We start from the raw sequence: 56,457 nt of genomic DNA on the forward strand, positions 1-56,457 counted from the left end.
CGCGCTTCACACAAAGCGCGCCTTTGCTACTTCCAGCCGACTTAACGCGGGATGGAGCAGCCCGGTAGCTCGTCAGGCTCATAACCTGAAGGTCAGAGGTTCAAATCCTCTTCCCGCAACCATTAAATAAAACGGCTTAGCTGTAACTCAGCTAAGCCGTTTTTTTGTTGTGCAGGCCAATTGCCTGCCTAAAAGCGATCGATAACCGTAACGCCGACGCCTTGGAAGCCGTCAAGGGATGCAAGTGCCGCGCCCGCTTCGGTGAGAGCAATGCGCTTGGTGACAAGGCGGGAGGGGTCCAGCCGACCGGCCTTGATCATCCCGAAGATTGCAGGAAAGCGGCTGGCGCCGATGCCCCTAGTGCCCATAATGCTGATCTGGCGAGAATAGACCGTTTCAAGCAATGGTATGATGGGAGTTGCGTGCTGTTCCAGTGGCATGCCGATCTGCACATGCCGGCCGAGCTTGCGCAGACCCCTTATGGAATTGTGGAAGGTCGTCGTAATGCCAAGGGCATCGATCGAAACATGCGCGCCTCCATCGGTGGCGGCGCGTACGTCCATGGCAATATCGGAAGATGTGGCGGCGTTCAGCGTCGCAGTGGCACCGAGCGATCGGGCGAGAGCCAGGGCCTCGGCATTGACATCGATCGCCAACACCTGAGCGCCAAGCGACGCTGCGATCATGATGGCGGAGAGGCCGACGCCACCGCAGCCATGAACGGCCAGCCATTCACCCGGCCTGAGACCGGCGCGGTCGACGATACCCCTGAAGGCGGTAGTCAGGCGACAGCCCATGGCGGCCGCCTCGGCAAAGCCGATCATTTCTGGCAGGTGCACCAGGTTGAAGTCGGCATGCGGCACCGCAGTGAATTGCGCAAAAGCGCCCCAGGCGGAAAAGCCCAGGACGAATTGGTGTGCACATATGGTTGGATCACCGCCGCGGCAGTCCGGGCAATCGCCACAGGCAATGATGAAAGGGGCGGTAACCCTGTCGCCCTTCTGGAAGCGTCGGCAATCGGGTCCGACCTCAAGCACGGTGCCGGCGAACTCGTGGCCAGGCACATGCGGCGGCGCGACATCCGGATCGGCGCCTTTCCATCCATGCCAATCGGATCGGCACACCCCGCAAGCCTCCACGGCGATGACGACGCCGTCGCGGGGACATTTAGGGTCCGGTACATCGCGTACCACCAGCGGCTGGCGGAATTCTTCGAACAGTGCGGCGCGCAATAGAGGCCTCGACGATCAATGGCAGTAATGAAACGCAGCGCAGATTGGACCTCAGTTGTGGATTCGGCAAGGTGTGCGCTGACGCTGCTAGCTCCGATCCGCATTCAGGATGCGCAGTTCGACACCGGTTTCACGCACGGCGGCGACCGTCGCTGGATCTGGCGCGCCGGCTGTCAGGATCATGTCGACATCTTCGAAACCGCAAACCCGGACCAGTGACGTTTGCGAAAATTTACTGGCGTCAGTGACCACGATGCCGAGACGCGAGGCACGTAGAATCGCCTGTTTGAGGGCGGCATCCGGCAGGCTGAGGCCCATGATCCCGAAGGACGGGTCGACACCATTGCAGCCAATGAAAGCAAAAGACGCACGGATGCGCTCAAGGATAAGGGTGCTCACCGGGCCGACCAGGGAATGCTGCTGCGGTCGTAGTGTGCCGCCGGTGACGACAACCTCGACCCGTGGAATGGCACGTTCCAAAGCCAGGGCGATGTTCAAGCCGGGGGTAAAAATGGTGAGGTTGGTGAGATCCTCCCGGTCGGCGATAGCGTGGGCGATCGCCATTGCCGTCGTGCCGACATCGAGGATGATGCTGTCGCCCGGCGAAAGCATGGCGGCAGCTGCCAACCCGATGCTGCGCTTTTCCGGCAGATAGCTGGATACGCGGGCCTCGTAATCGACCTCGGGGACGGCCTCCACCACGCGCATGGCGCCGCCGCGCACGCGACGGATACCGCCGCGGCGGGCGAGGATATCGACGTCGCTGCGAATGGTTACCTCGGACACGCCGAACTGGCGCGCGAGGTCGTAGATGCGGACGAATTCATGCATCTGGATGAAGGAGAGCAATTGCTCTCGCCTTGCATCGGAGGCCGAACCTTCCGTCCCAGCCGGGATGGCACTTAGTTCGTCGTCGAGTGTTTCAGCTGTCATTGCTTCGGTTCCATTACGCCGCACTGCACAATCCGAAACCCTGAATTGACATGAGCATGAGGTGAAATACTGCAAAAGCGGATGCTTTTTCAATCCGGCTTGACAATCTACTTTCGATACGGAAGTTTCTATATCACAAGTAGAGCGACAAACTAAAGTCGCCGATACCGAGGAAGCGCCATGACAGGGACCGCTCGATGACGGCAGCGCAGGTCGATTCTCATCCGCATGCGGGCGGCTATGGAGAATCCGTGCCGGAACTCGACATGCGCAACATCGGCAAGAGCTTTGCCAACATCCGAGCGCTATCGAATGTCTCCTTCTCTGTGCGCGGTGGCGAAATCCATGCCCTGATGGGCGAGAACGGGGCCGGCAAATCGACCCTGATGAAGATACTCTCCGGTGCCTATAGCGCAGACCCGGGCGGCGAAATCCGTCTGCGCGGCGAGCTTGTCGCGATAAGTGGCCCGCTTGCGGGGCGGCGTCATGGCATCGCCGTCATCTATCAGGAACTCTCCCTGGCGCCCAACCTGACCGTTGCCGAGAACATCTTTCTGGGTGAGGAAAAGCGACGCTATGGCTTCATCGACCGCAAGGCGATGGAGGCTGCAGCGGCACCCTTGCTGCGCCGGCTCGATGCGCCATTCCTTGCCAATGCACGCGTCGCAGGGCTCTCCATTGCCGAACGGCAATTGGTCGAGATCGCCCGTGCCCTTGCCGGGCATCCGCGCATCCTGGTGATGGACGAGCCGACCACCAGCCTCTCGGCCCGCGAGGCAACGCGGCTCTTTGCCATCATCCGGCAACTGAAGTCCGAGGGTATTGCCATCGTCTATATCAGCCACCGCATGGCGGAGGTCTATGAACTGGCGGACCGGGTAAGTGTTCTACGGGACGGCACGCTGATCGGTACATTGGACAAGGGGGAAATCACCGCACCGGCCTTGGTGCGGATGATGGTCGGCCGCGAGTTGTCCTCCTTCTACACCAAGGAACATCGACATCCATCTGCCGACCGCATGGCGGTGCTGGAGGTGGAAAATATTCACGATGATAAATTCATTAAGAATTGCAGCCTGTCGGTGAAAGCCGGCGAAGTAGTTGGATTGGCCGGCCTCGTCGGCTCCGGTCGGACGGAACTTGCGCGGCTCATCTACGGTGCTGATCCGAAGGCTGGCGGCCGCATCCTGGTCGACGGCGCCGAATGCCAGATCGCGACACCCCTACAGGCCATCAAATCGGGCATCGTCTATTTGACAGAGGATCGCAAAGCCCTTGGCCTGTTTCTGGACATGACGATCCGAGAGAATATTGCCATCAGCGTCCTGGATGAGGATGCAATTGCCGGCGGTATTCTCAATCTCAGATCGGCACGGGATAGGGCCGCCGCTGCTATCAAGTCGCTTGGCATCCGCACTCTCAATAGCGCAGTGACCGTGGGGTCGCTCTCAGGTGGTAACCAGCAAAAGGTTTTGCTTTCGCGGTTGCTTGAGACCAAACCACGCGTCCTGCTCCTGGATGAGCCTACCCGCGGTATCGATGTCGGCGCCAAATCGCAGATCTATCACATCATTGATGAACTGGCGCGGGCTGGCGCGGCGGTTCTGGTGATTTCAAGCGAGCTACCGGAGATTGTCGGCATTTCGGATCGCGTACTGGTCATGCGCGACGGGCAAATTGTCGGTGAAATCGAAGGGCGGCCGAACGCGCCGATCACGCAGGAAATGATCATGGATATTGCGACCAGCACGGCGGCACTCAACGCGGCCTAAATGTGGTTGTGGGGCGAAGGGAATTGAGTATGAGCGACAGAGCGATGGGCATAACTGCTCAGGATATTGAGAAGGCCTCTCTGGCACGAAAGCAGCGGATGCGCTCGATCCTGCAGATTGTCGGAATGCTGCCGATTCTCATCATCCTCGGCATCTTCTTCGAAGTGTCAACCGATCGCTTCATGAGTTGGATGAACCTGTCAATTGTAGCACAGCAGGCGGCCATCAACATCGTTCTGGCCGCCGGCATGACCTTCGTCATTCTCACGGGTGGTATCGACCTCTCCATCGGCTCGATCCTGGCTGCCTCGGCGATGATCGCAATCATTGTCTCGAAGGTGCCCGATTACGGCATGCTGGGCGTACCGGCGGCACTCCTCATTGGCCTGATTTTCGGTCTCATCAATGGCATTCTCATTGCTGCGATGCGATTGCCGCCCTTTATCGTTACTTTGGGATCGTTGACGGCTGTGCGCGGCGTCGCGCGCCTTCTTGGCGAAGATACGACTGTCTTCAATCCGGATCTGCCCTTTGCCTTCATCGGCAACGGCACCTTTTTGCAGGTACCTTGGCTCGTCATCATTGCTTTTGCCGTCGTCATCATTTCGTGGCTGATCCTGCGGCGCACGGTCCTTGGCAATCGCATCTATGCCGTCGGTGGAAATCCCGATGCAGCACGGCTCGCGGGTATCAAGGTTTGGCAGATCTTGCTCTTTGTCTATTCCATGGCGGGTCTGCTCGCGGGGCTTGGCGGTGCCATGTCGGCGGCGCGCCTTTTTGCTGCCAACGGACTGCAACTGGGCCAGAGCTATGAACTCGATGCGATCGCGGCGGTCATACTTGGCGGCACCAGCTTTACCGGCGGAATCGGTTCGATCTGGGGCACGCTGATCGGTGCGCTCATTATCGCCGTGCTGACTAACGGGCTGATCCTGCTCGGGATATCAGACATCTGGCAATACATCATCAAGGGATTGGTCATCATCGGTGCCGTGGCGCTCGACCGCTATCGCTTGCGGGAAGGGGGGCGGACATGACGGGGCCAAGAGTGCCGGCGCTCAACGAAGTCGCCGGATAGAAAGCCGTATCGGTCGCACAGCGATCCGGTGTGATAATCCAACAGGAGGAAACATGAAACTCTCGCGTCTTGCCCTAGGGCTGGTGGTTTCGGTCGGTTTGACGATGCCTGCTGTCGCCCAAGAACTCCAAAAGGTCGGTATTTCGGTCGGCTCTTTGGGAAATCCTTTCTTCGTCGCCACAATCAAGGGCATCGAAGATAAGGCCAAGGGGATCAATCCCAATGTTGAAGTGATCTCGGTCTCTTCAGACTACGACCTCAACAAGCAGGTTACGCAGATCGATAACTTCATTGCCGCCGGCGTCAATGTCATCATGTTGAATGCAGTTGATCCAGTCGCCATCGCGCCCGCGATTAAGAAGGCACAGGCAGCAGGGATCGTTGTTGCCGCCTTCGATGTCGGTGCCCAGGGGGCTGACGTCACGGTTATGACCGACAACGTCAAGGCGGGCGCTCTTGCTTGCCAGTACATCGTCGACCACCTGAAGGGAAAGGGTGACGTTCTCATCGTGAATGGCCCGCAGGTCACCTCGGTCGCGGACCGTGTCAAGGGTTGCAAGGAGGTTTTTGCCAAGAGCCCGGATATCAAGATCCTGTCGGATGATCAGGATGCCAAGGGCTCGCGTGACGGTGGCTTCGCCGTGACGCAAAGCTTGCTCACGCGCTTCCAGAAGGTTGACGGCATCTTCGCGATCAATGATCCGACCGGCATTGGCGCCAGCCTGGCGGCAAAGCAGTTGGGCCGCAGCGAGTTCATCATCACGGCGGTGGACGGTGCGCCGGATATCGAAGCGGAACTGAAAACAGGCACCTCGCTGATCAAGGCGTCGTCTTCGCAGGATCCGTATGCAATGGCTGGCCAGTCGCTCGAACTGGCGGCCGGCATTCTGCAGGGCAAGAAGCCGGATCCAAACGTGATCTTGCTTGATCCGGTGCTGATCACCTCCGAGAACCTCGGTTCCTACAAGGGTTGGACGGCGGCTCGCTGAATGCGTCTGCGGCCGGCTGCGGTCCCTGGCCGCAGCCGGCGCTTTTTCTCGGGAAGAAATAATGTTGAAGGAACTGCGCGAGCAGGTTCTGGCGGCCAATCTCGAATTGGTGCGTGCCGGTCTCGTTCTCTATACCTTCGGCAATGTCAGCGGCATTGACCGGGAGCGAGGGCTGATCGTCATCAAGCCGAGCGGTGTCCCCTACGAACGCATGTCGGAATCCGACATGGTGATCGTGGATCTGGATGGAACCAAGGTCGAAGGAGACCTGCGGCCGTCCTCCGACCTTGCGACGCATCTGGTACTCTACAAGGCATTTCCTGTGATCGGCGGCGTGGTACATTCACATTCGGAGTTCGCGACGATCTGGGCTCAAGCCGCGCGCGCCATTCCTGCCTTCGGGACGACACATGCCGACTATTTTCACGGTGCGGTGCCGGCCACGCGTGAACTCACCGGGGCGGAAATCGGTGGCGACTACGTGCACCATACCGGCAGGGTGATTGTCGAGGCGATCGGCGATAAGGATCCGCTCGCTATGCCTGCGGCACTCGTGTCTGGCCACGGTCCCTTTTGCTGGGGCGTTGATGCCGGCGACGCGGTGCACAATGCGGTCGTGCTGGAATCCGTCGCTCGCATGGCATTGCATACGCTGGCACTGCAGCCGCATGCCGTTGGCATTTCCCAAGCCTTGCTGGACCGGCACTATTTTCGCAAGCATGGTGCCAAGGCGACCTACGGTCAGTCGCAAGCCAGCAGGATTCGCCCATAATGTCATCCGTCATTGCCGGGGTCGATTTTGGAACCCTGAGCGTCCGCGTGACGCTGTTTTCCGATGCGGGCAGGGCGCTCGGCCACGCCAGCGCCGAATATCCCTTGCACCGGCGGCGCGACGATCCGGACTATGCCACTCAATCGCACGATGACCAGATGTCGGCCCTGGCAGATGCCGTTCAAAGGGCGCTGCGGGATAGTCACGTGCCGGGTGATGACATTGCCGCCCTAGCCATCGACACGACCGGCTCCAGTGTAGTCATGCTTGGTGAAGGGCTGGTGCCGCTCGACGACTATTATCTTTGGTGCGATCACCGGGCCAAGGCCGAAGCGCAGGAAATTACTGCGCACGCCCACAAGGTCGGGTTGGAGGCGATTAATTGGTGCGGCGGTGTCTATTCGCACGAATGGGGCTTCGCCAAAGTGCTGCATTGGCTGCGCCACAATCCCGGCAAGCGCGGTCGCTTCATCACCGCCATGGAGCATTGCGACATGGTCGTGGCGACCCTGACCGGCGTCACGGATGTGGGGCAGGTGAAGCGCAGTGTCTGTGCCATGGGGCACAAATGGATGTGGAATCCGCGTTGGGACGGTTTGCCGTCGCAGGATTTTCTGTCCCGTGTCGATCCACTATTTGACAATATCCGCGCCAAGATCGGTGGTGAGTTTTGTACCTCGGATAAGATCGCAGGCGGTCTTTCTCAAGCATGGGCGGACCGGCTGGGTATCAAAGCGGGGATTCCGATCCCGGTCGGGGCCTTTGACGCGCATTGGGACGCGCTCGGCGCGGGCTGCAAGGTCGGCGACGTGGTCAATGTCGTCGGCACCTCGACCTGCATCATAGCAACCGCGCGTGATGTCGGTCTTATTCCCGGCCTTTGCGGAATTGTGCCCGGCAGCGTCGATCCGCATTTGATGGGGATCGAGGCCGGCTTGTCGGCAACGGGTGACATATTCGATGCCATCGCCAAGCGCGCCAATACCCGTATCGCCGATCTGTCTCGGGGACTGGAAAATTATCGCGCCGGGCAGACCGGTCTGTTGCGCCTCACCTGGGATAATGGCGACCGAACCGTATTGGTGCGACCGGATTTGGGTGGGGTGACGCTCGGCTGGAACTTGCTGCATACGGCGCAGGATGAGCTCTTCGCGGCGATCGAGGGCACGGCGTTCCATACCCGCCTCATTCTGGAGCGAATGGCCGAGGGCGGTGTGCCGATCGATCGCATTATCAATGGCGGCGGCATCCCGCAGCACAATCCGGTGCTGAACCAGGTTTACGCCAATGTCCTCGGCAAGCCCGTACTGGTGCCGGACGGGGTGCCGACCGGTTTCGGCGCCGGCATCTTTGCGAGCCTAGCCGCTGGCATTCATGCGGATGTCGCCGCCGCACAGGCTGCCATGTGCCTGCCATTCAGGACCTTCACACCCGATCCGGCGGCGCAAGCGATCTATGAACGCCTATATGCCACTTTTCGTCGCCTTTACCGTGGCTTTGGCGGCGTCGACCCGACGACCGATCTCGGCACTGTGCTGCCGGAACTGCGCCGAATTGCCCTCACCGGAGGTCACGCTTGATGACGACCCGCCTCGACCAAAAGCTCGCCCGCATTCGTGCCGGACAGTATACTCGCGGTGATTTCATCATCGCCGATGCCAAAGACGGCGACATGGGGCCAAGCCTGGTGTCCACCGGGCCCCTGCGGCAAAAGGACGGGAGTTGGACGCGCTATCGCAACCGCGCTGAGTTTCTCGATCAGGTGCGTTCTATCGTGGCGCAGAATATCGTCGACATCATGCTTCTCTCGGCCTCCAATCTCGAGAAACTGGCGGCGGAGGGCGTTTTTCGCGGCAGCCCGGTGAAGCCTGCGGTACGTGCAAATGACACGAGCGATATCTGGATGGTTCGGGGTGGCACCTATAACCATCTGCCCTCGCGGCCGTTTCGGTCGGCTTCCTTGCCGCGTGTTTTGCATGGCGGCTCTGCTCTCCGAAGCAATGCGTCCGTCGCTGGCACGGATCTCGGGCTCTATTCTATAACGTTCAACAATGACCTTGAGGCCGATCTTCGGGCGCTGGAGGCCTTCGCCGCATTTCGTGCTGATGCTGCGCTGCACGGCTTCAGCTACTTCCTGGAGGTATTCAACCCCAATGCCGGGCGGGATGTTGCGCCGGAGATCATGCCGCACTTTGTCAACGATTGCATCGTGCGTTGTCTCGCCGGTGTTGCCGCGGCCGATCGACCGCAGTTTCTCAAAGTGGCCTACAATGGCCCCAAGGCATTGGAAGAAATCGCCGGCTACGATCCCGGCATGATCGTCGGCGTGCTGGGCGGCGGGGCGGGGACAACGCGCGATTGCTTTGAACTGCTCGCCCAGGCGGAGCGCTATGGTGCGCGGGTTGCCCTCTTTGGGCGCAAGATCAATTTGGCCGAGGATCCGCTGACCATGGTAGATCTGATGCGTCATGTAGCCGATGGAACAGTGACGCCGCAGGAGGCGGTTCGTGCCTATCATGGCGCCTTGGGAAAGCAGGGTATCAAGCCGATCCGGTCACTAGATGACGATAGTGCCGTTACCGAAGCGGTTCTTCGGCAGGCAGCTTGATCAGCCCACTGGATTCCCGACACAACCGCCTGTAGAGAAGTAGGCATGACAACGTCTCGCCGTGGCATCGTGACGGGGGGAACATGGTGCGTTGATCGCAACCGTGCGATCGATGCTTGGCCGCATGAAGACGGTGCCGCCGAAATCCTGGCAACCGAGCTTTATGGCGGTGGTTCGGCCTGCAACCTGGCCATCGACCTCAAAAAACTGGATCCGGGCTTTCCGGTTGCCACGATTGGCCTGATTGGGGACGATGCGGATGGGCGCTTCCTCGCGCATCAGGCCGATATCCACGGCATAGAGCGCGCGCGCCTGGCTGTCACCTCCGCGGCAGAGACCCAGTTCACCGACGCCTATGTTTCGCAACGCAGTGGCCGTCGCACGCATATCTTTTTCCAGGGTACCGGCGCGTTGTTGACACCGGACCATTTTGATTTCACGGGGCTGACAGCGCGTATCCTGCATTTGGGTTTGCCAGGCGCACACAAGCATATGGATGGGCCATGGCAAGATGGTGCCAATGGCTGGGTGACTGTCCTGCGCCGGGCGCGCGACATGGGCCTGCAGACGAATCTGGAGCTCTTCAGCATTGCCCCGGATCGGATTGCCAATCTGGTGCGGCCGTGCCTGCCGCATTTGGACTATCTGATCGTCAATGATTTCGAGATTGGCGCGTTGGCCCGGATGCAGACATCGTCGGATGGTGTTACGGCAGTTTCGACCTGTATCGAGGCGGCGCGCGCTATCATGGCGCAAGGTGGCATGAAGCTGGTTGTCGTGCATTTCCCAGCCGGCGCGATCGCCCTTGGTCGCGAGGGCGATGTTGCGACGGCACCATCGGTCAATATCCCCCAAGGCGCTATCGTCAGCGCGAACGGTGCGGGCGATGCTTTCGCCGCTGGCTTGCTCTATGGCGTTCATGAAGGGTGGCAGGTCCCGGCCGCTCTTGAGCTCGCCCATGCGACCGCGGCGATGTCGCTGAAAGGGCTGTCTACCTGCGCCACGGTCCAATCGCATCAAGCCTGCCTGGAGCAGGCGCGAATCTGGGGATTTCACCCTACAGTCTGATTGGGATTAGTCACAGGTTCAGTCGCGGCTCACGCTGCATGCGTCGCTATTGGAGAAACTGGCTCCGTCCTTCGTCGTGCAATGACAAATTTCTTGACGAGGCACGCGGAGTGGAGAAATGTTGGCCCGTCGATGGTTCCCCGATGGATGGACTCCAGGGGATTAATAGGGAACACGGTGCGGACGACCCAAAAGGGGCCAAAGCCGTGACTGCCCCCGCAACTGTAAGCGAGGAGCAGACGCCGAAATAACCACTGACCGGAGCTGGCGCGGAATGCGCTGGCAACTTGGTTGGGAAGGTGGCGCTGCGCAACACTCGTGAGCCAGGAGACCTGCCAGCGACAGGAAGAATCCGTTTCCCGGACGGGGTGTCCGCGCGGTGTTGATGGCTTGGTATCGCAGGATACCTCAAGGCCCATTGGCGACACGCCATCCCCGTTCGATATGGATTTCTCACCAGTCAACCAATTTGAGGGGATTCACCAATGCAAGCCAAAGCACAACTTTCATCAACTGCCCTGTCTACCAAATCCAAAACCCGCGCCGAAGCTGTTGCGGGCGCCGCAATGGCCGCGATGCTGGGCCTTGTCATGGTCTGGGGCGTGGGCTTTTCGCACATTGAAGCGGTCCATAACGCCGCCCATGACACACGCCACGCCAACGCTTTTCCCTGCCACTAAGGTGGCAGGAGGCACTGCATGGAGACGTTTCGGCAGCTTTTCATTGTTGCGGCCCTCGCCGGACTTGTAAGCGGCATCTTCATTTCCCTGGTGCATCAGGTCAGCACGACGCCGCTGATCCTCGCGGCAGAAGTCTATGAGGGTTCTGCCGATGCGGTGGCGACGGACACGCATGAAGATGCAACTGGCACCACCGGCCATGGCCACTCGGAAGGTGAAGCTGGGGCGTGGTTTCCGACCGACGGTTGGCAGCGCACGCTGGCAACCGCCACGGCGGATGTGTTGACTGGTATCGGTTTTTCGCTGGTGCTGGCCGCTGCCTATCACCTTTGGGGTGGGCAGATGACGTGGCGGATAGGACTCTTCTGGGGCCTTGCCGGGTTTGCCGCGATCGTCGCCTCGCCAAATCTTGGCCTTCCGCCGGAAGTTCCCGGGACGGAGGCCGCGCCGCTCGCCGATCGTCAGATGTGGTGGATCGCAACGGCCGCACTGACGGCGGCCGGCCTAGGCTGCATCTTTATCGGAAGGCAAGCCTGGATGGCTGCTCTGGGGCTTGCGCTTGTCGTCTTGCCGCATGCCTATGGCGCACCACAGCCCGCTGAATACGCAAGCGTGGCACCCGAGGCGCTTGCGCACCGGTTCATCGTGGCAGCCACAGTCGTTGGACTGCTTTTCTGGGCCGCACTTGGCGCGTCGACTGGCTATTTCTATTGTCGCATCTTTAAAGAAGCTGCGGCCTGACCGATCGCTTCAAGAATGAGAAAGGCCGGAAGACCTGTGAGGGTCATCCGGCCTTTTTTCATCTCCTACAGTGCGCGCACATCGTGGATGAAGCGCTCGATCGTGCTGCGGATATGGGCCGTGTTCTGGCCAAGTTGTTTGGCAGCGGAAAGCACGGTCGCGGTGGCATTCTGCGTCTGGCCGGCGGCCTGGGCTACGAAAACCACCTTCTCAGAGACTTCCTGGTTGCCGGCCGAAGCCTCCTGAATGTTGCGCGCAATTTCTTTGGTGGCGGCATTCTGTTCCTCGACCGCGGCCGCGACGCCACCGGAAATGTCCTTCATCTGGCGGATCTGCTCACCTACCGACCGAATGGAATCGGCCGTTGATTGGGTCGAGGTCTGGATGGATTGCACCTGAACGGCAATGTCGTCGGTCGCGCGAGCCGTCTGGTTGGCGAGGCTCTTTACTTCGTTGGCGACGACAGCAAAACCCTTGCCGGCCTCTCCGGCGCGGGCTGCTTCGATAGTGGCATTGAGCGCCAGGAGGTTGGTCTGGTTCGAAATTTCCGTAATGAGTCGGACCACGTCCCCGATTTTTGTCGACGCCTCTGTCAGCAAGGTCACGCGTTCCGTCGTATCTTCGATGGCATGCGTCGAAGCCGCAGCAATGTCGGCCTGGCTGGCAACCTGGCGGCTGATCTCCATGATCGAGCTGGAGAGTTCCTCCGTTGCTGCTGCGACGGTTTGCACGTTGGAACTGGCTTCAGTCGCAGCTGCCGCCACTTTCTGCACCTGGTCGAGAGACTCGGTCGACAGCTTGGTGAGCGATTCTGCCGTCTGATCCAGTTCGTCGGCGGATTTCACAAGGGCCTGCAGGATGGTTTCGACCTCCTGGTCGAAGCCGCGCGCAAGATCGGTCATCTGCGCAGCACGCTTTTCGCGCGCCTGTTGCTGCTGCGCGGCCTCCGCCTGCAGCACCTCGTTCTTGCGCATATTGTCGGCAAAGACGGCAACGGCACCAGCCATGTTGCCGACTTCGTCCGCGCGCTCGGCGTAGGGGATATGCACTGCCGTATTGCCAGACGCCAATTCCTTCATCGTATCCGTGATGACGCGGATTGGTGCGCCGATTTGGCGCGAAAGCACGAAGAAGAAGAGAACGGCGGCAACCAGCATGACAATGGCGCTGATGATGACAGTGCGCAGCGTCCAGGCAAGGGCTGACGAGATTTCCGCATTGGCAGCGGCCGAGTTCTCCCGGATCGCGTCGGCCAACTCCTTCCCGGCGGCCTCGAGTTTGTCCGTTAAGGTCTCGCCGGCACCGGTGACTTCGATCGCGCGCGCTTCATTGACGGTCGAAGGGTGACGCATCAATTTGAGCTGTTTCGCGACCGGACCGTCGCGCCATTCCTTGACAGCGCTGGAGATCGCGTCGAGAGGTGCCAGCAAATGTTGTTCACCGGCTGCGTTGGCAATGGCTTCCTGTAACAACTGGTCGAAGCTGGCACTGAAGGTCTGGTAGTTGCGTGAATATTCCGAATTGCCGGTGACGAGCAGGCCGCGGATCGCCGTCTGCATCTTGGCTGCAACAGCCAAGGTCGCGTTGATCGAGCTGGCCTGTCGTTCGGCCGCATCACTGACGGAGTTCGCACGGTCAATGCGGGCGGTCAACATGATCGAAATGCCGCCGGAGATGATGATGACGAGGCCCAGCAGCGAGAAGGCGATGATGAGCTTCTTGGCTACGGATAAATTGGCAAAGTTCATGACGATCCCCGTTCCTGTCAGCTCTGCAGCCGGCGCTGCAACTCGGTGAGATTGAATTCGACGGTGACTGCGCCGATCGATTGATTGGTCTCGGGGTCGACAACAGTAAAGTCGACCTGCGTGCGCCAGGTCTTCGTCTTGTCATCGAACTCCGGCTCGTCGACGAAGACGGCGTCTGGGCCGACCGCAAAGGTCTTCTGGTACTTGTCCTCGTCGCCTTGCCAATAGTCGGAGGTCACGGAGCTCTGGCCGACATTGAGGCCGAACTTGTCCATTACGAAAATCTCGGTGAACAATCCGGCAGAGCTTGCCTGGATGTAGAGGAGGTAGTTAGAGAGCGGGCTGCTCAGGATTTCAGCAATGAAAGGCTGGTCGTCCGACTTAGCTTCAGTCTTCCACGCCTCGTCCATTTTATCGATTGCACCTTGGTCAATGCCGGTGTGCACCTTATTGGCAGCAAGAATGGACATGATCGTCACCGGCTGCACGATACGTTCGCGCATGTCCTTGATGACGTCTGGGGTAATGATGTCGGCGGAAATGGGTGGCGATGTTGGTGCGGCGGCGGGTTCAGCCGATGCCGCCGGGGCCGCAGGAGCGGGGGCGGCAACTGCTGGCACCGTGGTCGCTGGTTCTGTTGTTGCAGGCGCTGCGGTAGCCGGAGCCGTTGTCGCCTCTTGGGCCATTGCTGGGTTAAACATGGCGACTTCGCCGGCCACCAAAATGATGACGGCAAAAGCAACGGCGTTGAATGATTGCTGCTGGATCATGTACCGCTCTCACTTCGATGAAGACTGTCTTCAACTTGATCCGAACTGGTAAAGAAATGATTGCTTAAATTGAAAACAGGTTGATATTCCTCGCTTTTTAATCCTTAGAATTGCTCTAGGAACAACTTGCTGCATGTCGGGCAGGATCATTTTCCCGGAAGTCGGCGTTGCTGTATTGCACGTGGTATAAAAGCAGAAAGTGATTCACTTAGAAGGGCGGCGTTGATGGACAGCGCTTCGGAAAAGACGGCGTTACCTGAAAGCGATGAAGCGCAGCGCGTAACGGACCGGGCGCGTGATATGGCGGAGAGGGCCAAAGGCGCCACACTCAGTTTCGTGCCCTACGTCTGGCGACGCTTCCAGGCGGATGGTTGCACCGGGGTCGCCGCAGGCCTCAGCTATACGTCGCTCCTGGCCATTGTTCCGCTTCTGGCGATCGGCCTCGCCATGTTCGCGGCCTTTCCGGCTTTTGCCGATTTGCGCGACGATCTGATCATCGTGCTGGCACAGAATCTGGCGCCAGATCTGGCCAATGTCGTCAATCAATATCTTGGCACGTTCATCCAGAATGCTGGCGGCACCTCTGCAATCGGCGTCATCGGTATCGGCGTCACGGCGATTTTGCTGGTGAATACGATCCAGACGGCCTTCGACAAGATCTGGGGTGTCACCAATCCGCGGCATAAGCTGAAGCGACTGCCGGTCTACTGGGCGATCATCACCTTGGGCCCGCTGCTCTTCGGCGCGTCTCTCTCGATATCGACATATGTCTTCTCTCTTGCGAGCAGAGGGGAGTTCTATGGCCTCTCCGCCGGCCTGAAGATCCTTACGGCAATTTTGCCGTTTCTGTTGGAGGTTGCGGGCTTTACCCTGTTCTATCGGATGATCCCGACCAGGCCGGTCCGTCTGTCTGATGCCGGAATGGGTGCCATCCTGGCCGCTGCGCTGTTCGAATGTCTGAAACGGGGTTTTGGCCTCTATCTGCAGTATTTCGGCTCATATCAGCTGGTCTATGGTGCGCTCGCCACGGTGCCCATTTTCCTCATCTGGACCTATCTCATTTGGGTAACCGTGCTGATCGGCGCCGAGATTGCTGCCGCCTTGCCTGAGTGGCGGTCAGGGAGGCGTCAGGTTGGCGAATCGCTTCGTCGAGGCGATCTTCTCAGCCTATCCCTCGGCACCTTTGCCGAGCTCCACAGGGCCCAATCGCACGGCGCCGGTATCCGCACCGAGCAACTGGTACTCCGCCTGGCGGCCGATCCTGGGCGCCTTGTCTGGTTGCTGGAGGCTTTGAAATCCCATCGGCTGATCGCGCGCTCGGATAGCGGGCGCTGGATGCTGGCCCGGGACCTCAATACCTTCACCATCCACGACGTCTGTCATCACCTAGGGATCGCCCTGGGGGAAACGGTGGAGGAGGTGGTGCCCTTGGTCGATCCACTGATGCGCCGCATCGCTGAAACCGAGAAGGCGGCCCTCGACGAACCCATCGCGGTGGCCCTCAAAAGCATCGACGCAATTTGATGCGTCGCGGCATTTTCCCTTTATGGGTCGGCAGCGTCCCCCTATAACTCGGCTGACCTCTTTCGATCCACTGCCAGGGAGTTAGCCCATGACCGCCATCATCGACCTGCACGCGCGCCAAATTTTGGACAGCCGCGGCAATCCCACGGTCGAGGTCGACGTCATCCTGGAAAGCGGCGCCAGCGGCCGCGCTGCCGTCCCTTCGGGCGCCTCGACCGGTGCCCATGAGGCAGTCGAACTTCGCGATGGCGACAAGAGCCGGTATCTCGGCAAGGGTGTGCTCAAGGCCGTTGAAGCCGTGAATGGCGAGATTTTTGAGGCGATCTCTGGCCTCGATGCCGAGGATCAGGTCAAGATCGACCGCCTGATGATCAAGCTGGACGGTACGCCCAACAAGGCGCGCCTCGGCGCCAACGCCATCCTCGGGGTCAGCCTGGCCGTGGCCAAGGCTGCCGCGGCCGACGCTGGCCTGCCGCTCTATCGCTATGTCGGCGGGACCTCCGCTCGGACGCTGCCGGTGCCGATGATGAACATCATCAACGGCGGCGCGCATGCAGACAATCCGATCGACTTCCAGGAGTTCATGATCCTGCCCTGGGCGGCGGCCAGCGGCTCCGAAGCACTGCGCTGGGGCGCCGAGATTTTCCACGCCCTGAAGGCGCAGCTGAAGGCCGCGGGTCACAACACCAATGTCGGCGACGAGGGCGGTTTCGCGCCCAATCTCAAGAGCGCCGACGAAGCCCTGGCCTTCATCGTGAAATCGATCGAAAAGGCCGGTTTCAAGCCGGGAACCGACGTGGCCCTGGGGCTTGATTCGGCGTCGACCGAATTCTTCAAGGATGGCAAATACCACCTGGAAGGCGAGGGCAAGGTGCTCGACGCCGCCGGCATGGTCGCCTTCTACGACAAGCTGGTGAAGGCTTATCCGATCGTCACCATCGAAGACGGCATGGCCGAAGATGATTGGGACGGTTGGAAGGCCCTGACCGACAAGCTCGGCGCCGCCGTCCAATTGGTTGGGGACGACCTCTTTGTCACCAATCCTGTGCGGTTGAAGAGTGGTATCGAAAGGGGCGTCGGCAACGCTATCCTGGTCAAGGTTAACCAGATTGGCACCCTGACCGAGACGCTGGAGGCCGTCGAGATGGCCCATAAGGCCGGCTATCGTGCCGTCATGTCCCATCGCTCCGGCGAGACCGAGGACGCGACGATTGCCGACCTTGCCGTCGCGACAAATTGCGGCCAGATCAAGACCGGGTCGCTCAGCCGCTCCGACCGGATCGCCAAATACAACCAGCTCCTGCGTATCGAAGAAGGCCTGGGGGTGGCTGCGACCTATGCTGGCCGAGCGGGCGTCGAGCGCATCAAGTGTTGATCCTCAAGACCTCAGGCACTGCTGAAACCACTTTGCCTAAGGCATTGAATCGCTTTTCTGTTGACGGGTGGAATCGGAGTGTGATTCGCTAGGCGCATGGAAATCGGCCGCGAAATACGGCGTCGTCTGCGCCAAGTTGCCTTGCCTCTTCTGGGGGCGTGCCTCTCTGCCTATTTCGTGTTCCATGCCATTCATGGTGACCGTGGCATTCTGGCTTGGTTGCGGCTCAATCAGGAACTGAAGGCCGCAACAGCCGAGGCCGCCCAGGCGTCCGACGACCGGGCCGCAATGGAGCGTCGCGTGACGCTGCTTTCCAATACGTCGCTCGACCTCGACATGCTCGAGGAACGCGCCCGGGTGATGCTGAACTATGCGCATCCCGACGACCTCATCATCTTCCTGAAGGGGCAGGATGACGCCGCTCCCGGGGACGACAACCGCGCCATCAATTAGTTTTTCAGGGGCTGCCTCTGCCATTTTCAGTCGGCGCGTAAGGCCGCGGCGGTGCTGCATGCGCGTTAGCATGTGGGTTCGCGATTGGTCGGTAAGGAGGCCAATCCTAGTTAAGTTAACTTGTTTTCAGTTAATATCTATTTTATCTCATTAAACCAATTAATTAGTTGTGGTTGATTTGCGTGGTGTTAACCACGATAATCCGCAAATCAAACGCGGTCCGCACCTACGGTCGACAGCCCAAATGCGCGGCCTATAGTAAACAGCCAAAACCCAGTCAGGGGGGTCTAATGGCCAAGTCAGCGTCTCGTCCGGCGGCCAAAGCCGGCGCTCAAGTCACGCCGCAAGAACTCATCCAATTCTATCGCGATATGCTCCTCATTCGCCGTTTCGAAGAGAAGGCCGGCCAGCTTTATGGCATGGGCCTCATCGGCGGCTTCTGCCACCTCTATATCGGCCAGGAGGCCGTGGTGGTGGGCATGCAGGCCGCGGCCGAAACGCAGGACAGCGTCATCACCTCCTATCGCGATCATGGTCATATGCTCGCCTGCGGCATGGACCCCAAGGGTGTCATGGCCGAACTCACCGGCCGTCGGGGCGGCTATTCCAAAGGCAAGGGCGGCTCAATGCACATGTTCAGCCGCGAGAAGAAATTCTACGGCGGCCACGGCATTGTGGCCGCACAGGTGCCGATCGGTACCGGCCTCGGCTTTGCGCATAAATACAGCGAAGACAAAGGCGTCAACATGGCCTATTTCGGCGATGGCGCGCTCAATCAGGGCCAGGTCTACGAAAGCTTCAACATGGCTGCCTTGTGGAAGCTGCCGGTCGTCTATGTGATCGAGAACAATCAATACGCCATGGGCACCTCGGTGGTGCGCTCTGCGGCCGGCGTGAAGCTGTGCGATCGCGGCGCTGCATATGGCATCCCCGGCATGCAGGTGGATGGCATGGACGTCGTCAAGGTGAAGGAAGCCGCGACGGTTGCCCTGGCTCATGCCCGTTCCGGCGAAGGCCCATATATCCTCGAGATGAACACCTATCGCTACCGCGGCCATTCCATGTCGGACCCGGCCAAGTACCGTACCAAGGAAGAAGTGGCCAAGATGCGCCAGGAGCACGACCCGATCGACCGCCTGCGCGAGCGCCTGCTGGCGGAAAAGGTCATCGACGAGGCCGGTCTCAAGAACATCGACCGCGAGATCAAGGATGTCGTCTCGCTGGCGACCGAATTCGCGCAATCCTCGCCTGAACCGGATCCGTCGGAAATGTGGACCGACGTCCTGGTCGAAGCGTGAACGGGGGGATTGCAATATGCCGACTGAAATTCTGATGCCCGCCCTCTCGCCCACCATGACGGAGGGCAAGCTTGCCAAATGGCTCAAGAACGCCGGTGACGCGGTGAAGCCCGGCGATATCCTCGCCGAAATTGAGACCGACAAGGCGACCATGGAAGTGGAAGCGGTGGACGAGGGCGTCCTCGACCGCATCCTCGTCGCGGCCGGGACCGAGAACGTTGCGGTCAATGCGCCGATCGCCATTCTGCGCGGCGAGGACGAGGCTGCGGGCAGCGCCCCCACGGCAAAGGCGCCGGCGCCGCAAGCCGCCGCACCTGCAGCGCCGACCCAGGTTGCAGCCCCGACCATCGTGCAAGCAGCTGCCGAGCCTGAATATACCGGCGCCACGGCCACACATACTGTGCGCGAAGCGCTGCGCGATGCCATGGCCGAGGAGATGCGCCGCGACCCGAAGGTCTTCCTGCTGGGTGAGGAAGTCGCCGAATACCAGGGCGCCTACAAGGTCAGTCAGGGTCTTCTCGAAGAATTCGGCCCCAAGCGCGTGATCGACACGCCGATTACCGAGCATGGTTTCGCCGGTCTCAGCGTCGGCGCTGCCTTCGGTGGCCTGCGCCCGATCGTCGAGTTCATGACCTTCAACTTCGCCATGCAGGCGATCGATCACATCATCAATTCGGCCGCGAAGACGCTCTACATGTCGGGCGGTCAGATGGGTTGTCCGATTGTGTTCCGTGGCCCCAACGGCGCCGCCTCCCGGGTCGCCGCGCAGCATTCTCAGTGTTATGCCAGCTGGTACGCGCACTGCCCGGGGCTGAAGGTGGTTTCACCCTATTCGGCGGCCGATGCTAAGGGGCTGCTGAAATCGGCGATCCGTGATCCGAACCCGGTCATCTTCCTCGAAAACGAAATGCTCTACGGGCAATCCTTCGAGGTGCCGACCGATCCCGAATTCATCGTACCGATCGGCAAGGCGCGCGTCGTCCGTGCCGGCAAGCATGTCACCATCACGGCCTTCTCCAAGATGGTTGCGGTGGCGCTGGCGGCAGCCGACATCCTCGCCAAGGATGGGATCGAGGCGGAAGTCGTCGATCTGCGCACCATCCGGCCGCTCGACACCGACACGATCGTGGCGTCTGTGAAGAAGACCAACCGTCTTGTCTCGGTCGAGGAGGGCTGGCCCTATGCCGGCATCGGTTCCGAACTGTCGGCGTTGATGATGGAACTGGCCTTTGACGATCTCGATGCGCCGGTGGCGCGCGTGCATGGCGCGGACATTCCGCTGCCCTATGCCGCCAATCTGGAGAAGCTCTCATTGCCGCAACCGGAATGGGTCGTCGAAGCCGCCAAGCGCGTCTGCTATCGCTGAACAGGGGAGGGTCTGATGCCGATCAATATCCTGATGCCCGCCCTGTCGCCGACCATGACGGAAGGCAATCTTGCGCGCTGGCTGAAGAAAGAGGGCGATGCGGTCAAGGCCGGCGAAGTGCTGGCCGAAATCGAAACCGACAAGGCGACCATGGAAGTGGAAGCGGTCGACGAAGGGACGCTGGCCAAGATTCTCGTTCCCGGCGGCGCGCAGGGCGTCAAGGTCAATGACGTGATCGCGGTCCTCACCGAAGAAGGCGAAGACGCCAATGCGGTCAGTGCAGCACCCGCAGCGAAGCCCGCAGCAGCGGCCCCTGCGGCTAAGGCCGAAGCGACGCCGACCCCGAAGCCCGCGGCCCCGGCAGCAAAATCCGGCGGCCGTGTTGTCGCCAGCCCGCTCGCCAGGCGCATTGCCGAACAGCAAGGCATTGATCTGTCGACCGTCATTGGCAGCGGCCCCAATGGCCGCATCGTCAAGGCCGACCTCGCTGGCGCGCCTAAGGGTGGCGCCAAGCCGGCGCCAGCTGCCGCTGGTGCCAAAGCACCGGCAGCTGCCCCGGCCATCGCCGGCACACAGCAATTCGGTGAGCCTGATTTCGAACTCGTGCCGCATACATCGATGCGCAAGACCATCGCGCGGCGCCTGCAGGAATCGAAGCAATTCGTGCCGCATTTCTACCTGACGATCGATTGCGAAATCGACCGCCTGCTCAAGGTGCGCGAGGAGATCAATGCCGGCGCGCCGAAGGAACGCCCCGGCGCCTACAAGGTCTCGGTCAACGATTTTGTCATCAAGGCCTCGGCGCTGGCGCTAATCCAAGTGCCCAATGCCAATGCGTCCTGGTCTGATGACGGCGTCAAAATGTACAAGTCGGCCGATATTTCGGTGGCAGTCGCCATTCCGGGGGGACTGATCACGCCGATCCTGCGTCATGCCGAAAAGAAACGCCTGTCCGAACTCTCCATGGAGATCAAGGAACTGGCCGGGCGTGCCAAGCAAGGCAAGCTGAAGCCGGAAGAATATACCGGCGGCAGTTTCTCGGTTTCCAATCTCGGCATGTTCGGGATCAAGGATTTCAGTGCCATCATCAACCCGCCCCAGGCCTGCATCCTGTCGGTCGGCGCTGGCGAGGAACGTGCGGTGGTGCGCAAGGGCCAGTTGGCGGTGGCGAATGTCATGACCTGCACGCTCTCGGTCGATCACCGCGTCGTCGATGGCGCGACGGGCGCCGAGTTCCTGGCAGCGTTCAAGCGTCTTATTGAACAGCCGCTCGGCATGCTGGTGTGATCATGCGTCTTGGCTTTTTGAGTATCCCGTTCTTGATCGGTCTCGCCTTGCCCGCGCAGGCCGAGGAATTGCGGCCGCCATTGGAGAAGCAGTTTTTCGACTATTTTTCTACCCAATGCCAAAGCGCCCTGGAAGCCCAGGCGAAGTCGCAAGGCAAGCGGCTCGACCAGGGCAATCTGGGCGATAGTATCAACAATTACTGCGCGTGCACGTCGCAGGCGGTAGTTAGCTATCTTTCTGCCGGCGAGATCATTGCTTTTGCCAACAACCCGGAGGCGGAACCGGCCGCGTCGAAGATCAAACCACTCTTTGCCAAGTGTCAGGGCAAATAGGGTTACGGTCGCGCGATGAAGCTCTTCGCCCGCTTTTTTCTGATCGCGATCGTAGCGGCGATCGTCCTCGGTGCGCTGGTTTTCGTTTGGGCCATGCAGCGCGAGATCGATGTGTCGACGGCGGAAGCGCGCGCCCAGTATCACGATGCCATGATGCTGGGCTGCAAGCTGCGATTGCCGGAGGTGATGAAGTCGGTCGGCCTGGCGACGTCGCTGCAACCGGAGCAGGCAAACTCGGTCTGTGACTGCGCCGTGGCACGGATCATCGAGACCTATGCCGTCGGCGGCAAGATCCGGCCGAGCGACGTGACGGAAGAACAGACGGATGCAGCGGAACTTGCCTGCATCAAGGAACAGACGGCCCAATAGAGGGAAGCTCGCAATGACGGATACTTCATTCGACCTCGTCGTGATCGGTGGCGGACCGGGTGGCTATGTGGCGGCGATCCGCGCCGCCCAGCTTGGCCTCAAGACGGCCGTGGTGGAACGCGAGCATCTGGGCGGTATCTGTCTCAACTGGGGCTGCATTCCGACCAAGGCGCTGCTGCGCTCTGCCGAGGTGGGGCATCTCCTGAAGCATGCCGATGCCTATGGCTTCTCGGCGAGCAATGTCTCGTTTGATCTGGCCAAGATCGTCGACCGGTCCCGCAAGGTGGCGAGCCAACTGTCGAACGGCGTCAAACACCTTCTCAAGAAGAACAAGGTCACGGTCTTCGACGGGCTGGGTCGCCTCAATGGCGCCGGCAAGGTGAAGGTCGAGAAGGACGGGAAGCCGGTTGCCGATCTCGCCGCCAAGAACATCATCCTCGCGACCGGTGCCCGCGCACGCGTGTTTCCTGGGCTCGAGCCCGACGGCAAGCTGATCTGGACCTATAAGGAAGCGATGGTGCCGACCGTGATGCCGAAATCGCTGCTGGTCGTCGGGTCCGGCGCCATCGGCATCGAGTTCGCCAGCTTCTATCACAATCTAGGCGCCAAGGTGACGGTGGTCGAGGTGATGCCGCGCATCCTCCCCGTCGAGGATGCCGAGATTTCGGCCTTCGCCCAGAAGTCCTTCGAGAAGCAGGGCATGAAGATCATGGCCGGCGCCAATGTGAAGGCTTTCAAGAAGGGCGCCGACAATGTGACGGCGACCATAGAGGCCGGCGGTAAGACCGAGGATCAAACCTTCGACCGCGTCATCCTCGCGGTCGGTATCGTTGGCAATGTCGAAAATCTTGGTCTCGACGGCACTAAGGTGAAGGTCGAGAAGACCCACATCATGACCGATGGCTACGGCGCCACGGGTGAACCCGGCGTCTACGCCATCGGCGATCTTACCGGCGCCCCCTGGCTTGCGCACAAGGCCAGCCACGAAGGCGTCATCTGCGTCGAGAAGATCGCCGGCGTCAAAGCCGTGCATCCGCTCGACACCAGGAACATTCCCGGCTGCACCTATTGCATGCCGCAGGTGGCCTCGGTGGGCCTTACCGAACAGGCGGCCAAGGACAAGGGCCATGAGGTCAAAGTCGGCCGCTTCCCCTTCATCGGCAATGGCAAGGCAATTGCGCTGGGCGAACCGGAAGGCATGGTGAAGACGGTATTCGACGCCAAGACCGGCGAACTGCTGGGCGCCCATATGATCGGCGCTGAGGTGACCGAGCTGATCCAGGGCTATACTGTCGCCCGCACGCTCGAAACCACCGAAGCCGAGCTAATGCACACGGTCTTCCCACACCCGACCCTCTCCGAGATGATGCATGAGAGCGTCCTTGCAGCCTATGGCCGGGCGATCCATATCTAGCGTGAAGGAACTAATCCCGTGACCACGACGCCCGAACTTCGCCATCCTGAGAAAGCCAACCGGCCGGATTCACCCATCCAGCGCAAGCCGGATTGGATCCGCGTCAAGGCTCCGGGCGGTGAGGAGTACAACAATACCCGTGGGCTAATGCGGAAGCTCGGCCTCAACACGGTGTGCGAAGAGGCGGCTTGCCCCAATATCGGCGAGTGCTGGTCGCAGAAGCATGCGACGGTGATGATCCTGGGGTCCGTCTGCACCCGTGCCTGCGCCTTCTGTAACGTGGCGACCGGCCGGCCAGACAAGCTCGACCCGCATGAGCCCGCCCATGTGGCGGAAGCCTGCGCCGGCCTGGGGCTGAAGCACATCGTCATCACCTCGGTCGATCGTGACGATCTTGAAGATGGCGGTGCCGCGCATTTTGCCGAGACAATCCGCCGCATCCGCGAGCTGACGCCCTCGACAACGATCGAGGTGCTGACGCCGGATTTCCTGCGCAAGCCGGGCTCTATCGAAATCGTCGCCAATGCGGCACCCGACGTCTTCAACCATAATCTCGAAACCGTGCCGCGTCTTTATCGTCAGGTGCGACCGGGTGCCCGCTATTTCAATTCGCTGCGTCTGCTCAACCGCGCCAAGGAGATCAACCCTTCGCTCTTCACGAAATCCGGCATCATGGTGGGGCTGGGCGAAACCTTGGAAGAGGTCGGCCAGGTCATGGACGATCTGCGTGCGGCCGAGGTCGATTTCATGACCATCGGTCAGTACCTGCAGCCCACCAAGAAACACCACCATGTCGACCGCTTCGTGACGCCTGCTGAGTTCGGCCAAATGAAGCGGATGGGGCAGGGGAAAGGATTCCTGCTTGTGGCCTCGTCACCGCTGACCCGGTCATCACATCATGCCGGCGAGGATTTTCAGCGTCTTCGTGCCGCGCGCGAAGCACAATTGGCGGCCGCCGTTTGATATAAGCCGTCATGACTGCGCGCACGCATACCGAAGAGCGGATCTTTCCGTATCGGCCTGACCAGATTTTCGACCTGGTGGCCGATGTCGCCAAGTATCCCGAATTCCTGCCCTGGTGCACCGGCGCCCGCATCCGCGAGGCGCGGGAGAACATGATCCTGGCCGATTTGATGATCGGCTTCAAAATGGTGCGTGAGAAGTTCACCAGCAAGGTCTGGCTCAATCGACCGGATCTGCGGATCGATGTCGAGTTTGTCGACGGTCCCTTCCGCTATCTCAAGAATCACTGGACGTTCACCGATATCGGCAACGACCAGTGCCGGATCGGCTTCTATCTGGAATTCGAGTTCAAGTCGGTCATGCTGCAGAAACTGATCGGCGTGCTCTTTCACGAAGCAGTGAAGCGGATGGTTGCCGCCTTTGAGAGCCGTGCCCGGCAGCTTTATGGCCCGGGCGCCACGGCCCGAATCTCCGAATAGGCGAGCCGTCCTTTCTCAGGAAAGCGGCTCTTCGCCTTGTTCCTGCAGGATTCTGCGCGCCCTGCCTTAGGTGAGACGGGCGGAGTCGGCCCAGCGCACGGTCCGGAGGCCCGGGAATTGCGTACTGAAAAGGGTTGCAATTTCAACAGGCTGCCACCGCGTGCACGTCGCACTTGAATGCGCGTTAAGGGTTGCCCAAATTGTTAACGGAAAGACGGTACTGTCCCGAGAGTTCAGGTCCTTGATGCGCCGCTTGGTCGAGGAGTTGGATGAGCGAGGCTAACGGCCCGAGGTTGCGGGCCGTAGGTCCCAGGGATAGTCTGCCGCTAGTGAGAAAAGGCGCAAAGAATCAACATGTCCGAGAGCTCCCCGAAGACCCAGAACTATCCCGTCCTGCCCTTGCGGGACATCGTGGTGTTTCCCCACATGATCGTGCCGCTCTTCGTCGGCCGCGAGAAGTCCGTGCGCGCCCTCGAGGACGTGATGAAGGAGGACAAACAAATCCTCCTCGCCACCCAGAAGAACGCCGCCCAGGATGATCCCGGCGCCGGCGACATCTATGAGGTGGGTACGGTCGGTACCGTCCTTCAGCTGCTCAAGCTGCCCGATGGCACCGTCAAGGTGTTGGTCGAAGGCGGCCAGCGCGCCCGCATTACGAAGTTCGTCGACAACGACGCCTTCTTCGTGGCGGAAGCGGCGCTGATCGTCGACGGTCAGATCGAAGGCAAGGAGGTCGAGGCGCTGGCGCGTTCTGTCGTCTCGCAATTCGAGCAGTACATAAAGCTCAACAAGAAGATCCCGCCTGAGGTCCTGGTTTCGATCAACCAGATCGAAGACGCGGCGAAGCTTGCCGACACGGTCGCTTCGCATCTGGCGCTGAAGATTCCCGAGAAGCAGGAAATCCTCGAATGCGCCACGGTCGCGGAGCGGCTGGAGAAGGTCTATGCCTTCATGGAAGGCGAGATCGGCGTCCTGCAGGTCGAGAAACGCATCCGCAGCCGCGTCAAACGGCAGATGGAGAAGACCCAGCGCGAGTACTATCTGAATGAGCAGATGAAGGCCATTCAGAAGGAACTCGGCGAGGGCGAGGAAGGCCGCGACGAAGTGGCCGAAATCGAAGATCGCATCAAGAAGACGAAGTTCTCCAAGGAAGCAGCCGAGAAGGCCATGGCCGAAGTGAAGAAGCTTCGCAGCATGAGCCCGATGTCGGCCGAAGCCACGGTCGTGCGCAATTACCTCGACTGGTTGCTGTCGATTCCATGGAACAAGCCGACCAAGGTGAAGCGCGACGTGCGCCTGGCCGAAAAGGTCCTCAACGAGGATCATTACGGCCTCGAAAAGGTCAAGGAGCGCATCCTCGAATATTTGGCCGTGCAGCAGCGCCAGAAGAAGATCAAGGGGCCGATCCTGTGCCTCGTCGGTCCTCCGGGCGTCGGCAAGACCTCGCTCGGCAAGTCGATCGCGCGCGCCACGGGCCGCACCTTCTCGCGCATCAGCCTCGGCGGCGTGCGTGACGAGGCTGAGATCCGCGGTCACCGTCGCACTTATATCGGCTCGATGCCCGGCAAGATCATCCAGGCGATGAAGAAGGCGAAATCGTCCAATCCGCTGTTCCTGCTCGACGAGATCGACAAGCTGGGCTCGGATTATCGGGGTGATCCGTCATCGGCCTTGCTTGAGGTCTTGGATCCCGAGCAGAACGTGAACTTCAACGACCATTATCTCGAGGTCGATTACGACCTGTCGGATGTCATGTTCATCACCACGGCCAACAGCCTGCGCATGGCGCAGCCGCTTTTGGACCGCATGGAGATCATCCGCATCCCCGGCTACACCGAGGATGAGAAGGTCGAAATCGCCATGCGCCATCTGGTCCCGAAACAGGTCAAGGATCACGGCCTGAAAAAGGGCGAGTGGGTGCTGTCCGAGGATGCCATTCGCGACCTCGTGCGCTACTACACGCGCGAAGCCGGCGTGCGCAGCCTGGAGCGTGAGATTGCCAATCTCGCGCGCAAATCGATCAAAGAGATTCTGATGAAGAATCTCAAGAAGGTCACCATCAACCGCCGCAACCTCGGCAAATATGCCGGCGTGCGCAAGTTCCGTTATGGCGAGGCCGAACTCACCGACATGGTCGGTGTCACGACCGGTCTTGCCTGGACGGAAGTCGGTGGCGAGATCCTCACCATCGAAGCCGTCACCGTGCCCGGCAAGGGCCGCGTGATCGCGACCGGCAAGCTCGGCGATGTGATGAAGGAATCGGTGCAGGCCGCCGAATCCTTCGTGAAGTCGCGCGCGGTTGAATTCGGTATCAAGCCGACGATCTTCAATCGCAAGGACATCCATGTGCACGTGCCGGAAGGTGCGACGCCCAAGGATGGTCCGTCAGCCGGTATCGCCATGGTCACCACCATCGTCTCGGTGCTGACCGGCAACCCGGTCCGCCGCGACGTGGCGATGACGGGCGAGGTCACCTTGCGCGGTCGTGTGCTGCCGATCGGCGGCCTCAAGGAAAAGCTGTTGGCGGCCCTTCGCGCCGGCATCAAGACGGTGCTGATCCCCAGTGAAAACGAAAAGGATCTGGCCGAGATTCCGGAGAATGTGAAGAAAGGCCTGCAGATCATTCCGGTACAGGCGGTGGACGAGGTGTTGAAGAACGCCCTGGTCAATCCGCTGACGCCGATCGAGTGGGTCGAACCGCCCGAAGTCGATCATACCGTCAAGAAAGACGGTGAAGACGAAGTGGGCGGCATCGTTACCCATTGAACTCTCGTTGATTTGTCTCAATTAAATCGCGGCGCCAAGGGCAAAAACCCTTGGCGCCGTGATTGATTTTTGGGGCGACCCGGTTCTAATATCCGCGCGCCTTCTTGCGGGGATGGGCGAGCAGGGCTCAAGCGATCCAGTAAGAAAAAGGGGTTATCCGTGAACAAGAACGATCTCATCGCCGAAGTGTCCCAGGACACGGGCCTTTCCAAAGCCGACGCCGCCAAGGCCGTCGATTCCGTGTTCGATGCCATCACCCGCTCTCTGAAGGCCGAGCAGGAAGTGCGTCTGGTGGGCTTCGGCAATTTCCATGTCGCCAAGCGCGAGGCCAGCGTCGGCCGCAACCCGCGCACGGGCGAGGAAATCCAGATCCCCGCGTCCAAGCAGCCCAAGTTCAAGGCCGGCAAGGGCCTGAAGGACGCGATCAATTAAGTGACTTAGTACCGGAGCAGGCTCACGACAGAGTCTGCATTCTGGGGGCGATTAGCTCAGTTGGTAGAGCGTCTCGTTTACACCGAGAATGTCGGCGGTTCGAGTCCGTCATCGCCCACCAGCCTTCGCGCGCCGAGCGAGTGAAGGCGGCCGCGCCATAGCCCAAAGGGCAACGCGCAGAATTTCCTAGAATTGTGATCTGGGCGTTGTGGCAGAACGCTATGTTCTGCTCAGCAGGCTGCGCCATTTCTCGCAGATATGTTTGCCCGCTCAATGCAGTTCCCAGCGGAACCCGACCACCGGAAAGACGCCGCCGGCGACATTCTCGGCACGCGGTGCCGCGATGCGTTCCCCGCCCAGGCGCTTGTAGAATCCTACGGCAGCATGGTTCTCGGCAAGGCACCAGATGCTCGCTGCCTTGTTGCCCATCTCCCACAGCGCGACGAAGGCGCCCTGGAGCAGCTGCCTGCCGATGCCGCGCTCGCGCCAGTCTGTCGCGATATAGAGCATGTAGATCTCTCCCTCGCCATTCGGGCGACCTTCGCGGCCGGGGCCGAAGGTGGCGAAGCCCACGATGTCGTCGTCGACAGTAGCGACGAGCGTATGACGGCGATCATCGGCGCGTGCGAGGGTGCGCGTCCAGCCGATGGCATGCCGTTCGGGATCAAGCTGCAGCAGGTGCCGATCCGGAAGGAGGCCGGCATAGGCGTCGCGCCAGCTCTCGACATGCACGCGGGCGATGCCGCCGGCATCCTCAGCGCGGGCAATGCGTATGCTGGCGAGCGGCCTGTCCTGGTCGGCTTGCATGGCCCGATGATGGGCGCTTTGCCACGAAAAGGAAACGCCGGCATCGGGGGATGCCGGCGAGTTGCTTTAGGGGGTCGAGATGGTCCGTGGAATTGCTCTGGCGGGTATGGGGCAAAAGTTGTGGAACTGCCGCCCTTCACCGTCACAATTCCACTATAACAGGCAAATCCTTGAAAAAGGATAACCACCCTTCCATCATCGTGTGCGCAAATGCGGGCAAACTGACCTGGCGGGGCTTTTTTGCTTACCCTAGTTCGCTCAGGACCTGATCGAGGCTAGCCTTCATGATCTCGACAATCGTCGCCAACTCGTCGCGCGTGGCGATATAGGGCGGCGACATGATGGCGATATCGCCGGCCTTGCCATCGACATTGCCGCCGACCGGATAGCAGATAAGGCCGTTGGCAAAGCAGCGGTCGCGCAGGCGCTGATAGACCGCCAGCGCCGGATCGAAGGGCGCCTTGCTGGCGCGGTCCTTGACCATCTCGATCGCCCAGAAGAAGCCGCGGCCACGCACGTCGCCGACATGTGGGTGGTCAGCGAAGGCGGCGCGCAGCAATTGCTCGAAATAGACGCCGTCGTCATGCACCTTCTCGACCAGATGGTCGCGCAGCATGATTTTCTGCACGGCGACGCCCGCGGCGCAGGCCAAGGTATGGCCGGTGAAGGTGTGGCCGGTGAGCAATCCACCATCCTTGGCGAACATCGGCCCCTTGAGGCGGTCGTGATAGATCGTGCCGCCGAGCGGCACATATCCGGCGCCGAGGCCCTTGGCGACAGTCATGATGTCGGGCTCCACCCCGTCATGCTCAAGCGCCCGCCAGGTGCCGGTGCGGCCGGATCCGCACATCACCTCGTCGGCCATCATCAGCACGCCGTATTTGTCGCAGATGCCGCGCACCAGCTTGGCATAACCTGGCGGTGCGGGAACGCAGCCGCCGGCGGCACCCACCACCGGTTCGAAGACGAAGCCGGCGACGCGCTCCGGCCCCAGTTCCAGGATCTTGTCTTCAAGCTCCTGGGCGCAATAGCGGCCGACCTCGACCGGATCGATCTTGCCGCCGCTCTTGGCGAGATAGCCCAACGGCGGCCGGTAGATATTCGCTGGCGAGAGCAGGTTGGACGGCATCAACGCGCCCTCGAAGGCAGCCCGCCGCGCGGCGAAGCCTGAAATCGACGTGGCGCCCATCGTATTGCCGTGCCACGAGCGTTCGCGGCTGATGAACAGGCGCCGGCTCTTCTGCCCGATCGCCGTCTGGTATTGGAGTGCGATCTTGAGGGCGGATTCGACTGCTTCCGAACCGCTTGAATTGAACGTCATGTTCTTCAGGCCGCCGCCGCAGCGCTCTGCCACGATCGCGGTCAATTCCTCCAGCGGATCGCTCGTAAACGTGTAGCGATAGCCATGGGCGATGCGGTCGAGCTGCGCCTTGATCGCGTCGTTCACCTCCGGATGCGCATGGCCCAGGGCATAGACCGCCGGACCCGCCGAGCCGTCCAGGTAGCGCTTGCCGTTGGTGTCGAAGATATAGCAGCCCTGGCCGTAATCGACCTTGGGCAATTGCCCGGGTTCCCAATCCATAACTTTGTCTTTTTTGGCCGCGGTTGACATTCAGTGCTCCCTTTGGCTGCTATGCCATCGGTCATGCCAAGGCGATTGACCTTAAGTCAAGCGAAGTCGTTCGTACCAGCGGGGGAGCAGGGGATAGGATGTCGATTCTATATGCGGCGGAAGCGGATGAGGCGGCGCAATGGACCGATTCCCTGCGCGCGCTCGAGCCTACGCTCGACATCCGCTTCTGGCCGGATTGGGGTGATCCGGCAGCGGTCGATTTCGTCATTGTTGGTGGCCGCTCTCCAGGTGACCTTTCCATCTTTCCCAAGTTGCGGGCGATCCAGTCGACCTGGGCCGGCGTCAACCATCTGCTGCGTTCCGCGGGGCTGCCGCATGGCGTGCCGATTGCGCGCATGGTCGATCGCGGTCTGACCGGCAGCATGACCGAGTTCGTCGTCTATCAGGTCCTCGACGAATGGCGGCGCGGACCGGAGCTGCGCGCGGCGCAAAGGGAAGCTCGTTGGCTGGAGACGATGCCGCGCCGGGCGGAGGATTGCCATGTCGGCCTCCTCGGCCTCGGCACGCTGGGGACCGACATCGCCGTCAAGCTGGCGGGGCTAGGCTTCTCCATGCGCGGCTGGAGCCGCTCGCCCAAGGAAGCCGGCATGGGTGTTGCAAGTTTCGCCGGCGCCGAAAGCCTGCCGGCGTTCCTCAAGGACCTCGATATCCTCATCTGCCTGTTGCCGCTGACGGCCGAGACGGAGAACATTCTGGATGCCAAGCTGTTCGCCCATCTGCGTGACGGAACGGTGCTCATCAATGTCGGTCGCGGTGCGCAGCTCAATGACGCCGATCTGCTCGCCGCGCTGTCAAGCGGCCGTCTTCGTCGCGCCGTCCTCGATGTCTTTCGCGAAGAGCCGCTGCCTGAGGCGCATCCTTTCTGGAATCATCCGCAGATCACGCTGACACCGCACGTCGCGGCAATCACCCGAGCCGGGACCGGCGCCGACGACATCCTGGAAAATTATCGCCGCGCCATGACTGGCCGGCCGCTGCTCAATCAGGTCGATGTTAGGAAAGGATATTGATCCTGTTCAGGGGGTTAGCAGAGGGAGCTTAACCTCACCTTAATAGCTGCAGGGCATGCTGGCGGCGTCCAGCCCTCGTGGGTTCGGCGAAGCATGGGAGCAAGTCCGGTTGGCGATCAGACGGCATCATCTGATTGAAGAGGCGAAAGCGGAACTCGACCTTGCCTATGAAGAGGTGAAGCGGGCAGAGCATGCCGTGATGTCGCTCGAGTTCGAATATAACGAGCGAATGCACCATGTGTCCGGCGGCAGCCCGGAAGCCAGCGTGCTGATTGCCGAGAAGGAACAGAAGCAGGAAGCACACGGCCTGGATGTGCTTTACGACATGCAGAACGAGACGGCGCAGCGTTTCGCCCTGGTCAGCGCCGCCTTTGCCATCGTCAGTTCGGTGCCGGACGAGGATATGTCCCTCGACCTTATCAAGCGGATCCTGTTCCGCCGCGACTTCCTGCGCCGCCATAAGATGGAAGTGGACAAGCATATCCGTGGCTTCCACCGGGGCCTGCGCGAATATATGCGCAAGGAGAGCAGTGCCGAGGCCGACCAAGCCGTTCGGTCCGCCTGGGCGGAAATCGAGCGTATGACCAGCCTGCAGGCCAAAGAGGCTAAAGCCGCCTGAACCCGGGCCACCAGCGTCCATTCCCTGCCCAAGTTTGTGTAAATGCGAATGAGTTGCAAATATGAGTGGCTTCGGCTAGATAATTGCGCATGCTTCGCATTTCCATTCGCAATTCTTTAGAGGGGAACATGAATAAAGGGCGGAAAACGATGGCCGGATCGGCCGCGGTATTGTTGGGAATTGGCTTTCTCGCGGCCGGCTGCGCCAATGCCGAGGCGCCGGACGAGGCGGCGGTGCTCAAGACCTATGCCGATATTGCCGAAGCCATGTTCGGCGACGCCGTTGCTTCCGCGGGCGCTCTCCAGACTGGCGTCGACAAGCTTATCGCCGAGCCGACCGACGCCAATCTCAAGGCGGCACGCCAGGCCTGGATCGATTCCCGCCCGGCCTATATGCGCACCGAAGGTTTTCGCTTCGGCAACCCGGAAGTCGACGATCTCGAAGGCCTGGTGAACGCCTGGCCGCTGGACGAAGGCCTGATCGATTATGTCGACGGCGCCTCCTATGGCGACAGTTCCGATAGCAACCCGTTCTACACCCTCAACGTCATTGCCAATAAGCAGCTGCAGATCGGCGCCGACAAGGTCGATGCGACCGTGATCGACAAAAAGTTGCTGCAATCGCTGCAAGAGGTTGGCGAAAACGAGGCCAACGTCGCGATCGGCTATCACGCCATCGAATTCCTGCTCTGGGGCCAGGATCTCAACGGCACCGGCCCAGGTGCGGGCAACCGGCCGGCCACCGATTACGACACCAAGAACTGCAGCAACGGCAATTGCGACCGCCGCGCCGCTTATCTCAAGGCCGCGACCGAGTTGCTGATCGAGGATCTCGGTCAGATGCATGCGATCTGGACTGCCGACGGCGCCGCGCGCCAGCGCCTTCTCAAGGGCGATGCCAAGGCGGGCCTTGCCGGCATCCTCACCGGTCTTGGCAGCCTGTCTTATGGCGAACTGGCCGGCGAGCGTACAAAGCTCGGGCTGATGCTGCATGATCCCGAGGAGGAGCATGATTGCTTCAGTGACAACACCCACAACTCGCACTACTACGACCAGGTCGGCATGGTTGACATCTACAATGCCAGCTACACCCGCCTCGACGGTACGGTGGTGAAGGGGCCCAGCATAAAGGACCTAGTTGCTGCCAAGGATGCCAAGGTGAATGACCGCGTCACCGCCGCCATGGCCGATGCCAGCAAGGCCATGCAGGTCATGAAGGATACCGCCGACAGCGGCAAGGAAGCTTATGACCAGATGATCGGTGCCGACAATGCGGCCGGCAACAAGATCATCGATGGCGTCGTGACGACCCTCGTTGCCCAGGCTCACGCGGTCGAGGCGGCTGTTGCGGCACTTGGCCTCAAGATCACCGTCGAAGGCTCGGATAGTCTCGACAATCCCTCGGCCGTGAGCCAGTAATAGGGAGACAGATCGCCCCCGAAAGGATCCGGGGCGATCGCAGAATGGACCTTGCGCGTCATGCCTAGATTGCCGGGTCAGAACCCGATCAGCCGCCGCCGAGCGATTCAGTCGCTCGGCGGTGTCGTTCTTGGCGCCGGCCTCGGCTATGCCGGGGCAGCCGCGTTCGCCGATGCCGGGAAGGGCGCCAAGCAGGCCTACCCGCAAGCACCCGCGATGCCGGCCGATGCACGACCGCAGCACATTTCGCTGACGGCGAAACAGTATCTGCGGCAATTGGCGGCAGCGCCCGCGGCGCCTACCGAAATTCTCGACTACACCGATGGCCCGACAATCCTGCGCGTGAAGCAGGGTGCCTGGCTGGAAGCAACGCTCACCAACCAGCTTCACGAGCATACGACGATTCACTGGCACGGCATTCGGGTCCCCAATGCCATGGACGGTGTTCCCTATCTCACCCAGCCACCGGTCATGCCGGGCGAGAGCTTCGCCTATCGCTTCCAGCCGCCGGACACGGGCACCTTCTTCTTCCACCCACATTGCAACACCGTGGAACAACTAGGCCATGGCCTCGCCGGCATTCTGATTGTCGAGGGCGACGAAACGCGGCCGCATGATCACGACCTCGTCTGTGCATATCGCGATTGGCGCATCGATGGTGCCGGCAAATACCAGCCGATGATGACTGATGCCGGCGCCAGCAAGGCAGGCACATTCGGCGACCATCGCACCATCAACGACCAGCTGCAGCCGGTCTTCAAGGTGCCGAGTGGCGGGGATATCCGCGTCCGCTTCCTCAATCTCGATATGTCACGCATCGTTGATCTCGGCGTCATCGGTGCCGACGCCTGGGTCATCGCCACCGATGGCAACGGGCTTCCGCCGCAGAAGCTGAAATCCTGGCGCCTGGGGCCGGCCATGCGTGCCGACCTTACCTTGCGCATGCCCGACGCTGCTGGCACCCGCATCCAGCTGGTCAATTACTATGCGCCGCAGCCGATCGTGATGGCGGAGCTTGAGGCGGAGGGCGCACCGCTTGCAAAGCCGGCATTCGTGCCGGCGCCCCTCAAACGCGGGGTCATTCCCGAACCAAGATTGGAGGGTGCCGAGACTTTCCAGCTGCGCCTCAGCGCGAGTTCGACACCAGCGGAACTGCCGCCCGATCTCGTCATGCCGGATGGATCTGTCCTGCGTTATGCCGACGCGCTCTGCCTGACGCCGAAGACGTTCTGGGCCCTCAACGGTCAGCCCTGGCCCAGCCAATCGCATGAGGTGCTGCCGCCCCCCTTGGTCACTTTTCAGCAGGGCAAAACCTACATCATTGAGATCATCAACCAGACACCGCATATTCACCCGGTGCATCTCCATGGCCATACTTTCAAGGTGCTCTCCTCGAACAAGGGCGATGTGGTTCCGCATTTCGCCGACACAACTCTCGTGGCCCCCAAGGAACGTGTGAAGATCGCCCTCGTCGCCGACAGTCCCGGTGATTGGATGATCCACTGTCACATCATCGAGCATCAGGAAACCGGCATGATGGGGATCTATCGTGTCGCGTGAGAATCCGCGCGTGGGCCAAAGCCAATCACTCCACCGTCGCGGGATGCGGGGTGCCGCGATGCTGCGGTTGGCGGCGGGGATCCTGTTCTCGTTGACCTTGATGATGCCCGTGATGATCGTCCACGCCGACGATTCCACAAAGCATCATCACGTTGTCAAAGTCATTCGCGACCCGTCGCTGGGCGACGATGCCGTGGCGCGGATGGAGAATGTTCTCGGCCAGTCGATCTTCGAACGCATCTGGGTCTCGGCACCATCCTCAACAGAGGCGGCGGATGGTCTCGGTCCCATGTTCAACGCACGCTCCTGTGCCGCCTGCCATCCGGGCGGTGCCCATGGGACGGTCTTCAACAAGGACGGGTCGCTGAGCCCGTCGCTCCTGGTCCGCCTGGGGTTGAAGACGGATGGGGCCGCCGATCCGATCTATGGACATCAACTGCAGACCGAGGCCGCGCGGGGCGTCCCGCCCGAAGGCAAGTTCGCGGTTACGTTTGCGCCATCCGAAACCAAGCTTGCCGACGGCACCATTGTCGCGTTGCAGCGGCCGGTGGTCGCCGTGACGAACCTGCCGGACGGACCGCTGGCCCCTGAGACGGTGACCGGTCTCCGCCTGGCGCCGGCCATTCACGGCATCGGGCCGCTCGACCGCATTCCGGCTGCGACCATTGAAGCCATGGCGGATCCGGACGATGCCGACGGTGACGGGATATCGGGCCGCGTTCATTGGCTGGATGGGGATCGAAAGTCCTTCGGACGCTTCGGCTGGAAGGCAGTGCAGCCGTCGATGGAGGCGCAGAACGCCCACGCCTTCATGGCAGACATGGGCCTCTCGACGCCGCTCTTTCCGGATGCCTACGGCGAATGCACCGACCGCCAGAAACTCTGCCGTACTGCGCCGAGCGGCGCCTCGCCGCAATTCGAGGATCTTGAGGTCTCGACAACCCTGATGAAGGTGCTGGACCGTTTCGTGGCTGAAGCTGTGCTGCCGGCCGGCCCCAAGCAGAAGGCAGATCCAGAGAGCCTGAAAAAGGGCCGTGATATCTTTGCGACCGCTGGCTGCGTGGCTTGCCACAAGACGGGCTACGACATTCAATGGCCTGACGGCAGCGGCACGACACGTCACATCGCGCCCTATACAGATCTGTTGCTGCATGACATGGGGGCCGGCTTGGCCGAGGATCTCATGGAGGGCAATGCCGAGGGCGCCGAATGGCGCACGGCACCGCTCTGGGGCTTGCGTTGGGCCGTCGACCAGCAGGGAAGCGGGACGCTGCTTCATGACGGCCGCGCCCGTAATATCCTGGAGGCCATCCTGTGGCACGGCGGCGAGGCGCTGCCGGCGCGCGACCATGTTGCGGGCCTGTCGGCTGTAGATAGACAGGCGTTGATTTCCTTTCTCTCCAGTCTTTGAAAGTGCGTTCCATGACGGATCAACCCAACGACAAGATCTCCCGGCGGCAGACATTGGCGGCTTTGATCGCCGCCGGCATGGTTCCCGCCGTCTCGCGCCCGGCACTTGCTGCGGGGCCTGATTTCGGCGCCTTCAACGCGGCCTTTGGTGCCAAGATCGTTTTGCCGGCCTTCGACAAGCTCGTTGCCGTCACCGGCGATTTTGCCAAGGTCGCCGAAGCCTTCGCTGCCAAGCCGGACGCTGCCGGCGTTGATGCTGCGAAGCAGGGCTTCAACGAAGTTTCCGATGCCTGGGCGTCGGCCCAGCAATTCCGCATTGGCGCCTTGGCGCAGGGACAGCGTGCTGAGCGCTTTGCCTATTGGCCGGAACGCCGCAATGTCGTCGACAAACAGTACCGCGCCTTGCTGGCCGGCAAGGGTCTTGAAGGCCTGAAGCCCGACCAGATCGCCAATGCGAGCGTCGCCGTGCAAGGTCTGCCGACTTTGGAGCGGATTCTCTACGGAGAGGACCAGGGTGCCGAACTGCTGAAGGGCGACAGCGCCGAGCGCCGTCGGGCGATCGTTGCCGCCCTCGCTGCCAATCTTCATGCGATTGCACGCGAAGCTCAGGCTGTTTGGGCGGACAACCTCAAGGATCCGGCCAAGGCCGCCAATTCCTTCGCCGCCAGCCCGGCCGAAGGGGCGGCGCAGGCTTACACCAATCTTCTCACCATCGCCCAGGTGGTGGCGGAGCAGAAACTCGGCGTGCCCTTGGGTGGCGCCGATGCCGCCAATGCCAAGCCCAAAGCAGCCGAGCAATGGCGCTCCGGCCGTTCCGCCCGCAACATCATCCTCAACCTCGAGACTGCCAAGGCCTCGGTTCTGGCGCCGGGCGGCTATGCCGATCTGCTGCCGGCGGACCAGGCCGGACTCAAGGCCGATCTTGCCAAGGCTTTCGATGAGTCCATCACTGCCGCCAAGGCCGTGGACGAGCATTTCACCGACGACATCACCCATCAGGACAAGCGCAAGCCGGTCACCACCCTGCTGGTGAAGGTCAATCACCTGCGCGACCTGCTGCGCCAAAAGGTACCGCCGGCCGTCGGCATTACTCTGGGCTTCAATGAGCTCGACGGCGATGGCTCTTGATCGCTTCCTGAAACGCCGGGCGTGGGCACTGGATCATCCGGGTATCCAGCCTACGCATTTGCTGGCCTGCGGCGACAATGCCGGTGGGCAGGTCGCGTTTGCGGCCTTGGCGGTGAGCGATCGCGGCGTTCAGCTGTGGCGGCGAGCACTCGACTGGCGCGCACATGACGTCATCGCTGATCCGGCGCGCGGATGCTGCGCCATCGTCGGGCGCAAGCCCGGTCATCAGGCGCTGCTCTGCGATCTCGCCAGCGGGGATCTGCTGCGCAAACTCGACCCATTGCCTGATTGTACCTTCGACGGCCATGCCGTGTTCTCAAGGGACGGCATGCGGCTTTATACCACCCAAAGCCAGGGCAAGGCCCAGATCGGCCATATCGTTGTCTATGACGTTGGCCGGGGTACTGTGCTCAACAGCTATTCCAGCCATGGTGTCGAGCCCCACGAATTGCTTTGGTCTGCGGATGGTGCGACGCTGGTCGTCGGAAACGGCGGCATTCTTGATCGCAATGCCACGGACCCGATCGAGTCCAGCCTGGTATGGCTCGATGCTGCGAGCGGCGCGCTGAAGGGCAGGGTGGTTCTCGACGAGGATAACGAAACGCTTTCCCTGCGCCATCTGGCGCGCCTTGCTGACGGCCGTATCGTTTGCGGTGTGCAGGATCAGGATTTTGCGACCGACCTGCGGCCGCTGGTGCTTATCGCCGATGCGACCGGGGAGGTCACATGGCTCGACCTGCCGGTCGAGATCCATCGTCGCCTGATGGGCTATATCGGCAGTGTCGCCGTCGATCCAAGCGGGACTTTCATCTGCGCCACCTCGCCGCGCGGTGGCCTTGCCGTGGTGTGGACGGCGACCGATGGCCACTACGTCGACGCGATCGATTTGCCCGACACCTGCGGCGTCGCCGGTGGACCGGAGGCGGGAGGTTTTCTGCTCAGCTCCGGCCACGGCGCCCGACTGCCGATCCATGTCGATCCTGTCGAGGGCATCGTCGCTCTGCCTGAAGCCCTACGCCTTGATCCGCTGCAATGGGACAACCACCTGTCGCTGGTCGGCTAGGCGTCGCGCAGCGCCGCCATGCGCGCCAGCATCATGGTGATGTGATTGCGGCGGATGTAGCCCACGGCCTCGAAATCGTTGATCTCAAGCGCGCGCTGCGTCTCCTCCACCTCGTGCAGGAAATGCGTGACCTCGGCCCGCATGTCGGCTTCGCTCATCCAGCCGAACCAGAAACGGTCCGTCTGGTGATAAAGGATCTCGATGAAGTCGCGCAGCATGCGCGAGCCGATGACATTATTGACGATATTGTGGAAGCGCTCGCAGAGCTCAGAGAACTCGCCGAGCGGCATGCCGCCCCGCTTACCCAGCAAGGCCCTCACCCGCAGATGTACCGCTTTGAGCTCCGCAAGATCCGCATCCGACAAGGGCCGCGGGTTGGTATGCCCGATCATGGCCGCCAATTGGCAGCGCAGGTAATAGGCCTGGTCGATCTCCGTCCGGTCGAGATCGGTGACGGTGACGCCGACGCCGTTCTTGATGCTGACCAGCCCATCGGTGGCCAGGCGCTGCAGGGCCTGGCGCACAGGGGTGCGGCTCAGCCGGAATTCGGTTGCCAGTTCGGATTCGCTGAGGCGCGTTCCTGGTGGATAGATGCGGGTTGCGATGCGCTGGCGCAGTTGCTCGTAGATCTGCGTTGGTGACACGGCGCGGCCATTCGACAAGGCAGCGGCCGCCTGCTTCCTGCCTCGCTCAACCGTCTTCTTCGTGCCGCGGCCCTGTCGCATGGTCGAATCTGGCATCCATGAAATTCTGCTGCTCCCTAACTATCCTGCCGGTGCTCGCTGTCAATAGAGCTGTATATAGCTAGGCAGCTGTCATCGCGGCTTTCTGGCTGGATTTAGCGCCGTAAAGCCGTCCATACTCGGCCATCTTTCGGGACGCATAGGCAGGATATGGATGCCGATATCGCCAAGCTGGCCTTGGCAGTGGAACACCCCAACTTGAAGCGCATCGTGGCGCTGTGGGACGAAAAGCGAGACGGTCGCCGTTGGCCGAGCCGGGCGGATTTCGACCCGGTCGAGATGAAATATGCCCTGGGTGATCTCACCCTCTACGATGTCGAGGACAATCCGCGGCGCTATTGGTGTCGCCTGGATGGGACGCGCCAGGTGGAATTGTTCGGGGTGGATTGCACCGGTCGCTATATCGATGAGAGTCTGCCCGCCGATTACTATGCCGTGGTCGCTCAGTCGCTGGCCCGGGCAGTCGACGAGGGGCGGCCCCTCTATCTCCAGCGCGAGATTCCCTATGCCGGCCGCTTCATCCGCTATGAAACGGTGGTCCTGCCGCAATCCTCGGACGGGCGGCGCGTCGACCAGCTGATGATCGCGCTGATGCCGCATTGGGACTGATTCCCCCAATTTCGGGGCCGATCTGTGCGCTTCGTCACGCCTGACCTGTGTCGCCGGTCACTGCGCGATTTCCGGTGATGCCCTAATTCTTCAACCAACGGGCCACACGGCCTCATCCGGTTGGGAAAGGGATCAGAACATGAAACGCATTCTTTTGGCCGCCACCTTGTCGCTGCTGAGCTCGGGCGCCTTCGCCCAGACCTATCAGCCTTACCAGCAGGTCGGTGCCAATTCGTATAACCAGGACCTGGCCGAATGTCAGGCCTATGCCAACCAGGTGAGCCCGGTGCAGGACGCCGCCGTGGGCGCCATTGGTGGCGCTGCCGGCGGTGCCGCCCTCGGCGCTCTCTCGGGCGCCCTGTTCAAGGGTGTTTCGGTCGGCGAGGGTGCCGCCGTGGGTGCCGCTGCAGGCGGTGTCCTGGGCCTTGCCGGCGGTGCCTATACCGGTACCCAGAACCAGAAGCAGGTGCTCAACAACTGCATGCGCGGCCGCGGTTACAGCACCTATTATTAACCCCCTGTTCGGGGTGGTTTGGGGGGCTCGCTCACTTAAATTTGAGTGTTCGGCGAGGCAGGGAACCGCTCTATACTACGTGCGATTTAGTGGCTATCTGGCCAACTGGGCGCAACCGCCCGGGGCCGGGACGAGAAGCAAGAAAGGAAGCTCAAGATGAAACGGATCGTGGCGGCTATTCTGACGGCGTCGACGCTGGCAGCCTGTTCCAGCTACAGCCAGCCGATGGTCGACACCAAGGGGGTCGATTCGTCGCGCTATTCCCAGGACAATTACGAGTGCGAGCAATATGCCAACCAGGTCAGCCCGGTCGGTGATGCCGCTGTGGGCGCCCTGGGCGGCGCTGCGGCGGGTGCTGCCCTTGGCGCCATCACGGGCGCCCTGGTGGGCGGTGTGGGCGCTGGCGAAGCCGCTGCCTTTGGTGCGGCCACCGGCGGTGCCGTGGGCCTGGGCGGCGGTGCCGTCACGGGTGTCCAGAACCAGCGCGACGTCTATCGTCGCTGCATGGCGGGGCGTGGCTATAACGTCTTGAACTGACGTTTAAATATCCAAAGAAGCCCCGCTGCCGGCCGACCGGAAGCGGGGTTTTTTTGTGACCTAGCTGTTCCGCCGTGCTTTTTTGTTGCAGAGCGGGGGGATTGGTCTTTATTTGCAGTGCAGCATAAGCCGCCAAAGGGCGGTTTCAGCCCGAAAGAGACCATTATGGACATCACCAAGATCAAGATCGGCGAGAACCCGCCCTACGACCTCAACGCCATCATCGAGATTCCGCTCGGCGGCACCCCGGTGAAGTATGAACTCGACAAGGAATCGGGCGCGATGTTCGTCGACCGCTTCCTCTATACGGCGATGTTCTACCCCGGCAATTACGGCTTCATCCCGCACACCTTGGGCGGCGACGGCGATCCCTTGGACATCATCGTCCTAGGTCCCACCCCGGTCGTGCCCGGCGCCGTGGTGCGGTCGCGCCCCGTGGGCTGTCTGATGATGGAAGACGAGGCCGGCGGCGATGAGAAGATCATTGCGGTCCCGGTCGACAAGCTGCATCCCTTCTATTCCAACGTCAGTTCCTATCGCGATCTGCCTGAGGTCCTGCGCGAGCAGGTTCGCCATTTCTTCAGCCATTACAAGGATCTGGAGAAGGGCAAGTGGGTCAAGTTCGCGCGCTGGGCGGAGACCGAGGAAGCGGTGGATATCATCCGCAAGGCGATCGAGGCCGGCGCTCATAAATAACGGCAATAAACGGAATAATTGCTGCGCAATATGCGCATGTTTATTGCGTAACCCTTGACTTTTTCTCTGCCCTATGCGAAACAAGCGGCGTCGTTTCTGGAATCTTCCAGCGCCGCTTCCTTGCTTCAGGAGAGAAGGGATAGCTGGCTTGGCGGAAGATGTTCCCGGCCACTCGAACCAAGGAGGGTGCGTAAGAAACATGACTCCACCGGCGATACGTTCCGACAATCTGGCTAAGACAGCAGATTGAAAACTCAGATGTGAGATCCGGGGATACCGAGGGGTGTCGTCCCAAATGACCGGACGGCACCTAAGGACGGCGGCGAAACGGGGGTTCTCCCCAATCCCAGGCCCGTCCAATTAGATCCCCGCGACAAATCGAAGCGAAACCCGCCGGGCCAAGGCCGCGGCGGGTTTCATTTTTCATCCCGCGCTTTCCCTCCGCCCATGCCAGCGGGCATAGTGCTGCTGAAGAAAAAGATTCCCGGGAAAGGGATGGCAGGGGCGGCGATGGTGGATTTCGGGCTTTCGGGGCAGGTGGCCCTGGTAACGGGTGCTTCCGGCGATCTCGGGCGGCATTTTGCATCGGTCCTGGCAGAAGCCGGGGCGGCCGTGGTGCTGATGGCGCGGCGCGGCGACCTGGTGGCGGCGGAAGCCGAGGCGCTGCGCCGGCGGGGCCTTAAGGCCAGCGCCGTCACCGGCGACATCACCTTGCCCAAGGGAATCAACGCTGCCTTCGCCGCGGCCGAGAATGAGCTCGGGCCGATCTCGCTTCTCATCAACAATGCCGGCATCTCCCTCACCACGCCCTCGATCGACCTGCCGGACAGTGATTGGGATTCGGTCCTCGACACCAATCTCAAAGGGGCCTGGCTCGCCAGCCAGGAAGCTGCGCGCCGCTGGGTTGCGGCCAAGCGCCCCGGCAACATCATCAACATCGCCTCGATCCTCGGCCAGCGTGTCGCCAGCCAGAGTTTGCCCTATGCCGTATCGAAGGCCGGGCTCATCCAGATGACGCGCGCCTTGTCGCTGGAATGGGCGCGCCACAACATCCGCGTCAATGCGCTGGCGCCGGGCTATGTCCGCACTGCGTTGAATGACGAATTCTTCGGCACCGAAGCGGGTGCTGCGCTGATCAAGCGCATCCCGCAGCGGCGTCTCGGCACGCCGCAGGATCTTGACGGGCCGCTTCTGCTGCTGGCCTCGGATGCCTCCCGCTACATGACCGGTACGGTCCTCACCGTCGATGGCGGTCACCTCAATTCCAGTCTCTAGAAAGGCCTGACCATGGATTTCTCGATCAGCCCGCGCGCGGCGGAATATGTCCGTCAGATCGACGCCTTTCTCGATGAACATGTCATTCCACTGGAAAGCGACCGTTCGAGCTTCGATGACGGCGAGAACATCCGCGAGGATCTGCTGCAGAAACTCCATGCCAAGGCGCTGGCGGCAGGTCTGTGGAATTTCCAGCTGCCGGAAAAGCTCGGCGGCAAGGGCCTCAAATTCACGGAACTGGTGCCGATCTACGAAGCCGCCGCCCGCTCCATCTTCGGCCCTGTCTGCTTCAACATTGCCGCCCCTGACGATGGCAACATCCATCTGCTGTCGCGGGTGGCGACGCCGGAACAGCAGGAACGCTGGCTGATGCCGATCGTCCACGGTGAAGTGCGCTCGGCCATCGTCATGACCGAACCGGCACCGGGTTCCGGCTCCGACCCCGCCGGCATGATGCTCACCACCGCCGAGAAGAAAGGCGACAAGTGGATCATCCGCGGCCAGAAATGGTTCATCACCGGCGCCGAGGCAGCGGAGCATTTCATCCTGGTCGCGCGTACGTCCGACGATCCGCGCCGTGGCCTCACGGCCTTCCTGTTCGATCGCAGCCAGCCCGGCTGGCACATCAAGCGGCGCATCCCCATTATGGGCCCCGAAGAACATGGCGGCCATTGCGAGCTGGAGTTCGATGGGCTCGAAATTCCCGATGAGAACCGCCTGATGGGTGTCGGCGAGGGGCTGAAGGCCGTGCAGATCCGTCTCGGTATCGCACGTCTCACCCATTGCATGCGCTGGCTCGGCCTTTCCAAGCGCGCGCTCGACATCGCCTGCCGGCATGTGCAGGAGCGCAAGGCCTTCGGCATCACGCTGATGGAACATGAAGGCGTGCAATGGATGCTGGGTGAAGCCGCCATGCAGGTGCAGATGGGGCGCCTGCTCACCTATAATGCGGCCTATCAGCTTGATCTCGGCCACCGCGCGCGCAAGGAGGTCTCCATGGCCAAGGTTGCCGTCGCCGACTGCCTGCACAAGGCGGTCGATACCGCAATCCAGCTGCTCGGCGCCAAGGGCTATTCCAAGGACACCATCCTGGAATGGATGTACCGCTATGCGCGCCAGGCCCGCCTGGTCGACGGTGCCTCCGAAGTGCACAAGATGGTCCTGGCCCAGCACCTCACCGCCGAGGGCCCCGATTTCTGGAAATGGGGTTGAGCATCGTGCTGGCCAACAAGATCGATGCCCTTGAGAGTTTCCTGCGTCGACAGACGGGCGCAGGCAAAGTCAGCGTCAAGCTGATCGGTCGCCTTGGCGGCGGCGCCATTCAGGAAAACTGGGCCGTCGACCTCGACATCGACGGCACCGTGACCGCCACGGTCCTCCGCGCGGATGCGCCGAGCGGCATCGCCGAAAGCTGGGGCAAGGCCCAGGAATTCGCTTTGCTGAAAGTGGTGCAGGCCACCGGCATGAAGGCGCCGGAACCGCTCTGGTTGGAAGAAACCGGCAGCGTCATCGGCCAGCCCTTTCATATCACGCGGCGCCTCAATGGCTCGGCGGACCCCAGGAAGCTGGTGCGTGCGCTGGAGGAGGAAGAGGGCGATGCCCTGGCCCATGCATTGGGTGCCGAGCTCGCCAAGCTGCACGAGGTGACACCGGCATCGGCCCCGGCCGGGATCGGCTTCCTTCCGCCGGTGCCGGATAATCTGGTCGCCGATCGTCTGGCCCGCTTTCGCGGTCAACTCGATCGTTTGCCGGAAGCGCAGCCGGTGCTTGAATGGGCGATCAACCGACTGGAGGATGAAGCGCCGAATTACGCGCGCGGATCGGATACGGTCCGGCTGTGTCATCGCGACTTCCGCACCGGCAATTACCTCGTCCAGGATGCCAAGCTCAGCGGCATTCTCGACTTTGAATTTGCCGGCTGGTCTGATCCTTACGAGGATTTCGGCTGGTTCTGCGCCCGCTGCTGGCGCTTTGGCATGAGCGGGGCGGAAGCGGGCGGCATTGGTCGGCGCGAGGCATTCTACGCCGGCTACGAAGCGGGCGGCGGTGGCCCTGTCGACGATGCCAAGGTCCGCTTCTGGGAACAGATGGCAGCTCTCCGGTGGTCGATTATGGCGTTGGAGCAGGCCGAGCGGCACCTCTCTGGTCGTGAGCGCTCGATTGAATTGGCCCTCACCGGACTCGTCTCGCTGGAGATGGAATACGATCTGCTGATCGATCTGCGCTTGCCCGGTTTCAAGCCGGCTCCGAAGAAACGCGCCGATGATGGAGACGCTGCATGAAACAACGCCCCGGTGCCGACGCCTTGCTCGATGCTGCGCTCGCAACACTGCAGGAAGAATTGCTGCCGAGTCTAAGCGGCCGCCAGAAATTCCTTGCCGCCATGATCGCGCGGGCGGTTTCCGTGGCGAAGCAGGATATTGCCGGTGCCGACGCTTCCGCCCAGGCTGAGCGTCAGAGCTTCAAGCGCCTCTATGGCAGGGAATGCGACGGCGATCTCGGCGCCCTACGCCGCCTACTCGCCGCCGACATCCGCGCCCGCAAGTTCCAGCCCGGCTCACCGGAAGAGACGCGCCTCATCGACCACCTGGTCGAAGCCACCGCAACCGAGCTCCGCATCACCAACACCAAATACCTCGCCCAGCGCCAACGCGGCCGCGGCGCTGAATCGGCGGTGTAATCGAACCCGGTTGCACTACCCCCTCTCCCTGACCCTCTCCCACGTGGGGGAGCGTTAGGGGGGCGCGAAGCGCGATCTACGCTTTTTCTGCGAAATAGTCCGCGTAGATACGCATACTATAGTCGGCCTGCAGAAGCCGAAAGCCGGCACGCTCGATCAGCCCAGCCATAATCCACGAATAGGTGCTGTGCTCGTCGCGGATATGTGTTGCGACTTCTGCGCGGTCATAGCCGGTATTTGCCCCCATCCACCCGATCCAGCTTTCGGCGACCGCCGGAACCTCAGTCGGATCGCATTCAAAGACGACATCGCGCAGGAACAGCTTTCCGCCGGGCCTCAGGGTTCGTTGCAGCCGCGCTAGCGCGACCCCTTTCCAGAGATCCGGCAGGTGGTGTAGAGCGAACTTGCTAGTGATAATGTCGACCGAATTATCCGGAATCTCGTAACTAAGAAATCCAGCCTGCTGCGTCGCCAGATTGCCAAGCCCCATTCCTTTGGCACGGCGCAAGCTCTTGGCGAGCATTTCGGCCGATATATCAACAGCATGAACGCGCTTGGCGATCTGGGCCGCTTCGCAAGCCAGCATTCCGGTGCCGCAGCCGAAATCGGCGACGACATGAAAATGCTCGATGCCGAGACGGGCTAGCAATGCTCTATCTTCTTGTGGGTCGTCCGCCTGCCTTTCGTCATAGCTTTCGACCTCGGCAGGGTCCGCGAAGTCAATACCGACTTGCTTCAGGTCAACATAGTACCAGTCGGGCTGCTCCATCACATTCCCCCTGCTTGTCTTGTCCAGGACGCTAGATGGCGTCGGTGATATTCGTCAACAGCAGAAGGTTTGCGTGTGGATCATTCACCATCGCACCCCTTGCATGAGGAGGTGAGCTAAACCACTATTCTGTCCCGTTTGAATGTGTGGGGCCACGCTATGAACTACCTCATCGTCTTTCTCGGTGCCGGCATCGGCGGAGCCCTGCGCCACGGCGTCAACAACGCCAGCGCCAGGCTCCTGGGGATTGAGTTTCCATGGGGCACACTGGCGGTGAATATCCTCGGCTCCCTCGCCATGGGACTGCTCGCCGGTTATTTCGCCTTCAAGGGCGAGGCTACACAGGCCTGGCGGCTGTTCTTCACCACGGGCATCCTCGGCGGGTTCACGACCTTTTCAGCATTCTCCCTCGATACCGCTTTGCTTTACGAGCGAGGGGCGCACGCCTCCATGATCCTCTACATCGCGGGCTCCGTCGTTCTCTCGATTGTTGCCGTCTTCGTAGGGCTGGCGCTCATGCGCTCAAACCTCGGCTGAAATCCGCACGCCGAGGCCTTCTTTTCGGAGAAAATTGGCTGCGGCCGGCATCGTAGAGGACCATGGTCCTCAAGACACCCCGCCGAGTATCAGCGGGCCTTCACACGATCTTGTTAGGCCTAGTGTCGCGCTTTCCGGCGTGGCTATAATTCCTGGCCTTGGGGGGCGCATTCACTGGAGGCGGCGTCATGCCCCGCATGTGGGTAAAGTGTTTTCTCGTTACATCGTTTCTGTTTCTCAGCCCGTTGGCCAGCTCCGCCAATGACGTTCGTGTCGTCTTCGTCACGCATGGTCAGAGCAATGATCCCTATTGGAACATCGTCAAGAGCGGCATGAACGAAGCGGCGACCAAGCTTGGCGTGACGGTCGAATATCACGCCCCGGCGACGTTCAGCACGGATGAGATGAAGCGCCTTATCAGCGATGCCGTGGCGTCTCATCCGGACGGGCTGGTTGTTTCGGCGCCCGATGAGGAAGCCCTGGGCCTATCGATCAAGGCGGCGGCGGATGCGCATATCCCCGTGATCATCATCGATTCCGGGGGGCCTTCCCTGGCCAAGAAACTGGGAGCGTTGTTTTTCATGGGGCAGTCGGAATTCGGGGCGGGTATCGAGGCCGGCCACCGCGCGCGTGAGCTTGGCGCACAGCATCCGCTCTGCATCGATCACGAAAGGGGCAATATCAGTCTTGAGGCGCGCTGCCATGGATTCAGCAGCGGCCTCGGTGTGAATGTTCCCGTCCTGGAAACCAATTTGGCGCCTGGCGTCATGGCGAAGGATCTGTCGGCCTATCTCGTGGAACATCCCGAAACAGACTTCATTCTAACCCTCGGAACGGCGGCGGCCGAAGCCGCCCTGGATGAGATCTACAAGAGGCCGGCCCTGCAGCGCCCGATGCTTGGCACGTTTGATATGTCGCCCAAAGTCCTGCAGGCAGTGGCCTCCGGCCGGGCGCTCTGGGCGATTGATGCGCAGCCCTATCTGATGGGCTACATCCCCGTCGTGACCTTTGACCTGCTGAAGCATTACAAGTTGAAACCGGTGCCGCCGGATGGGCTCTATGCGACCGGTCCCAGTTTCATCGAAAAGGACGAAGCCGCGGCGATGATGTCGCTGGCGGCGGCGGGTGTTCGCTAAACAGGCGCAGGGCCCTCAGCTCCACTGCTCCTTGGGGCTTTCGCGCTTTCCGAGCCGGCGCGTTCCGGCGACGGTCGGCTTGGGAATATCCGGCGAAGGGCGTCCATAGAGCCAGCCTTGGCCCAGATCGGTGCCGAGTTCCAGCAGGCATTTATGCTGATCCTCTTTCTCGATCATTTCGGCGACGGTCTTGATATTCAGGCAGCGGCAGGTCGTCAGCACCCCTTGCACAATGGCACGTTCGCGCAAGGATTCGACAATGCTCTTGATATAGGCGCCATCGATCTTGACGAAATCCACCTGTAATTGCTGCAGATAGGGCAGGGACGAGGCGCCGGCACCGAAATCGTCCAGGCAAACCAGGTGTCCGGCGCCGCGCAGGCGGTCGACCGCGCGCGCGGCTTTCGGCAAATCGTCGAGCTTGGCGGATTCCGTCACCTCGACGATCAGATGATTGCGGTTCTTGCCCAATTTGCCGGCCAGCTGGTCGAACATGTTGAGGAAGTTGTCGTTGAGCAACGACCTTGCCGACATGTTCACCGCCAGCCGTAATTCCTGTCCGATCTGTTCGCTTTGCTGAATGCGCGTAACCGCGCCATAAGCGACGGCGAGATCCAACTCGTGGACGATGTTGATCTCCTCGGCAAACATGACGTCGGCAAAGGGCGATCTTCCATCTTCGAAGCGCAACAACACCTCGTAATGATGGGGTGTGCGGTCCTGCAGATGAACGATGGGCTGGAAGTGCAGATTGATGCGGTGCTGGTGGATGAGATCGCGCATGGCGACGACGCGGCTCAGGACCTCGGCGGTCATGCGTTTGAAATACTGGTCGGCCGAACCGGCGTCTAATTTGGCGATACCTTCATTGCTGAACTTGCCGACGACATAAGAAAGGATGCTCTCGACATCGTCATCGCCGAGCGAGCTGCCGTGGAACGATATGGTCTTGCCTGTTGCCTTCATCGTGGCCGGATCAAGGTCGAACCGGTCACTGACGCGTTTGATGGCGTCAACGATTATGTCGGGGTTGGTATCTTCAAGATGCGTGACGCCGAATTTGCCGTCGCCCAGTTTGGCGGCCGCATCCGGATCCAGCGCATGGAGCTTCAATTGTGCGCCGACCTCGGCCATGAGGGATTCCGCGCGCTCCGGACCCATGACTCGGCTCAGTTCTTCGATCTCGCAGATCTCCAGCAAGGTGAGGCAGGCCGATTTGCCCGACTTGCGCGCTTCCTGAACGGCGCGCGACGCGGCATAGGTGAATTCGACCGCTTCGGTCAGGCCGGTGACGCGGTCGCGCCGCCTGGCGCCGCTATGCGGGATGGCATTGAGTGCTGCGCTGCTGACGCTGAGGAAATAGTGCGGCTGGTCCTTCTTCAGCGAGCGGTTGATGCAGGTTGTGATGGTCAGGCGTTGCTCGATTCCGCCGTCTTTTGGCAATCCTTCGGACGTTTCCGCCAACACCAGATTGAGATCGCGCCGGCGTTGCCCGGGCATCAGGTTGCGCAAAGCTGTCTTCAGCAGGATGGCATCGGCGGTGGTGAGAATGTCTGCCAGGGGCTTGTTCGTAAGGTCCGCCGTCTCGACGCCCAGGATCGATTTCACTGCGCCGCCGGCCCACAGAACCTTGCTCGTTTCGTCCAGTTCCAGCAGCACGTCGGCGTTGGAAAAGGCGAAGCCCACAAAACGGTCGCGCTCGTCGCGCAAACGATCGGCAATCGGAACGCTCATTTCCTGTCCCTGTCTGCGATGGCGGGAATAATAGGCATGTTCGGGGCGTATTCAGCCTCCACCCGAAAAGGATAATCGGGGAATTATCGTTAAAAATGTATCAATTATGTCCTGAAAAATCGCATTGAGATGAGAATTGCGTCCTCCGCTCGCGCGAAAAGGGTGGCTTTTTAAGCGTCCTTTTCCTTGGCAGGCAGTAAACGGCGCGCTATCCATGGGCGAAACCATTCACCAGGGAGACATAAATGCGCAGAATTCTTAGTGGAATCGCCGCCGCAATCGTGGCGGTGACGTTGATCCTGCCGCTGCAGGCCAAGGCCGAGGACGCGAAATCCCTATTGGACCAGATTCTTGAGCGCGGCGCGTTGCGGGTCGGCACGACCGGCGACTATCCGCCCTATTCAGAGCTCGATCAGACGAGCAACACCTATAAGGGCTACGAGATCGACGTGGTGACCCAACTCGCGGCGGATCTCGGCGTGAAGGTCGAATTCGTGCCGACCACATGGGAAACCCTCGCCGCCGGTATTCAGGCCGGCAAGTACGATGTCGCCGCGTCCGGCATCACACTGACCCTGGAGCGCCTCAAGAGCATCGGCTTCTCGGCCGCCTATCTCGATTCCCCGCTGGTGCCCTTGGTGCAATCCAAGGACGGCGCCAAATACGCCGCCTGGCGCGACCTCGACAAGGAAGGCATCCGCATCGCTGTGCAGAGCGGCACCTCGGCCGAGGAATCGGCCAAGAAAAACTTCACCAAGGCCGAGATCGTCCCAATCGTCGCGCCGGCCCTCGACTATCAGGAACTGCTGGCAGGCAAGGTCGATGCGGCCATCACTGACACCGTCTTCATCAAGAAGGCGCTGTCGCAATATTCCGATAAGCTGGTCGCGGTCGACCCGACCCACGCCATCGAAGGCCAGCCCAACGCCATGATGACCGTCCGCGACGATTACGTCTGGCGCAATTGGCTCGATACCTGGGTCGCCATGAAGGCCCAGTCCGGCTTCTTCGACGCCCTCTTCGCCAAGTGGATCGCGGGCAGCTAAGCCTCACCCAGCAGTTATCGGATTGGAGCGGCGCTGGCATGGCCCGACGATCGAAATTGGGCCGTACCGGCGCCGTTCTTATTCTGCCGCTGCTGCTGGCTGGCTGCGGTGATTGGACGCCGCTGCTTCCAGGCACGCCGATGGGCGACAAGAATTTCTGGATCCTGACGGGCGGGCTCCAGTACACACTCCTGATCTCAATCTACGCAATTGCGCTCGGTTCGATCATCGGCCTTGTCGGTGCATTGCTTGCGCGCAGCCGCTTCTCCTGGTTGCGGCGCTTAGTGTGGCTTTACGTCGAATTCTTCCGGATGGTGCCACTGTTTGTGTTGCTCCTGTGGATCTATTATGCGCTGCCGATCGCTATCGGCGAGCTTCCTGACGCGTTGCACGATCTGCCCGGTCTGGAGACGCTTCGGCGGATGGAGCCGTTCACGGCAGGTGTTATCGGCCTGTCGCTCTTGTCGGGCGCGTTCATGGTTGAACTGTTCAGGGCCGGCATTGAAAGTGTTGGCCGTCCGCAGATAGACGCGGGACTCGCCTTCGGCATGTCGCGTGCGCTTGTGATGCGTCGGATTATTCTGCCTCAGGCAGTCAGACGCATGCTGCCGCCAATGACGAACCAATTCATCTCGACGATCAAGGATTCATCACTGGCGGGTTTCCTTGGCGCGGCTGAAATAACCAAGCGCGCGATGCTATTGCAGACGCAAATCTTGCATCCGCTCGAGATCTACACCTTCCTGGCGCTCGAATACATCTCGATACTGACGATACTAACGGCGCTTGCCCGCTATCTCGAGCGGCGCTATCCCCAGCACGGCTGACCTCAATCGAGCAGTTTCTCCGCGCGCTGCATCGGCTCATCCGCTGCTGCTACCAGGGCTTCCAGCGCCGCCCGCAACTGCTCGCAGCGCAGGGTCGGGGCCTGCGACAGAACTTTGCTGACGATCTTGTGCCGGGCATGGAACTGCACCATATCAACCGACACCTCGCGCGGCAGCGCGGCAAGCTTGCCGGCATTGGCCTCGAACACCGTCATCGGCGGCAGGGCGATGCTGGCCAACTGCGCCGTTGGAATCGGTAGATCCTGGATGAGACTGGCAGTGCCGTCATAAGCCGCCTGGGCGGCCGCGCGCACCGACAGCACTTCGCCGAGCAGGATCGCCAGCAGTGCCTGCACCTCAGCTTCCGCATCGGCCTCGCGGCCGCGCTTGCGGCTGCTGCCGACGACAAGGGCGATGATACCTGCAAGGGCCAGAAAGAGGATACCGGGGATCTGGATCAGCCAGCCACGCAGCAGATCGCGGTCCATCGACGGTTCGACCGCCGGTGCCGGCTCGATCTTGACCTCTTCCGTCGCCGGCTTGGTCCAGATGCCCAGATTGCGCCCGCGCGCCTCGGTTTCCGCCGCGTCATATCGCGCGGAGCGTTCGCGTTCTGCGGCTTCGGGCGCGGTGGTCTGCCGATAGACCGCCGCCATGCCGCCGGCCAGCATCGCCTCGGCGACATCGTCCTCGCCGACTTTGCAGGTGCCGGAAAGATGTTGCGCATCGGCTCCGCGATCCGTCACGGCGCAGACGAGGCGCTGCCCGTCGATCAAGGCCTGCAACGCCACCCGCGCCTCGGGTCCCATCGGCACGGTCATCAAGGGTGCGGCGATGCCGTCGAGCTTGAAGATCACATCGCCGATCGCAATTTCATCGCCATCGATCGCCTGGCCGGAGCCTTCCAGAGTCGGCGGGACCGGCGCTTCGAGCGGTGTGGCATCGACATCGCCAACCGGCACCGCTGGGGGCGGGGGTTGAAGCGGATTCTTGGTCTTGGCTACGGCCGGCGCGGCGGCGATCAGTGAGAGCAGGGCGGCGCTGGCGAGCCAGATCTTAATCTTCATTGAAAATCCTAGACTTTTTGGGCGTCCCTGGCGGCCTTGGTAAAGGGGTGGAAGAGAGGCGTCAATGGGGAGGCTGGACAGAGGGATTGAAACTGAATAAGCATTCAAGAATTGAATGACTATTCAGCTTCAAGGGGGTCCGATGGCGGCCAAATATGATGCGATCGTGATCGGTGGCGGCCATAACGGGTTGGTGACGGCCGCCTATCTCGCCAAGGGGGGCGAGAAGGAGGGCAAGAACAAGCTCAAGGTGCTGGTGCTGGAGCGCTACCACAAGGTCGGCGGTGCGGCGATGTCGGAGGAGATCTATCCCGGCTTCACCTATTCGACCTGTTCCTATGTATGCTCGCTCCTGCGGCCGGAGATCTTCCGCTTTCTCGATCTGCCACGGCATGGGCTGCAAGTCATACCCTATGAGATCAACTCGTCGCCCAATCCGGATGGCGAAGGGATCGTCACCTATTCGGACCATGACCGCACGCGTGAGTCGCTGCGCCGGCATTCGATCAAGGATGCCGAGGCTTATGATCACTATGCGGCGGAGATCGGCCGGCAGTGCCGGTTCATCAAGCCGCTCCTCATGGTGACGCCGCCGGACCCGACGCAGATCAACCCGTTCGCGCAAAACAAGATCAATCCCTGGGGCAAGCGCAACGATCTCGAGGGGTTTCTGAAGATCGCGCGCGAGTTTGGCCGCATGGGCGAGAAGCAGATGTATGAGATCATCCGCTTCTGGACCATGTCGATCGGCGATTTCCTGGATGAATATTTCGAGACGCCGCGCTGGAAAGGTTTTGCTGCGGCTTCCTCGATCATCGGCACGGCGCTTGGGCCTTATTCGCCGGGCACCGCTTATGTGCTGCTGCATCACTATATGGGCGAAGTGGACGGGCAGATCGGCGCCTGGGGCTTTGCGCGCGGCGGCATGGGCTCGGTCTCGAGGGCCATTGCCTCGGCGGCAACCGAAGCCGGCGTCGAGATCCGCACCAATGCCGAGGTGGCCAAGGTCATCATCCGGGGCGGCAAGGCCGTCGGCGTGACCCTCGCCAATGGCGAGGAAATCTATGCGCGGACCGTCGTCAGTAACGCAGATCCAAAGCGTACCTATCTGAAGCTGATCGAGAAGTCGGATCTGGATTCGATCGATCCAGATATCCATACCTATGCCAAGAATTTCAAGATCCGCGGCAGTTCAGGGAAGTTGAACATTGCCCTCGACGGCCTGCCGCAATTCGCCGGCCTGCCCAAGGAATCCGCCTGGGGCACGGTCGATATCGGCGGCGATTTCGACTACATCGAACGCGCCTATGACGATTACAAATATGGTTCCTGGTCCAAGCGGCCGTTCCTCGACATCGTCATCCCGACCACGGTCGACCCGACCATGTCACCGCCCGGCAAGCATTTCATGTCGGTCTTCGTGCAGTATGTCCCCTATAAGCTGGCTGAGCAGCCCTGGACGCCGGAGATGAAGGCGGCGTTCGAGAAAGACGTGCTGGACACGATTGAGATGAACGCGCCGGGCTTCAAGAAGCTCATCCTGCATTGCCAGACGCGGACACCCTGGGACATCGAGAACGAAGTGGGCTTGACCGAAGGCAACATCTTCCAGGGCGAGTTGACCTTGGACCAGATGCTATTTAACCGCCCATTCCCGGGGCTCGGGCAATATCGCGGGCCGTTCGACAATTTCTACATGTGCGGATCGGGCACGCATCCGGGCGGTGGCGTGATGGGTGCGCCGGGGGCCAATGCGGCGCGCGAGATGCTGCGCGACTTCAAGCACGGGGTGGTGTGATGAGCGCCAACAATTACGACGTCATCGTCATCGGCGCCGGCCATAACGGGCTGGTGACGGCCAACTATCTCGCCAAAGCCGGGCAGAAGGTGCTGGTGGTCGAAGCCGGGGAGGAGGCAGGCGGTGCCGCGCAGACGCGTACGTTCGCCAAGAGTTATCGTGTCTCCTCGGTTGCCCATATCCTGCATGCGCTGCATCCCAAGGTGATCAGCGATCTCGGCCTCGAACAGCATGGGCTGAAGGCGACGCAGCACCGCATCGGCACGTCGGCCATGCTGCCCGGTGGAGCGCGCCTGGATCTCACCGCCGACAAGGCGGCGACGCAGGCCTCGATTGCCAAATTCGCCCCAGCGGACTCGCTGGCCTATCATCCGCGCATGGAGCGGCTGGTGCGGCTCGCCGGTGCGCTGGGTAGTTTCCTCATGAAGACGCCGCCGAGCCCATCGCCTGCGTCAAACGATTTCCAGACCAAGCTGGCGCTCGGCATGTTCGCCTTCAAGCTGCGCATGATGGGCAAGAAGGACATGCTGGAACTCAGCCGCATCCTCACCATCAACGTGGCGGACCTCGCCAACGATTTCTTCGAGAGCGATATTCTGAAGGGATTGCTGGGACTGGAGGCGACGCTTGGCGTCTATCTGGGGCCACGCTCGCCGAACACTGTCTTCAACCTGCTCTATCGCCTGGCATCAATGGATGCGAAGCACGGGCAGGGCGGGCTCTATCTGCCGCAGGGCGGCATGGGCGCCGTGGTCGATGCGTTGGTGAAATCGGCCATGGCAGCCGGCGTCACCATCCGCACAAACGCCCCGGTCGGCCATATCTTGATCGAGAAGGAAGTCGCGGTCGGTGTGGTCCTCGCCAATGGTGAGGAGATACGCGCGCCGATCGTGGCTTCCAGCGCCGATCCGCAGCGGACGCTGCTAAAACTGGTCCAACCGGGCAATCTCGATACCGAGTTTCTGCGCCGGATGCGGCATCTCCGCATGAACGGTTGCGTCGCCAAGGTGCATCTCGCCTTGGACGGTCTGCCCGAGGTGTTCAAGCAGGCGCAGGGTCGCATGGTATTTGCGCCGTCGACCAACTATGTGGAGCGCGCCTTCGATTGCGCGAAATATGGCCGGGTCTCGGACAACCCGGTGCTGGAGATCGTCATTCCGACCCTGACCGATCCGAGCCTTGCACCATCGGGCAAGCATGTGGCCTCCATCCTCAGCCAATACGCGCCCTACAAGCTGCGAGAGACCTCGGCCGATGAGGCGCGCACGCAGGTGCTGGAGCGGACCCTCAATGTGCTGGAGCAGATTGCGCCCGGTGTGCGCGGCCTGGTGACGGCATCGGAAGTCCTGACGCCGCAAGACCTCGAGGCGAAATTCAACCTCTCCGGCGGGC

At 61.2% G+C, this 56,457-nt stretch carries 53 protein-coding genes, 2 tRNA genes and 1 riboswitch (1 of these 56 only partly in view); of the genes, 45 read left to right on the forward strand and 10 right to left on the reverse strand.

Annotation, left to right across the window (positions count from 1 at the left end; genetic code table 11):
- Positions 1–45 precede the first annotated feature (45 nt).
- Positions 46–122 (forward strand) — tRNA-Met (locus ACE3OA_RS17395).
- Between the two features lie 66 nt (positions 123–188).
- On the opposite strand, the gene ACE3OA_RS17400 is transcribed toward ACE3OA_RS17395, so the two are convergent.
- A complete protein-coding gene (locus ACE3OA_RS17400; RefSeq protein WP_374313056.1) occupies positions 189–1,232 on the reverse strand; it encodes a zinc-dependent alcohol dehydrogenase family protein in 1,044 nt (347 codons plus the stop codon).
- Positions 1,233–1,319: 87 nt separating this feature from the next.
- A complete protein-coding gene (locus ACE3OA_RS17405; RefSeq protein ID WP_374313058.1) occupies positions 1,320–2,165 on the reverse strand; it encodes a DeoR/GlpR family DNA-binding transcription regulator in 846 nt (281 codons plus the stop codon).
- 197 nt (positions 2,166–2,362) lie between these two features.
- Between ACE3OA_RS17405 and ACE3OA_RS17410 the strand changes: the two genes are divergently transcribed.
- The 9 genes from ACE3OA_RS17410 to ACE3OA_RS17450 all read left to right on the forward strand — a co-directional run bounded on the left by ACE3OA_RS17410 (position 2,363) and on the right by ACE3OA_RS17450 (position 11,873).
- Positions 2,363–3,937, forward strand: coding sequence for a sugar ABC transporter ATP-binding protein (locus ACE3OA_RS17410; protein WP_374313060.1), 1,575 nt, complete (start codon positions 2,363–2,365; stop codon positions 3,935–3,937).
- A 29-nt stretch (positions 3,938–3,966) separates the two neighbouring features.
- The gene (locus ACE3OA_RS17415; RefSeq protein WP_374313062.1) at positions 3,967–4,974 is read left to right on the forward strand and encodes a ribose ABC transporter permease; all 1,008 of its coding nucleotides are present in this window, start codon (positions 3,967–3,969) and stop codon (positions 4,972–4,974) included.
- A gap of 94 nt (positions 4,975–5,068) precedes the next feature.
- Positions 5,069–6,004 (forward strand): ABC transporter substrate-binding protein, encoded by a 936-nt coding sequence (locus ACE3OA_RS17420; protein ID WP_374313064.1) that lies wholly within the window; start codon positions 5,069–5,071, stop codon positions 6,002–6,004.
- A 61-nt stretch (positions 6,005–6,065) separates the two neighbouring features.
- Positions 6,066–6,776, forward strand: a complete 711-nt coding sequence (locus ACE3OA_RS17425) for an L-ribulose-5-phosphate 4-epimerase (RefSeq protein WP_374313066.1) — start codon at positions 6,066–6,068, stop codon at positions 6,774–6,776.
- Positions 6,776–8,356, forward strand: coding sequence for a ribulokinase (locus tag ACE3OA_RS17430; protein WP_374313068.1), 1,581 nt, complete (start codon positions 6,776–6,778; stop codon positions 8,354–8,356). Before ACE3OA_RS17425 ends, ACE3OA_RS17430 begins: the two co-directional genes overlap by 1 nt.
- Positions 8,356–9,384, forward strand: a complete 1,029-nt coding sequence (locus ACE3OA_RS17435) for a hypothetical protein (protein ID WP_374313070.1) — start codon at positions 8,356–8,358, stop codon at positions 9,382–9,384. The genes ACE3OA_RS17430 and ACE3OA_RS17435 overlap by 1 nt, the downstream gene beginning before the upstream one ends.
- A gap of 45 nt (positions 9,385–9,429) precedes the next feature.
- A complete protein-coding gene (locus ACE3OA_RS17440) occupies positions 9,430–10,452 on the forward strand; it encodes a carbohydrate kinase family protein (protein ID WP_374313072.1) in 1,023 nt (340 codons plus the stop codon).
- A gap of 116 nt (positions 10,453–10,568) precedes the next feature.
- A riboswitch (cobalamin riboswitch) is annotated at positions 10,569–10,807 on the forward strand.
- Positions 10,808–10,937: 130 nt separating this feature from the next.
- A complete protein-coding gene (locus ACE3OA_RS17445) occupies positions 10,938–11,132 on the forward strand; it encodes a CbtB domain-containing protein (protein ID WP_374313074.1) in 195 nt (64 codons plus the stop codon).
- An 18-nt stretch (positions 11,133–11,150) separates the two neighbouring features.
- Entirely contained in the window at positions 11,151–11,873 is a 723-nt protein-coding gene (locus ACE3OA_RS17450; protein WP_374313076.1) for a CbtA family protein, read from the forward strand.
- A gap of 65 nt (positions 11,874–11,938) precedes the next feature.
- Here the strand turns inward: ACE3OA_RS17450 and ACE3OA_RS17455 are convergent, their stop codons facing one another.
- Together ACE3OA_RS17455 and ACE3OA_RS17460 are read right to left on the reverse strand one after the other, a co-directional pair.
- Complete coding sequence (locus tag ACE3OA_RS17455; protein WP_374313078.1) at positions 11,939–13,621, reverse strand: methyl-accepting chemotaxis protein; 1,683 nt, start codon at positions 13,619–13,621, stop codon at positions 11,939–11,941.
- 17 nt (positions 13,622–13,638) lie between these two features.
- On the reverse strand, positions 13,639–14,391 hold the full coding sequence (locus tag ACE3OA_RS17460) for a hypothetical protein (protein WP_374313080.1): 753 nt from the start codon (positions 14,389–14,391) through the stop codon (positions 13,639–13,641).
- A 225-nt stretch (positions 14,392–14,616) separates the two neighbouring features.
- Here ACE3OA_RS17460 and ACE3OA_RS17465 point away from each other — a divergent pair, with 225 nt between their 5' ends.
- From ACE3OA_RS17465 to ACE3OA_RS17530, 14 genes are all read left to right on the forward strand, one after another.
- Entirely contained in the window at positions 14,617–15,915 is a 1,299-nt protein-coding gene (locus ACE3OA_RS17465) for a YihY family inner membrane protein (RefSeq protein ID WP_374313082.1), read from the forward strand.
- Positions 15,916–16,003: 88 nt separating this feature from the next.
- Positions 16,004–17,290 (forward strand): phosphopyruvate hydratase, encoded by a 1,287-nt coding sequence (gene eno / locus ACE3OA_RS17470; RefSeq protein ID WP_374313083.1) that lies wholly within the window; start codon positions 16,004–16,006, stop codon positions 17,288–17,290.
- A gap of 96 nt (positions 17,291–17,386) precedes the next feature.
- On the forward strand, positions 17,387–17,743 hold the full coding sequence (locus ACE3OA_RS17475; RefSeq protein WP_374313085.1) for a septum formation initiator family protein: 357 nt from the start codon (positions 17,387–17,389) through the stop codon (positions 17,741–17,743).
- 290 nt (positions 17,744–18,033) lie between these two features.
- Positions 18,034–19,041, forward strand: a complete 1,008-nt coding sequence (gene pdhA, locus ACE3OA_RS17480) for a pyruvate dehydrogenase (acetyl-transferring) E1 component subunit alpha (protein WP_374313087.1) — start codon at positions 18,034–18,036, stop codon at positions 19,039–19,041.
- Positions 19,042–19,057: 16 nt separating this feature from the next.
- Entirely contained in the window at positions 19,058–20,407 is a 1,350-nt protein-coding gene (locus ACE3OA_RS17485) for a pyruvate dehydrogenase complex E1 component subunit beta (protein WP_374313089.1), read from the forward strand.
- A 15-nt stretch (positions 20,408–20,422) separates the two neighbouring features.
- Complete coding sequence (locus tag ACE3OA_RS17490) at positions 20,423–21,694, forward strand: pyruvate dehydrogenase complex dihydrolipoamide acetyltransferase (protein WP_374313091.1); 1,272 nt, start codon at positions 20,423–20,425, stop codon at positions 21,692–21,694.
- A 2-nt stretch (positions 21,695–21,696) separates the two neighbouring features.
- Entirely contained in the window at positions 21,697–22,026 is a 330-nt protein-coding gene (locus ACE3OA_RS17495) for a hypothetical protein (RefSeq protein WP_374313093.1), read from the forward strand.
- A gap of 15 nt (positions 22,027–22,041) precedes the next feature.
- A complete protein-coding gene (locus tag ACE3OA_RS17500) occupies positions 22,042–22,395 on the forward strand; it encodes a hypothetical protein (protein ID WP_374313095.1) in 354 nt (117 codons plus the stop codon).
- A gap of 13 nt (positions 22,396–22,408) precedes the next feature.
- Entirely contained in the window at positions 22,409–23,809 is a 1,401-nt protein-coding gene (gene lpdA / locus ACE3OA_RS17505) for a dihydrolipoyl dehydrogenase (RefSeq protein ID WP_374313097.1), read from the forward strand.
- Between the two features lie 18 nt (positions 23,810–23,827).
- The gene (gene lipA / locus ACE3OA_RS17510; protein WP_374313099.1) at positions 23,828–24,772 is read left to right on the forward strand and encodes a lipoyl synthase; all 945 of its coding nucleotides are present in this window, start codon (positions 23,828–23,830) and stop codon (positions 24,770–24,772) included.
- Positions 24,773–24,783: 11 nt separating this feature from the next.
- On the forward strand, positions 24,784–25,251 hold the full coding sequence (locus ACE3OA_RS17515) for a type II toxin-antitoxin system RatA family toxin (RefSeq protein ID WP_374313101.1): 468 nt from the start codon (positions 24,784–24,786) through the stop codon (positions 25,249–25,251).
- Positions 25,252–25,605: 354 nt separating this feature from the next.
- On the forward strand, positions 25,606–28,017 hold the full coding sequence (lon, locus tag ACE3OA_RS17520) for an endopeptidase La (protein ID WP_374313103.1): 2,412 nt from the start codon (positions 25,606–25,608) through the stop codon (positions 28,015–28,017).
- A gap of 159 nt (positions 28,018–28,176) precedes the next feature.
- Positions 28,177–28,449 carry an HU family DNA-binding protein gene (locus ACE3OA_RS17525; protein ID WP_374313106.1) on the forward strand — a complete coding sequence of 91 codons (273 nt, stop codon included), beginning with the start codon at positions 28,177–28,179 and terminating at the stop codon, positions 28,447–28,449.
- A 45-nt stretch (positions 28,450–28,494) separates the two neighbouring features.
- Positions 28,495–28,570 (forward strand) — tRNA-Val (locus tag ACE3OA_RS17530).
- A gap of 149 nt (positions 28,571–28,719) precedes the next feature.
- On the opposite strand, the gene ACE3OA_RS17535 is transcribed toward ACE3OA_RS17530, so the two are convergent.
- Positions 28,720–29,256, reverse strand: coding sequence for an N-acetyltransferase family protein (locus ACE3OA_RS17535; protein ID WP_374313108.1), 537 nt, complete (start codon positions 29,254–29,256; stop codon positions 28,720–28,722).
- A gap of 244 nt (positions 29,257–29,500) precedes the next feature.
- Positions 29,501–30,838 carry an aspartate aminotransferase family protein gene (locus tag ACE3OA_RS17540; RefSeq protein ID WP_374313110.1) on the reverse strand — a complete coding sequence of 446 codons (1,338 nt, stop codon included), beginning with the start codon at positions 30,836–30,838 and terminating at the stop codon, positions 29,501–29,503.
- 128 nt (positions 30,839–30,966) lie between these two features.
- Between ACE3OA_RS17540 and ACE3OA_RS17545 the strand changes: the two genes are divergently transcribed.
- The 7 genes from ACE3OA_RS17545 (at position 30,967) to ACE3OA_RS17575 (ending at position 39,097) form a co-directional block, all read left to right on the forward strand.
- Complete coding sequence (locus ACE3OA_RS17545) at positions 30,967–31,899, forward strand: 2-hydroxyacid dehydrogenase (protein ID WP_374313112.1); 933 nt, start codon at positions 30,967–30,969, stop codon at positions 31,897–31,899.
- A 109-nt stretch (positions 31,900–32,008) separates the two neighbouring features.
- Positions 32,009–32,518 carry a hypothetical protein gene (locus tag ACE3OA_RS17550; protein WP_374313114.1) on the forward strand — a complete coding sequence of 170 codons (510 nt, stop codon included), beginning with the start codon at positions 32,009–32,011 and terminating at the stop codon, positions 32,516–32,518.
- A gap of 149 nt (positions 32,519–32,667) precedes the next feature.
- Positions 32,668–33,936, forward strand: a complete 1,269-nt coding sequence (locus tag ACE3OA_RS17555; RefSeq protein ID WP_374313116.1) for an imelysin family protein — start codon at positions 32,668–32,670, stop codon at positions 33,934–33,936.
- Positions 33,937–33,996: 60 nt separating this feature from the next.
- Positions 33,997–35,496 (forward strand): multicopper oxidase family protein, encoded by a 1,500-nt coding sequence (locus tag ACE3OA_RS17560; RefSeq protein WP_374313118.1) that lies wholly within the window; start codon positions 33,997–33,999, stop codon positions 35,494–35,496.
- A 58-nt stretch (positions 35,497–35,554) separates the two neighbouring features.
- The gene (locus ACE3OA_RS17565) at positions 35,555–36,907 is read left to right on the forward strand and encodes a di-heme oxidoredictase family protein (RefSeq protein WP_374313120.1); all 1,353 of its coding nucleotides are present in this window, start codon (positions 35,555–35,557) and stop codon (positions 36,905–36,907) included.
- Positions 36,908–36,918: 11 nt separating this feature from the next.
- Positions 36,919–38,034: an imelysin family protein gene (locus tag ACE3OA_RS17570; protein WP_374313122.1), complete on the forward strand. Its 1,116-nt coding sequence runs from the start codon at positions 36,919–36,921 to the stop codon at positions 38,032–38,034.
- Positions 38,024–39,097 (forward strand): DUF1513 domain-containing protein, encoded by a 1,074-nt coding sequence (locus ACE3OA_RS17575; protein ID WP_374313124.1) that lies wholly within the window; start codon positions 38,024–38,026, stop codon positions 39,095–39,097. Before ACE3OA_RS17570 ends, ACE3OA_RS17575 begins: the two co-directional genes overlap by 11 nt.
- Here ACE3OA_RS17575 and ACE3OA_RS17580 read toward each other — a convergent pair.
- On the reverse strand, positions 39,094–39,837 hold the full coding sequence (locus ACE3OA_RS17580) for a GntR family transcriptional regulator (RefSeq protein ID WP_374313127.1): 744 nt from the start codon (positions 39,835–39,837) through the stop codon (positions 39,094–39,096). The two genes, ACE3OA_RS17575 and ACE3OA_RS17580, sit on opposite strands and share 4 nt — an antisense overlap.
- Before the next feature lie 153 nt (positions 39,838–39,990).
- On the opposite strand from ACE3OA_RS17580, the gene ACE3OA_RS17585 reads away from it, so the two are divergent.
- The 8 genes from ACE3OA_RS17585 (at position 39,991) to ACE3OA_RS17620 (ending at position 46,151) form a co-directional block, all read left to right on the forward strand.
- Complete coding sequence (locus ACE3OA_RS17585) at positions 39,991–40,449, forward strand: PAS domain-containing protein (RefSeq protein ID WP_374313129.1); 459 nt, start codon at positions 39,991–39,993, stop codon at positions 40,447–40,449.
- Between the two features lie 139 nt (positions 40,450–40,588).
- Positions 40,589–40,963, forward strand: a complete 375-nt coding sequence (locus tag ACE3OA_RS17590; protein WP_374313131.1) for a hypothetical protein — start codon at positions 40,589–40,591, stop codon at positions 40,961–40,963.
- Positions 40,964–41,119: 156 nt separating this feature from the next.
- Complete coding sequence (locus ACE3OA_RS17595) at positions 41,120–41,500, forward strand: hypothetical protein (RefSeq protein WP_374313133.1); 381 nt, start codon at positions 41,120–41,122, stop codon at positions 41,498–41,500.
- A 165-nt stretch (positions 41,501–41,665) separates the two neighbouring features.
- Entirely contained in the window at positions 41,666–42,196 is a 531-nt protein-coding gene (ppa, locus tag ACE3OA_RS17600) for an inorganic diphosphatase (RefSeq protein ID WP_374313135.1), read from the forward strand.
- Between the two features lie 495 nt (positions 42,197–42,691).
- Complete coding sequence (locus ACE3OA_RS17605) at positions 42,692–43,471, forward strand: SDR family NAD(P)-dependent oxidoreductase (RefSeq protein WP_374313137.1); 780 nt, start codon at positions 42,692–42,694, stop codon at positions 43,469–43,471.
- A 12-nt stretch (positions 43,472–43,483) separates the two neighbouring features.
- Positions 43,484–44,683 carry an acyl-CoA dehydrogenase family protein gene (locus ACE3OA_RS17610; RefSeq protein WP_374313140.1) on the forward strand — a complete coding sequence of 400 codons (1,200 nt, stop codon included), beginning with the start codon at positions 43,484–43,486 and terminating at the stop codon, positions 44,681–44,683.
- Between the two features lie 5 nt (positions 44,684–44,688).
- Positions 44,689–45,753 carry a phosphotransferase family protein gene (locus ACE3OA_RS17615; RefSeq protein ID WP_374313585.1) on the forward strand — a complete coding sequence of 355 codons (1,065 nt, stop codon included), beginning with the start codon at positions 44,689–44,691 and terminating at the stop codon, positions 45,751–45,753.
- Positions 45,750–46,151: a DUF6285 domain-containing protein gene (locus tag ACE3OA_RS17620; protein ID WP_374313142.1), complete on the forward strand. Its 402-nt coding sequence runs from the start codon at positions 45,750–45,752 to the stop codon at positions 46,149–46,151. Before ACE3OA_RS17615 ends, ACE3OA_RS17620 begins: the two co-directional genes overlap by 4 nt.
- Positions 46,152–46,227: 76 nt before the next feature.
- On the opposite strand, the gene ACE3OA_RS17625 is transcribed toward ACE3OA_RS17620, so the two are convergent.
- A complete protein-coding gene (locus ACE3OA_RS17625; RefSeq protein ID WP_374313144.1) occupies positions 46,228–46,920 on the reverse strand; it encodes a class I SAM-dependent methyltransferase in 693 nt (230 codons plus the stop codon).
- A gap of 159 nt (positions 46,921–47,079) precedes the next feature.
- Here ACE3OA_RS17625 and crcB point away from each other — a divergent pair, with 159 nt between their 5' ends.
- Positions 47,080–47,457 carry a fluoride efflux transporter CrcB gene (gene crcB, locus ACE3OA_RS17630; RefSeq protein ID WP_374313146.1) on the forward strand — a complete coding sequence of 126 codons (378 nt, stop codon included), beginning with the start codon at positions 47,080–47,082 and terminating at the stop codon, positions 47,455–47,457.
- A 188-nt stretch (positions 47,458–47,645) separates the two neighbouring features.
- On the forward strand, positions 47,646–48,593 hold the full coding sequence (locus tag ACE3OA_RS17635; protein WP_374313148.1) for a sugar ABC transporter substrate-binding protein: 948 nt from the start codon (positions 47,646–47,648) through the stop codon (positions 48,591–48,593).
- A 15-nt stretch (positions 48,594–48,608) separates the two neighbouring features.
- On the opposite strand, the gene ACE3OA_RS17640 is transcribed toward ACE3OA_RS17635, so the two are convergent.
- Positions 48,609–50,327 carry an EAL domain-containing protein gene (locus tag ACE3OA_RS17640; RefSeq protein WP_374313150.1) on the reverse strand — a complete coding sequence of 573 codons (1,719 nt, stop codon included), beginning with the start codon at positions 50,325–50,327 and terminating at the stop codon, positions 48,609–48,611.
- A gap of 245 nt (positions 50,328–50,572) precedes the next feature.
- On the opposite strand from ACE3OA_RS17640, the gene ACE3OA_RS17645 reads away from it, so the two are divergent.
- Both ACE3OA_RS17645 and ACE3OA_RS17650 read left to right on the forward strand, forming a co-directional pair.
- Entirely contained in the window at positions 50,573–51,373 is an 801-nt protein-coding gene (locus tag ACE3OA_RS17645; protein ID WP_374313152.1) for a transporter substrate-binding domain-containing protein, read from the forward strand.
- Positions 51,374–51,411: 38 nt separating this feature from the next.
- Positions 51,412–52,200 (forward strand): amino acid ABC transporter permease, encoded by a 789-nt coding sequence (locus ACE3OA_RS17650; RefSeq protein ID WP_374313154.1) that lies wholly within the window; start codon positions 51,412–51,414, stop codon positions 52,198–52,200.
- A gap of 2 nt (positions 52,201–52,202) precedes the next feature.
- On the opposite strand, the gene ACE3OA_RS17655 is transcribed toward ACE3OA_RS17650, so the two are convergent.
- Complete coding sequence (locus tag ACE3OA_RS17655) at positions 52,203–53,267, reverse strand: thermonuclease family protein (protein WP_374313157.1); 1,065 nt, start codon at positions 53,265–53,267, stop codon at positions 52,203–52,205.
- Between the two features lie 142 nt (positions 53,268–53,409).
- On the opposite strand from ACE3OA_RS17655, the gene ACE3OA_RS17660 reads away from it, so the two are divergent.
- Positions 53,410–55,065, forward strand: coding sequence for a phytoene desaturase family protein (locus ACE3OA_RS17660; RefSeq protein WP_374313159.1), 1,656 nt, complete (start codon positions 53,410–53,412; stop codon positions 55,063–55,065).
- Positions 55,065–56,457: the 5' portion of a phytoene desaturase family protein gene (locus ACE3OA_RS17665; protein WP_374313161.1), read on the forward strand. Its footprint extends 206 nt past the window's final position; the window shows 1,393 of its 1,599 coding nt (coding positions 1–1,393); the start codon lies at positions 55,065–55,067; the stop codon falls past the right edge of the window. The genes ACE3OA_RS17660 and ACE3OA_RS17665 overlap by 1 nt, the downstream gene beginning before the upstream one ends.

Source organism: Dongia sp. (genome assembly GCF_041906375.1).
GTDB lineage: Bacteria > Pseudomonadota > Alphaproteobacteria > Dongiales > Dongiaceae > Dongia.

What these genes read in the sequence shown, in the direction of transcription:
- ACE3OA_RS17405 (WP_374313058.1), bottom strand. Translation starts at nt 2,165, where the DNA reads ATGACAGCTGAAACACTCGACGACGAACTAAGTGCCATCCCGGCTGGG.
- ACE3OA_RS17410 (WP_374313060.1), top strand. Translation starts at nt 2,363, where the DNA reads ATGACGGCAGCGCAGGTCGATTCTCATCCGCATGCGGGCGGCTATGGA.
- ACE3OA_RS17415 (WP_374313062.1), top strand. Translation starts at nt 3,967, where the DNA reads ATGAGCGACAGAGCGATGGGCATAACTGCTCAGGATATTGAGAAGGCC.
- ACE3OA_RS17420 (WP_374313064.1), top strand. Translation starts at nt 5,069, where the DNA reads ATGAAACTCTCGCGTCTTGCCCTAGGGCTGGTGGTTTCGGTCGGTTTG.
- ACE3OA_RS17425 (WP_374313066.1), top strand. Translation starts at nt 6,066, where the DNA reads ATGTTGAAGGAACTGCGCGAGCAGGTTCTGGCGGCCAATCTCGAATTG.
- ACE3OA_RS17430 (WP_374313068.1), top strand. Translation starts at nt 6,776, where the DNA reads ATGTCATCCGTCATTGCCGGGGTCGATTTTGGAACCCTGAGCGTCCGC.
- ACE3OA_RS17435 (WP_374313070.1), top strand. Translation starts at nt 8,356, where the DNA reads ATGACGACCCGCCTCGACCAAAAGCTCGCCCGCATTCGTGCCGGACAG.
- ACE3OA_RS17440 (WP_374313072.1), top strand. Translation starts at nt 9,430, where the DNA reads ATGACAACGTCTCGCCGTGGCATCGTGACGGGGGGAACATGGTGCGTT.
- ACE3OA_RS17445 (WP_374313074.1), top strand. Translation starts at nt 10,938, where the DNA reads ATGCAAGCCAAAGCACAACTTTCATCAACTGCCCTGTCTACCAAATCC.
- ACE3OA_RS17450 (WP_374313076.1), top strand. Translation starts at nt 11,151, where the DNA reads ATGGAGACGTTTCGGCAGCTTTTCATTGTTGCGGCCCTCGCCGGACTT.
- ACE3OA_RS17455 (WP_374313078.1), bottom strand. Translation starts at nt 13,621, where the DNA reads ATGAACTTTGCCAATTTATCCGTAGCCAAGAAGCTCATCATCGCCTTC.
- ACE3OA_RS17460 (WP_374313080.1), bottom strand. Translation starts at nt 14,391, where the DNA reads ATGATCCAGCAGCAATCATTCAACGCCGTTGCTTTTGCCGTCATCATT.
- ACE3OA_RS17465 (WP_374313082.1), top strand. Translation starts at nt 14,617, where the DNA reads ATGGACAGCGCTTCGGAAAAGACGGCGTTACCTGAAAGCGATGAAGCG.
- eno (WP_374313083.1), top strand. Translation starts at nt 16,004, where the DNA reads ATGACCGCCATCATCGACCTGCACGCGCGCCAAATTTTGGACAGCCGC.
- ACE3OA_RS17475 (WP_374313085.1), top strand. Translation starts at nt 17,387, where the DNA reads ATGGAAATCGGCCGCGAAATACGGCGTCGTCTGCGCCAAGTTGCCTTG.
- pdhA (WP_374313087.1), top strand. Translation starts at nt 18,034, where the DNA reads ATGGCCAAGTCAGCGTCTCGTCCGGCGGCCAAAGCCGGCGCTCAAGTC.
- ACE3OA_RS17485 (WP_374313089.1), top strand. Translation starts at nt 19,058, where the DNA reads ATGCCGACTGAAATTCTGATGCCCGCCCTCTCGCCCACCATGACGGAG.
- ACE3OA_RS17490 (WP_374313091.1), top strand. Translation starts at nt 20,423, where the DNA reads ATGCCGATCAATATCCTGATGCCCGCCCTGTCGCCGACCATGACGGAA.
- ACE3OA_RS17495 (WP_374313093.1), top strand. Translation starts at nt 21,697, where the DNA reads ATGCGTCTTGGCTTTTTGAGTATCCCGTTCTTGATCGGTCTCGCCTTG.
- ACE3OA_RS17500 (WP_374313095.1), top strand. Translation starts at nt 22,042, where the DNA reads ATGAAGCTCTTCGCCCGCTTTTTTCTGATCGCGATCGTAGCGGCGATC.
- lpdA (WP_374313097.1), top strand. Translation starts at nt 22,409, where the DNA reads ATGACGGATACTTCATTCGACCTCGTCGTGATCGGTGGCGGACCGGGT.
- ACE3OA_RS17515 (WP_374313101.1), top strand. Translation starts at nt 24,784, where the DNA reads ATGACTGCGCGCACGCATACCGAAGAGCGGATCTTTCCGTATCGGCCT.
- lon (WP_374313103.1), top strand. Translation starts at nt 25,606, where the DNA reads ATGTCCGAGAGCTCCCCGAAGACCCAGAACTATCCCGTCCTGCCCTTG.
- ACE3OA_RS17535 (WP_374313108.1), bottom strand. Translation starts at nt 29,256, where the DNA reads ATGCAAGCCGACCAGGACAGGCCGCTCGCCAGCATACGCATTGCCCGC.
- ACE3OA_RS17540 (WP_374313110.1), bottom strand. Translation starts at nt 30,838, where the DNA reads ATGGATTGGGAACCCGGGCAATTGCCCAAGGTCGATTACGGCCAGGGC.
- ACE3OA_RS17545 (WP_374313112.1), top strand. Translation starts at nt 30,967, where the DNA reads ATGTCGATTCTATATGCGGCGGAAGCGGATGAGGCGGCGCAATGGACC.
- ACE3OA_RS17555 (WP_374313116.1), top strand. Translation starts at nt 32,668, where the DNA reads ATGGCCGGATCGGCCGCGGTATTGTTGGGAATTGGCTTTCTCGCGGCC.
- ACE3OA_RS17560 (WP_374313118.1), top strand. Translation starts at nt 33,997, where the DNA reads ATGCCTAGATTGCCGGGTCAGAACCCGATCAGCCGCCGCCGAGCGATT.
- ACE3OA_RS17565 (WP_374313120.1), top strand. Translation starts at nt 35,555, where the DNA reads ATGCTGCGGTTGGCGGCGGGGATCCTGTTCTCGTTGACCTTGATGATG.
- ACE3OA_RS17570 (WP_374313122.1), top strand. Translation starts at nt 36,919, where the DNA reads ATGACGGATCAACCCAACGACAAGATCTCCCGGCGGCAGACATTGGCG.
- ACE3OA_RS17575 (WP_374313124.1), top strand. Translation starts at nt 38,024, where the DNA reads ATGGCTCTTGATCGCTTCCTGAAACGCCGGGCGTGGGCACTGGATCAT.
- ACE3OA_RS17580 (WP_374313127.1), bottom strand. Translation starts at nt 39,837, where the DNA reads ATGCCAGATTCGACCATGCGACAGGGCCGCGGCACGAAGAAGACGGTT.
- ACE3OA_RS17585 (WP_374313129.1), top strand. Translation starts at nt 39,991, where the DNA reads ATGGATGCCGATATCGCCAAGCTGGCCTTGGCAGTGGAACACCCCAAC.
- ACE3OA_RS17590 (WP_374313131.1), top strand. Translation starts at nt 40,589, where the DNA reads ATGAAACGCATTCTTTTGGCCGCCACCTTGTCGCTGCTGAGCTCGGGC.
- ACE3OA_RS17595 (WP_374313133.1), top strand. Translation starts at nt 41,120, where the DNA reads ATGAAACGGATCGTGGCGGCTATTCTGACGGCGTCGACGCTGGCAGCC.
- ppa (WP_374313135.1), top strand. Translation starts at nt 41,666, where the DNA reads ATGGACATCACCAAGATCAAGATCGGCGAGAACCCGCCCTACGACCTC.
- ACE3OA_RS17605 (WP_374313137.1), top strand. Translation starts at nt 42,692, where the DNA reads ATGGCAGGGGCGGCGATGGTGGATTTCGGGCTTTCGGGGCAGGTGGCC.
- ACE3OA_RS17610 (WP_374313140.1), top strand. Translation starts at nt 43,484, where the DNA reads ATGGATTTCTCGATCAGCCCGCGCGCGGCGGAATATGTCCGTCAGATC.
- ACE3OA_RS17620 (WP_374313142.1), top strand. Translation starts at nt 45,750, where the DNA reads ATGAAACAACGCCCCGGTGCCGACGCCTTGCTCGATGCTGCGCTCGCA.
- ACE3OA_RS17625 (WP_374313144.1), bottom strand. Translation starts at nt 46,920, where the DNA reads ATGGAGCAGCCCGACTGGTACTATGTTGACCTGAAGCAAGTCGGTATT.
- crcB (WP_374313146.1), top strand. Translation starts at nt 47,080, where the DNA reads ATGAACTACCTCATCGTCTTTCTCGGTGCCGGCATCGGCGGAGCCCTG.
- ACE3OA_RS17635 (WP_374313148.1), top strand. Translation starts at nt 47,646, where the DNA reads ATGCCCCGCATGTGGGTAAAGTGTTTTCTCGTTACATCGTTTCTGTTT.
- ACE3OA_RS17640 (WP_374313150.1), bottom strand. Translation starts at nt 50,327, where the DNA reads ATGAGCGTTCCGATTGCCGATCGTTTGCGCGACGAGCGCGACCGTTTT.
- ACE3OA_RS17645 (WP_374313152.1), top strand. Translation starts at nt 50,573, where the DNA reads ATGCGCAGAATTCTTAGTGGAATCGCCGCCGCAATCGTGGCGGTGACG.
- ACE3OA_RS17650 (WP_374313154.1), top strand. Translation starts at nt 51,412, where the DNA reads ATGGCCCGACGATCGAAATTGGGCCGTACCGGCGCCGTTCTTATTCTG.
- ACE3OA_RS17655 (WP_374313157.1), bottom strand. Translation starts at nt 53,267, where the DNA reads ATGAAGATTAAGATCTGGCTCGCCAGCGCCGCCCTGCTCTCACTGATC.
- ACE3OA_RS17660 (WP_374313159.1), top strand. Translation starts at nt 53,410, where the DNA reads ATGGCGGCCAAATATGATGCGATCGTGATCGGTGGCGGCCATAACGGG.